Here is a 57,671-nt window from a genome sequence, read left to right as displayed (position 1 = left end):
GCTCCTGGGTTCCCTGCGCGTCGATCCCGGCGCGCGGGTGCGGGCCGTCGTCGGGTCCGGGTCCGGGCCGGACGCCGAGCCTCGCGTGCTCGTCGACGGTTCGCCGCTGTCCGGGACCGGGTCGGTCGCGGAGTCGGTCCCCACGCTGCTCGGCACCATCGACTACACGGTCGCCGCGGACGGGTTCTGGCAGGTGCACCACGCCGCACCGGCCGTGCTCGTCGAGGTGGTGCTCGCGCTGGCCGCCGGGCTCGAGCCACGCCTGCCCGACCCGGCGGCGTGGCAGGAGGCGGACCAGGCCGGCGCCCCGGCCGGCGTGGTCGATCCTGCGCCGCGCGCAGAGGACGGCTCCGGCGCTGCCGGCGAAACAGGTGCGGACCCGCCCACCGAGGCCGGTGCGGACGCCAGGGCCCGCGCCGACCGCGTGCGCGCGGCACTCGACGGCGCCCGCGTCCTCGAGCTCTACTCGGGTGCCGGGCTGCTGAGCGCCGCGCTCGCCCGGGCGGTAGGGACCGACGGCCGGCTCGTCACGCTCGAGGGCGCCGCCCGCGCCGTCGACGACGCGCGCGCCACCCTCGCGCCCACGCCGTGGGCACGGCCGCTGACGGGAGCGGTCGATGCGTCCGCGGTCGCGGCGCTCGGCCGGGAGCCGGAGTGGTCGACCGGGGGCACCGTCGTGCTCGACCCGCCCCGGACCGGGGCCCGGAGCGAGGTCATGGCCGCGGTCGCCGCCCTCCACCCGGCGCGGATCGTGCACGTCGCCTGCGACCCCGCGGCGCTCGCCCGGGACCTCGCCGCCGCCCGCGCGGCCGGCTACGTGGCGGAACGGGTCGTCGCCCTCGACCTGTTCCCGCACACCCACCACCTCGAGGCGGTCGTCTCGCTCGTCCGCGCCTGACGACGCCGCCGGCGCGGCGGTTGGACATGACGCGACGACAGCAAGTATCTTGATGTCGAGATAATTGCCCCTCGGGCCGCCGGGTGTGTGGCATGACACGATGGGGCCGGGCCGGCCGGCGCAGGGCGTCGGCGGCGAACGACGAAGGAGTGGACATGAGCCTGGACAGCTTTGGATCCCGCGGACAGCTTGACGTCGACGGCACGGAGTACGAGATCTTCCGTCTCTCCGCAGTCGAGGGACTGGAGAAGCTTCCCTACAGCCTCAAGGTTCTCGCCGAGAACCTGCTGCGCACCGAGGACGGCAAGAACATCACCGCGGACCAGGTCCGGGCGCTGGCCTCGTGGGACGCGGACGCGGAGCCTCACGTGGAGATCCAGTTCACGCCCGCCCGCGTGCTCATGCAGGACTTCACCGGGGTGCCCTGCGTCGTCGACCTCGCCACCATGCGCGAGGCCGTCGCGGAGCTCGGTTCCGACCCCGACAAGATCAACCCGCTCGCTCCCGCCGAGCTCGTCATCGACCACTCCGTCGTCATCGACGTGTTCGGCCGCGCCGACGCCTTCGAGCGCAACGTCGAGATCGAGTACGAGCGCAACGGTGAGCGCTACCAGTTCCTGCGCTGGGGCCAGACGGCCTTCGACGACTTCAAGGTGGTCCCGCCGGGCACCGGCATCGTGCACCAGGTCAACATCGAGTACCTCGCCCGCGTCGTCATGCCGCGCGAGGTCGACGGCGTCTTTCGCGCCTACCCCGACACCTGCGTCGGCACCGACTCCCACACCACGATGGTCAACGGGCTCGGCGTGCTGGGCTGGGGCGTCGGCGGCATCGAGGCCGAGGCCGCGATGCTCGGGCAGCCGGTCTCGATGCTCATCCCGCGCGTCGTCGGCTTCAAGCTCTCGGGCTCGATCCCCTCCGGCGCCACGGCCACCGACGTCGTGCTGACGATCACCGAGATGCTCCGCGAGCACGGGGTGGTCGGCAAGTTCGTCGAGTTCTACGGCGAGGGCGTCGCCCAGGTGCCGCTCGCCAACCGCGCCACCATCGGCAACATGTCTCCTGAGTTCGGCTCGACCGCCGCGATCTTCCCGATCGACGACGTCACGCTCGACTACATGCGCCTCACCGGCCGCGACGAGCACCAGGTGGCGCTGGCCGAGTCCTACGCCAAGGAGCAGGGGATGTGGCACGACCCCTCGCGCGAGGCACAGTACTCGGAGTACCTCGAGCTCGACCTGTCGAGCGTCGTCCCCTCGATCGCGGGGCCGAAGCGCCCGCAGGACCGGATCGCGCTGAGCGAGTCCAAGGACCAGTTCGTCAACGACCTGAAGAACTACGTCGTCAACGGGCACGGCATCGAGAAGAGCCCGCAGGACGAGGAGCTCATCGGGACGTTCCCGGCGTCCGACGCGCCGTCGCACGACGCGCACGACTCCTCCTCGGACCTCGGCCGACCGCACCACTCGGGCGCCGCGCCCGCCGGCTACCGCCGCCCGCACGCCAACGTCCCCGTCACACTGGCGGACGGCACGCAGACCGAGCTGGACCACGGTGCGGTCGTCATCTCCTCGATCACCTCGTGCACCAACACCTCCAACCCGTCGGTGATGATGGCCGCGGGCATGCTCGCGAAGAACGCGGTCGAGAAGGGACTGTCCGTCAAGCCCTGGGTGAAGACCTCCATGGCGCCCGGCTCGAAGGTCGTCACCGGCTACTACGACAAGGCCGGCATGTGGCCCTACCTCGAGGAGCTGGGCTACCACCTCGTCGGCTACGGCTGCACCACCTGCATCGGCAACTCCGGCCCGCTGCCGGAGGAGGTCTCGTCGGCCGTGGCCGAGCACGACCTGGCCGTGGCGTCGGTGCTCTCGGGCAACCGCAACTTCGAGGGCCGGATCAACCCCGACGTCAAGATGAACTACCTCGCCTCCCCGCCGCTGGTCATCGCCTACGGCCTCGCCGGCTCGATGGACTTCGACTTCGAGAACGACGCGCTCGGGCAGGACAGGGACGGCAACGACGTGTTCCTCGCCGACATCTGGCCCTCCCCGGAGGACGTCGAGCGCACGATCACCGAGTCGGTGAGCTCGGACATGTTCACCGAGGACTACGCGGACGTCTTCACCGGCGACGAGCGCTGGCGGAGCCTGGAGACGCCGGACGGCTCGACCTTCGAGTGGGACGCCGACTCCACCTACGTGCGCAAGCCCCCGTACTTCGACGGTATGCCCGCCGAGCCGGAGCCCGTCACGGACATCTCGGGCGCCCGCGTGCTGGCCAAGCTCGGCGACTCCGTCACCACCGACCACATCTCGCCGGCCGGCGCCATCAAGGCCGACTCCCCGGCGGGCAGGTACCTCGCCGAGCACGGCATCGAGCGCCGCGACTTCAACTCCTACGGCTCGCGCCGCGGGAACCACGAGGTGATGATCCGCGGGACCTTCGCCAACATCCGGCTGCGCAACCAGCTGCTCGACGACGTCGAGGGCGGGTTCACGAAGAACCTCCTCACCGGTGAGCAGGAGACGATCTTCGACGCCGCGCAGGCCTACCAGGCGAAGGACATCCCGCTCGTCGTGCTCGGGGGCAAGGAGTACGGCTCGGGCTCGTCGCGCGACTGGGCGGCCAAGGGCACGGCGCTGCTCGGTGTCCGCGCGGTCATCACCGAGTCGTTCGAGCGCATCCACCGCTCGAACCTCATCGGCATGGGCGTGCTCCCGCTGCAGTACCCGTCGGGCGAGAGCGCCGAGTCGCTGGGGCTGGACGGGACGGAGACGTTCGACATCTCAGGCGTCACCGCCCTCAACGACGGCTCGACGCCCGAGACGGTCCACGTGACCGCCACGAAGGAGGACGGCGAGAGCGTCGAGTTCGACGCGGTCGTGCGGATCGACACCCCCGGCGAGGCCGACTACTACCGCCACGGCGGCATCCTGCAGTACGTGCTCCGCTCGCTCGTCGCGGCCTGACCGCGACCACACGGCTCACCCGCGGCCCCGGTCCTGTCGACCGGGGCCGCGGCTGTGCGTGGGGCGGTCGGGAGCCGGCCCCCGGAGCCTGCAGCGGTCGGAAGGCAGGGCGCGGGCGGGCACCGGAGGCCGAGGACCGGTCCCGGGGCTAGGCTCACGGCCATGACCCGGCGGTCCGCCCCCTGTGCACTCGGCGCGGCCCTCGTGCTGCTCGGGCTCGCCGCGTGCGGCGGGGGGAGCGGCACCGCGTCCGATACGGGGAGCGAGACTCCGACCGGCGACGTGAGCGATCCTGATCCCGGCGACGCGTCCGACCCGGGTGGCAGGCCCGACCCGGGTGGCACGCCCGACCCGGGCGGCGGTGCGGTCGAGCTCACCGGTGACGGACCGGACGACCAGCCGGCCCCGGTCGCCCTCGAGGACGTCTCGGCGCTCGAGGACCACCTCGCCGCCACGGCCGCCCTCGGCGCGGACGCGGTGACCCAGGCGCTGAACGACCCGGAGACCGACACGATCGTCGTCTCGCCGTCGAGCCTGGCCACCGCCCTGGCCATGATGGCCGCCGGCGCCGAGGGAGTGACCCGCGCGGAGCTCGAGGAGGTCCTGGGCGGGGCCGACAGCGACGTGCTCGAGGCGATCCAGTCGCTGCGGTCCGAGCTGGCGGACCTCGACCAGGACCCCGCGACGATCGAGCTCGACCCCCTCCCGGACCGCGCGATCGTCCACATGGCCAACCAGGTGGTCCTCCGCTCCGACGTGACGCCCGAGCAGACCTGGCTCGACGCCGTCTCCCACCGGCTCGGTGCCGGCGTCGTCGCCACACCGTTCGAGGCGATGCAGCAGGTCCTCGACGACTGGGTGGACCTGCACACCGCCGGCCTCGTCGACGAGTCGGGCATCGAGGCGAGACCCGAGACCGTCCTCGTCGTCCAGGACGCAGTGCTCGTCGCCTCGGCATGGCTCGACGGCTTCTCCGAGTCAGCCACGACCGAGGAGGACTACACGCTGCCGGGCGGCGACATCGTCCAGGTGCCGACGATGCACGGGCAGCGCCCGATGCCGTACGCCGAGGTCGACGGCCACCGCGCGGTCGAGCTCGCCCTCCTCGACGGTCTCGTGCTCGAGGTCGTCCTGCCGGCCGACGGCACAGCGCCCGGCGAGCTCACCGCAGAGGACTGGGCCGCGCTGGCCGACGCCCTGGACCCGGGTGCCCCCGCGCTGGTCGACCTCGCGCTGCCCAGGGCCGATCTCGAGACGAGCGTCGCCCTCGCCCCCGTGCTCGACCCGGTCGGCGTGGTCGAGCTGTTCGGTCCGGCCCCCGAGCTCGGTCGCATGCTGCCCGGCGACGGCTACGTGGTCGACCAGGCCGTCCAGCAGGCCCGGCTCCAGATCGGTGAGGAGGGCGTCGTGGCCGCCGCCGTCACGGAGATCGCCGTCGCCGAGTCGGCCCAGCTGCCGCCCGAGGAGGAGGTCGAGCTCGTCGTCGACCGCCCCTACGCGGTGCGGATCGTCGACGGCGGGACCGGCTGGGTGCTCTTCCATGCCGCGATCGGCGACCCCCGCGGCGAGGAGTAGGCCAGGGCGGACGGGACCGCGCCGGGCGGGGCCGAGCGGGGCAGACCTCCCCGGTCAGGACGACCCGGGTCAGCGGTCCGGCCGACACGGCCGCGATCCCTAGGGTGCGGACATGTCCCGCCGCCCCGGCCCCGCCCGCCTGCCCCGCACGCTCGGCGTGCTCGGCCTCGCCCCGCTCCTCGTGCTCGTCGCCTGCACGTCCGGAGAGGAGGCCACCACGCCCGGTGGCGAGCAGGACCAGGGCACGGAGGTGCCGGAGCCGGTCGAGCTCGGCCTGGCGGGCGCCGTCGAGGACCACCTGCGGGCCGTCTCCGACCTCGGCGCCGATCTCGTGGCCGAGGCGGGTCAGGACACGCTCGTCGTCTCACCCGCGGGCCTGGCGACGACCCTCGCGATGCTCGGCGCCGGTGCCGGCGGAGCCACACGCGGCGAGATCGAGGACCTGCTCGGCGCCGACGTCGACGCCACGCTCGAGGCGATCCAGGCGCTGCGCGCCGCCCGCTCCGACCTCGACCAGGACCCGGCCATGATCGAGCTCGACCCGCTGCCCGACCACGCGATCCTCCACCTCGCGAACCAGGTCGTGCTCGCCGAGGGGACCGAGCCCCACCAGGCGTGGAGCGACACCGTGACCGGGCGCCTCGGGACGGAGGTCGTCACCGCGGGCGAGGACGAGCTCCAGCAGGTCCTCGACGACTGGGTGAACCTCCACACCGCGGGACTCGTCGAGGAGTCGGGCATCGATGCCGACCAGGACACGCTGCTCGTCGTCCAGGACGCGCTGCTCGTGGCCTCCGCGTGGCTGACGAACTTCTCGGAGTCCTCGACGTCGGAGGAGGACTTCACGCTGCCGGGCGGCGACGTCGTCCGGGTGCCGACGATGCACGCGGAACGACCTCAGGCGTATGCCGAGGTCGACGGCCACCAGGTTGTCGCCTTCGACCTGCTCGACGGTCTCGACCTCGCGGTCCTGCTGCCCGCCGAGGGGACCGCCCCGACGCAGGTCACCGCCGAGCAGTGGTCGAGCGTGTCCGACGCGCTCGCCGAGGGCGAGCAGCCGATCGTCGAGCTCGCCCTGCCGCGCGCCGACGTGGAGACCAGCCTCGACCTCATGCCCCTGCTCGGCACGCTCGGGGCCGCCGAGCTCGTCGGCGGCTCGCCGGACCTCGGCGGCATCCTCGAGGAGGATCTCGTGGTGGACCAGGCCGTGCAGCAGGCCCGCCTCCAGGTCGGCGAGGAGGGTGTGGTCGCGGCCGCAGTCACCGAGATCGGCGGCACCGGATCCGCCCAGCCGCCGCCGGAGCGGGTGGAGATGACCGTCGACCGGCCCTACGCGCTGCGCATCGTCGACCAGGACGGCTGGGTCCTCCTGCACGGCGTGATCGGCGACCCGCGCGGCGAGGCCTAGGCCCGCGCGGACAGCCCCCACACGCGGTCGAGGAACGCGGCCTCGGCCTCCGCGGCGCGCACGATCGCCTCGGTGGAGCGGAAGCCGTGCCCCTCGCCGTCGAGCACGACGAGCTCGACGTCCCCGCCCGCGGCCCGCATCGCGTCGGCGACCCCGGTCGCCTGGTCGAGCGGCACCACCCGGTCCTCGGAGCCCTGCAGGAGCAGCACGGCCGCCGTGATGCGGTCGACGTGCCGGACCGGGGAGCGCTCCTCGTACGTGGCGTCCGCCTCCGGCAGCGGTCCGACGAGGCGGTCGAGGTAGCGCGACTCGAAGTCGTGGGTGCCCTCGGCCAGCGTGCGCAGGTCACCGATCCCGTAGCGCGAGATGCCGGCGCTGAACACGTCCGTGAACGCCAGCGCGGCCAGGGTCGTGTAGCCGCCGGCAGACGCACCGCGCACCGCCATCCGCTCGCCGTCGACGAGGCCGCTCTGGGCGAGGTGCCGGGCCCCGGAGGCGACGTCGGCGACGTCGACGACGCCCCACTGGCCGTCCAGCCGGTCCGCGTAGGCCCGTCCGCGCCCGGTGGACCCGCGGTGGATGACGTCGAGGACCGCGAACCCCCGGGTCGTCAGGGACTGGATCGACCCCGACCAGGTCGCCGTCGTCGACGCCGTCGGGCCGCCGTGGTTGACGACGACGAGAGGCGGCAGCTCGCCGGCCGGACCGGCGTACCGCTCGGAGGTCGGCGGGTAGTAGAAGCCGTGGACCTCCTCGCCGTCGTCCCCGGTCCAGGCCACCGAGCGGGCGTGCGCGACGTCCCCCGGCGCGAGCGGGCCCGTCGCCTCCCCGGCGAGGAGCTCCCAGCGGCCCGTACCGGGCGTGAGCTCGTAGAGCGCGGGTGGTCGGTCGGCGCCCGCGAGGACGGCGAGGACCCGGCCGAACCCGGCCGCGACGGGCCCCACGGCCTCCAGCCCCGTCACCCACTCCTCGGCCTCCCCGTTGGCGAGCCGCACGGTGCCCAGGTGCCAGCGGTCGTCGGTGACCCACGTGCACAGCACGTGCTCGTCGTCGAGCTCGGTGATCGTGCGGGGGCCCAGGCCCCACTGGGGCGGTGCGAACTCGGAGTCCACGGGGTGCAGGTCCCGCAGGCGGCGTTCCTGCGACGTGGGCGCCTCGGTCCGGTAGAGGTTCTGCCAGCCCGAGGAGTCGTCGGCGTGGACCAGGTCGCCGGAAGACGTCCACACCGGCTGCGAGGCCGCGACACCGTCGCCGCCCGCGACCCGCGCGGCCGCGCCGGGCCGGCCGTCGTCGTCGAGCGTGGCGACCCACACCTCGCCGCCGGTCCACGGCATCTCCGGGTGGTCCCAGGCGACGTAGGCGAGGGCGTCGCCGGCGGGGGACAGGCGCGGCGAGGTGACGAAGTCGCGGCCGTCGAGCAGGACCTCGAGCAGGTCCGCGTCGTCGCTCGCCGAGCCGTCGATCGGGACGCCGACGATCTGCGCCCGGTGCCGTCCGCCGTCCTCGCCGGGTGCCGACCGGACGGCGATCACCCGCTCGCGCGCGAGGTCGAGCTCGAGGTCGCCCCACGCGGAACCGTCGTCGGGGGTCAGGGGCTCGAGCACGTGCCCGTCGACGACGCCGTGCAGCCGGGAGTCGCCCCGGTCCGACACGACGACGACGCCGCCGCCGACCGCGTAGGCGAGCCCGCCGTAGCCGTGGACGTCGGAGGCGACGTCGGGCGTGGTCCCGTCGGGCCGGATGACGGCGCGGGAGGAGACCTCACCGTCGAGGCCGCGGTGGACGAGGGTCGTCCGTCCGCCGTCGGCGGGTCGCTGCTCCGTCCACCAGGCGCCCCGGTCGTCGAGGCGGGGCTCGCCCACCCGCGTGCCGCCGGCGAGCCGGTGGACCGGGACCGGCCACGGCCAGGTCCCGTGGGGACGGACGTGCGGGACGACCTCGTCGGCGCTCATCGGCCCAGGCTACGCGCCTGGTGCGGTGCATCACCGCGACCTGTGTCGGCGACGCGCCTAGAGTTGGTCGGGCCCGAAGGTCCCGACCGATACGTCAAGGAGCGCGATGAGTCTGCTGGAGTCGATCCGCGAGCCCGCGGACCTCAGGCGCCTCGACCGCGCCGAGCTCGGCGTGCTCGCCAAGGAGATCCGCGAGTTCCTCGTGGACAACGTCTCCCGCACGGGCGGGCACCTCGGGCCCAACCTCGGCGTGGTCGAGCTGACGATCGCCCTGCACCGGGTCTTCGACTCGCCCCGCGAGACCATCGTGTTCGACACCGGGCACCAGTCGTACGTGCACAAGATGCTCACGGGCCGCCAGGACTTCCGTGCGCTGCGCACGAGCGACGGCCTGTCGGGCTACCCCTCCCGCGCGGAGTCCCCGCACGACGTCGTCGAGAACTCGCACGCCTCGACCTCCCTGTCCTGGGCGGAGGGGATCTCGCGGGGGCGCCTGCTGGCGGGCGACGACTCCCCGGTGGTCGCGGTCATCGGCGACGGCGCCCTGACGGGCGGCATGGCCTGGGAGGCGCTCAACAACATCGCCGACGGTCCCGACCGGCCCCTGGTCGTCGTCCTCAACGACAACGGCCGTTCCTACGCACCCACGATCGGCGGCATGGCCCGCCATCTGGACGGGCTGCGCACCGCGCCCGGTTACGAGAAGGTCCTGGGGTGGGGCCGCCGCAGCCTGCAGCGCGCGGGCGTCCCGGGGCGCATGACGTACGACGCGCTGCACGCGATGAAGGCTGGGGTCAAGGACGTCGTCGCACCGAGCGCCGGCGTGTTCGGGGCGCTCGGCCTGAAGTACCTCGGCCCGGTCGACGGCCACGACCTCGACGAGGTCGAGGCTGCGCTCGCGCGCGCCAAGGAGTTCGGCGGCCCCGTCGTCGTGCACGTGCAGACGGAGAAGGGTCGGGGCTACGAGCCCGCCGAGTCGGACATCGCCGACCGCTTCCACGCGGTGGGCAAGATCCACCCCGAGACGGGGCTGCCCGTCGCGCCGTCGCGCTTCGGCTACACGGCCGTGTTCGCGGACGAGATCGTCAAGGTGGCCCGAGAGCGTGCGGACGTCGTGGCCCTCACGGCGGCGATGCTCGCACCGGTGGGTCTCGCTCCGCTCGCGGAGCGGATGCCGGAGCGGGTGGTCGACGTCGGCATCGCCGAGCAGCACGCGCTGACGTCGGCGGCGGGCATGGCCTACGCCGGCCTGCATCCCGTCGTCGCGGTCTACGCGACGTTCCTGGGCCGCGCGTACGACCAGCTGCTCATGGACGCGGCGCTGCACCGGGCGGGCGTGACGATCATGCTCGACCGCGCCGGAATCACCGGCGACGACGGCGCCTCGCACAACGGGATGTGGGACCTCGCCCTGCTGAGCACGGTCCCGCGCCTGCGCCTGGCGGCCCCGCGCGACGAGGCGACGCTGCGTCGCGCCCTGCGTGAGGCGGTCGACGTCGACGACGCGCCGACGGTGGTGCGCTACCCCAAGGGGAGCGTCGCCGACCCCCTCAACGCGGTCCGGGTCGAGGACGGGCTCGACGTGCTGGCCGAGCTGGGGGAGAAGACCCAGGTGCTCGTCGTCGGCGTCGGCTCGATGGCGGGCGTCGCCGTCGAGGTCGCCCGCGCGCTGGACGCGCAGGGGATCGGTGCGCGGGTCGTCGACCCCCGGTGGGTGCTGCCCGTGCCGCCCGCCCTCGTGCGCGCGGCCGCGTCGGCAGAGCTCGTGGTGACGATCGAGGACGGGCTCGCCGACGGCGGTGTGGGCTCCGCCGTGCGGGACGCCCTGGCACGCGCGGAGGTCGAGGTGCCGGTGCGCAGCCACGGGCTGCCGACCGAGTTCCTCGAGCACGCCTCCCGCACGCAGATCGTCGAGTCCGCCGGCCTACGGGCCCAGGACGTCGCGCGATCGGTCGCCGAGCACGTGGCGGCCCGCCGCGGCTCGACCTACCGCGGCTCGGCCTACCGCAGCTCGCCGGCGCCGCGCAGGTAGGGCGTCAGACCCCCGCGGTGCCGCGGGAAGCCGGCGCCGAGGATCATCGCGAGGTTGACGTCGTCCTCGGAGGCGACGACGCCCTCGGCCAGCAGCAGCCGGGTCTCCTCGCCGAGCGCGGCGACCACGCGGTCGAGCACCCCGGACTCGGTGACCGCCGCGGGGTCGCCGTCCGCGTCGGCACCCGGGTCGGCGGCGCTGCCGTGCCCGAACCGGGCCGCGAGGTCCTCGGCCAGGCGCCCGTCGGGCGTCATGGCGCGGGCGCCGTCGACGACCAGGGAGCGCAGGCCGGCCGAGGCGGGGTACCGGTCGCCGAGGCCCGCGCGCAGCGCCTCGATGGCGTGCTCGGCGACGGCGGCACCGACGAGGTCGAGCAGCGCGAACGGCCGCATCGGCAGGCCCATCGGATCCAGCGCACGGTCGGCGACGGCCGGCGGCGTGCCGTCCTCGACGGCCCCGAGGAGCTCCGCGAGCAGGCGCAGCAGGAGCCGGTTGACGACGAACCCCGGGGCGTCCCGGACGTCGACGGCGATCTTCCCCGCGGCGGCCGCCACCGCTCGGGCCGTCGCGTGCGTCGTGTCGTCGGTGGCCGGCGTGCGCACGACCTCGACGAGCGGCATCCGGCCGACCGGGTTGAAGAAGTGCAGGCCGACGAGCCGGTCCGGGCGGGCGAGCGCCTCGCCCATCGCGGTGACGGACAGCGCGGAGGTGTTCGTGGCGAGGATCGTGTCGTCGGCGAGGACCCCCTCGAGCTCGGCGAGGACCGCCCGCTTGACGTCGAGCCGCTCCGTCACCGCCTCGATCACGAGGTCGCACCCGGCGAGGTCGTCGAGATCGGTCGTCGCCGAGACGAGCGAGCGCACGTCGGCGGCCGCCTCGGCGGTCGTGCGCCCGGCGTCGACCTCCTTGGCGAGCGCGGCGTCGACGGCGGCGAGTCCCGCGGCGCACCGGGCCTCGTCGAGGTCCCGCATGACGACCGGCACCTGCAGCCGGGAGGCGAGCAGCAGCGCGAGCTGGGCCGCCATGAGGCCCGCACCGGCCAGGCCGGCGCGGGTGACGGGCCGCGAGCCGCCCCGCCCGGAGCGGGCCGCCCGCGCCTCCGCGCGTGCCGTCGAGCGAGCCTTGCGCAGGAGCCGGGCCGCGTACATCGACGACCGGCCGGCCTCACCCGTGGCGAGCTCGACGAGGGCGTCGTCCTCGGCGGCGAAGGACGTCGCGACGTCGAGGGTGGCGGCCCCGCCGACGAGCTCCCAGGCGCGCTGCGGCGCGGGGTTCCCGGTGGAGGCCGCACGCGCGACCGCCGAGCGACGACGCCCCAGCGCCTCCGTGGTCCGGCTGAGGTCGGCGTCGGACCGCCCACCGCCGGGGGCCGCGCTCACGCGGCCCGCGGCGACCTCGGCGGCCAGGAGGTCGATCGCGGCGGCCAGGCCGAGGTCTCCCGCCGGCTCGACGACGGCGTCGACGAGCCCGTGCTCGAGGGCCGCGGCCGCGTCCAGCGTGGCGTCCTTCGCGGGCAGGTCGAGGATGACGCGCAGCGCCGTCTCCGGCCCCACGAGCCGGGGCAGGAGGGTGCACCCGCCCCACCCGGGGACGATGCCGAGCGAGGTCTCGGGCAGGCCGATCGCACGCACGGAGCACGCGGCGACGCGGTACCCGCACGCGAGCGCGACCTCGTACCCACCGCCGAGGGTGACTCCGGTGAGGTGCGCGAGCGAGGGCACCGACAGCTCCCGGATCGCGGTGGCCAGGGTGTGCCCGGCCGTGGCGATCGGTGCGAGCTGCTCGGGCGTGTCGGCGGACTCGAGCAGGTCGAGGTCCGCGCCCGCGATGAAGCTCCGGTCGGTCCCGGTGAGCACGACGGCGTCGACCGCGCCCGCCCGCCCGTCGGCGTCGACCTCCCGGACCGCCTCGGTGAGCCGCGCGAGACCCAGGTCGCCGATCGTCGTCGGGCGCGCCGGGTCGGGGGCGGCGATCGTGAGGACGGCAACGGTGCCGAGCTCGTGGGTTCGGTCGGAACGGGTGACGGCGAGCGCGCGCTCGGCCGACTCGGTGTGCTGCACGTGGAGCCTCCGCGGGGGTAGGTAGGTGAGACTCACGGTACCGGGTTCCTGCTCGGACGTGACACCCGTCGGACCGGCGCGCTGCGCTCGGCGGGCCGCCTGCGCTCGGCGGGCCGCCTGCGCTCAGCGCGCGGCGTCGGCGAGGGCGCTCGCCAGGACCGCGCCGGCCTGCTCGATCTGCCACGGCCGTGCGCCGTGCGCGCGCAGGGCGTCGTCCAGCTCGGCGGGCTCGACCCCGTCCCACGAGACGCGACGCTGGATCGCCGGCGCGAGCAGGTTCTCCTGGGGGATGCCGATCTCGTCGGCGCGGGCCCGCAGCGCGGTGCGCACGGCGTCGAGCCGGACGGCGGCGTCCGGCCGGGCGTCCCCCCAGGAGCGCGGCTGCGGCAGGGCGTCCGGGTCCCGCGGCGGGCGCCGGCCCGGCAGCGCGTCCTCGGGCGCGGCGAGACCCTCCTCGACGGCGGCCCACCAGTAGTCCGCGCGGCGCCTCGTCCCCTTGCCGGAGAACTCCGGCAGCGACGTGAGCGCGTGTCGGCTCTCCGGCAGCTCACGGGCGGCGGCGACGATCGCCGCGGCGGGCAGGACCCGCCCGGGAGCGCGGTCGATGTCCTTCGCGAGCCGCTCGCGGGCCTCCCACACCGCGCGCGCCACGGCCAGCCCGCGCGGGCGCCGGACCTCCTGCAGGCCCGAGGTCCGGCGCCACGGGTCCACCTTGGGCGCCGGGGGAGGGGCGAGCCGCTCGTGCTCGAACTCCTGCAGGGCCCAGGCGAGCCTGCCCGTGCGGGCCAGTGCGACCAGCTGGGCCTCCCGCACCGCAGCGAGGAGCTCGACGTCGAGGGCCGCGTAGCGCCGCCAGTCCTCGGGGACCGGACGGGTCGACCAGTCGGCCGCCGAGTGCTCCTTGGCGAGCGCGTAGCCGAGCTCGTCGGCGACGACGGCGGCCAGGCCGACCCGGGCGCGACCGAGGAGCCGGGCGGCGATCTCCGTGTCGAAGAGCGAGGCGGGCGTGAGCCCGAGCTCGCGCAGGCAGGGGAGGTCCTGGTCGGCGGCGTGCAGGACCCACTCCAGCGGGTTGACCACCTCGGCGAGCGTGGCGAGGTCGGGAAGCGCGACGGGGTCGACGAGGTGGATCTCGCCGTCGGAGCGCCGCAGCTGGACGAGGAACGCCCGCTGGCCGTACCGGAAGCCGGACGCCCGTTCGGCGTCGACGGCGAGGACGCCGCCCGTACGGGAGACCTCCTCGACGGCGGCCGCCAGGGCCTCGGGCGTGTCGACCACCGGGGGAGTGCCGCCGGAGGGCTCGGTGAGCGGCTCGGGCGCGGACGCGCCGTCCTGTTCGGCGTCGACCTGCTCCGGTGCGGCGGCCTGCTCGTCGGCGGTCATCGGCGCCTCGCCAGAGAGGTGACCGTCGACGGCACCGGCTCCAGACCGGCCACGGTGCACGCGAGGTCGGCCCAGGCCGCCAGGTGCGGACCGAGCTCGGGAGTGTTGGGCGTCCACGACGCCCGGACCTCGATCTCGACGTCGCCTCCCGCGAGCTCCAGGCCGCCGAAGGACTCCGAAAGGACGCGGGTGACGCTGCCGGACAGGTGGCGGAACCCGGCGCCCTGGGTGACGAGGGACTCGCACAGCCAGGACCAGGCGACCTCGCCGAGCAGCGCGTCGGCCCCCATCTCCTCCTCGAGCCGGGCGCGGGCGAGGACGACCACTCGGAACGTCCCGCCCCAGGCGTCCTGCCCGTCCGGGTCGTGCAGGACGACGAACCGTCCGTGCCCGAGGAAGGCGTCGGGGTCGAGGTCGCCGGGGGAGTGGGTGATCTCCGCGGTGAGCGCGGCGGTGAAGGGCGCCAGGCGGGCGGGCGGGGGCACCTCCTCGAGGTGCACCTCCCGCCGCAGCCGGGGCTCGCGCAGCGAGAGCAGCGCACGCTCGAAGTCCGCGGGGATGTCCCGGCCCGTGCTGCTCACCCCGACAGGCTAGGCGCGCGCCGCGGACGTGGTCGGCGGCGCGCCGGGCGTGGCACAGTTCCTTCGGTGAGCCACCCGGACCTGCGCCCCGTCGTCCTCGGATCCGACCTCGGCACCTACTCGGTCGCCCGCGCCTTCCACGAGGCCTTCTCGGTCCGCTCGACGATCGTGCTCAACCAGCCGCGCGGACCCGTGGACCACAGCGCGATCCTCGACCAGCTCTACCTGGGCAGGGGAGGGACGCTCGACACCGGGCTCGTCCTCGACCGCCTCGAGGAGCACGCCGCCGCCCACCCCGACCGACGCCACCTCCTCATGCCGACGATGGACCAGGACGTCGACATGATGCTCACCCACCGCGAGCGCCTCGAGAAGAACTACCTCGTGGGGCTCGCGCCCGCCGAGCTCGTGCGCGCTGCGTCGGACAAGGCGAACCTCGAGCAGGTCGCGCGGTCGGTCGGCGTCCCGACGCCCCGGGGTACGGAGGTGTCGCTCACCGACGACGAGGACGCCTGGGCGGCCGCGCTGAAGGAGGTCCCGCTGCCGGCGATCCTCAAGCCCGCCGACGGCGGGACCACGTACGCCAACCTGTTCTTCGAGGGCCGGAAGAAGGCCTACCCGGTGGCCGACCGGGCAGAGGCGATGGACGTCCTGCGCCTCGTGCGGGGCGCCGGGTTCACCGGCACGTTCCTCGCCCAGGAGCTGGTCCCCGGGGACGACACGACGACGTGGGTCGTCAACGGCTACGTCGACTCCTCGGGGCGGATGACGATGGCCGCCACCGGGCAGGTCCTGCTGGGGCTCCACCAGCCGGGCTTCATCGGCAACGCGGGGATCATCTACGTCCGGGAGCACCCCGACCTGCTCGAGGACGCCCGCCGGGTGATCGGTGCCCTCGGCCTGACGGGCCTGTTCAGCATCGACGTGAAGATCGACCCGCGGGACGGCCGGCGGGTGCTGCTCGACGTCAACCCGCGTGCCGGACGGGGCGGCTACTACGTCAACGTGGGCGGGCTCAACCTCATGGAGGCCCTCGTGGCCGACCGGGTCGAGGGCCGTGCGCTGCCGGAGCGCGTGGCGTCCCGCCGCGGCGTCATGGCGTTCGTGCCGACCGTCGTGCTGCCGCGCTACGTGCGCGACCGGCGGCTCCTGCGCGAGGTGCTGGGTGTGCTCGCGAGGCGCCGGGCGGTCAACCCGCTGCTCTACCGCAGGGACCGCAACCTGCGCCGGTCGCTCTACGCCCGCCAGGCGGGCCTCAACCAGCTCCGCGCGCTCGCGGCCCACTACCCGCGGCCCACGGCCACGGGGTTCTAGGCCGGCTGCGCACGTGCGGCGGGCAGAAGTCCGCTCATTCGCGGGGACGGGGGTCAGCGGCGGCGCAGCCCGGCCAGCCGCCGTCGGGCCGCCTGCTTGAGGTGCCGGCCGGCGACGAGCGTGCGGTACACGCCGGGACGCACCGGGAGGTCGCGTGCGGCGGCGGCCGGGACGACGTCGGGGTGGAACTTCGTCTTGAACATGGTGAGCCCGGCGAGCGAGTCGAACTCCGCCGAGCCGACGCCGCCGAGGTCGTAGGTGCGCACCCCCTCGGCCTGGAGCCGCTGCATGATCTCCCACTGGAGCAGGTCGGGCGCGCCGGAGTGCCGGGCCGACTCGCCCGACGCGCCGATCGAGTACGTCGCGTGCGCTCCGATGACGTTGACCTGTGCCCACGCGACGGGTCGGCCGGCGTCGCGCACGACGAACAGCCGCATGATCTCCGGCCCGACGAGGCGCATCATCTCGTGGTACCGGTCGGCGGGGTGCACGCCGAACGCCGCGCGCTCGCCGGTCTCCTCGAACAGCGCGTACAGCTCGTCGAACGCCGCCCGGTCCAGCCCGGTGTCCTCCGTGACGGTAAGGCCCTCCTCGCGCTCCGCCCTGCGCACGTCGCGCCGGCCGCGCTTCTTCATCCGCGCCAGAACGTCCTCGGCCGTCCCGGTGAGGTCGACGACGACCGTCGAGTCGAACGTGATGCCCTGCATGACGGGGACCAGGTCGACGTCGTCGTAGCGGGCGTGCAGCCGGACGAACGCCACCCCCGGGTCCACGCGCCTGAGCGACGCCGCCAGCTGGTCGCGCAGCGCTCGCTCCCGCTCGGGGGTCGGCTCGTCGAGCCAGACGGGCCCGAACTTCGCCCACAGCCACGAGACGCCGGCGCCGACCGAGACCTTCGACAACGAGACGACGGCGACGGCCTCGCGCCCCTCCCAGGCCGCGAGCCGGCCCCACGGGGTGCGGCCGGCCACGGTGGCGTCGTAGTCGTCCCACTCGATGGTCTGCTCCACGGGCATCGCGGCGTCGGCGGTGAGCCGCCGGTACTCGACGTCGTCGCAGGGGCGGAGCTGAAGCGTCACGTGACCTCCGGTGGATGGGCGCCCGCGGGTCGTCGGGCAGGGCCAGGCTATCGCCGACGCGTATGGTGTGCGGTGTCCGGCGCCCGTGAGCCGCCCACCGCTCCCCGACGCACCCGGAGGTGCCGTGCCCCGCTCGCAGATCGTCCCGCTGACCCCCGGCGCGCTGGAGGAGGCGGTCGCCGCGGCCGGCCGCGAGCTCCCCGTCGAGCAGTCCGAGGCGTGGGACGCGTACGACGCGGCGATGCCGGGGCGTGAGCCCGCCGGCCGGCTGGCCTGGCTGCTCGACGGCGAACCGCAGGCCGTCCTCGCGCTGTCCCGTCTGCGTGGGCGCGGCTTCACCTACCTGTGGGCCCGGCACGGACCCGTCTGGCTCACCGCCGACACCCCCGAGGCGGAGCACGCGCTGCGCCGGGCGCTCACCCGGTCGCTCCGCGCCGCCGAGCCGCGGGCGGCGTTCGTCCGGCTGCACGCCCGCCACCCGGCGGACGACCTGTTCGAGCTGCTGCAGTCCGTGACCTACGACCGGACCGTCGTCCTCGACCTCGCGGGCACCGGCGACGCCGAGACGCTCCTGGCCGGCATGAAGAAGCGGGGCCGGCGCGACGTGCGCAAGGCCGGCCGCAACGAGGACCTGGTCCCCGGCGAGGAGACCGGGATCGACGCCGCCGGGTTCGCCGAGCTCTACGCGCTCCTGGAGGAGACCGCCGAGCGCGACGGCTTCGGCATCGCGGTCTCGAGCCAGTACACGACCATGCTCGACTCGCTCGGCCCGGAGCACGCCCGGCTGTTCGTCGTGCGCGACCGCGAGGGGCAGCCCCTGTGCTGGGGGATCGTCACGGTCGGCGAGGGGCTGGCCACGTACTACTACGCGGCATCGAGCCACGCGGGCCGCCGGGCGGGCGCGCCCGACCTGCTCGTCTGGCACATGGCGGCCACCCTGCAGGCCGAGGGGGTGCGCACCTTCGACCTCATGGGCATCGACTCCCCGCGCGCACCGCGCCTCACCGGCGTGCGGGACTTCAAGACCAAGTTCTCCGACGACGTCACCGAGGTGCCGGGAGCGTGGGACGTCCCGCTGCGGCCCGCCCTCTACCGGGCGCTCGTGGCCGCACTGGCCGGAAAGCGGCGCGCCGTCGCCGCGCTGGCGTCGGTGCGCTCGGCGCTCCACCGATCGACGTCCGACGCAGACGCCGCCGCTGACGCCTGATCCTCTGGGTCGGTCCCGTCGACCCTGTGGACGACACTCGTCGGGTGAGAGTCAACTCACCAATCTCTCCACCTGTTTCTGATTTTCGGCACCTCCGCGTTGGCTATATATCGGTTAGGGTCGCCTTACCTCACTGCGCGAGGCCCGTACCACTTAGACCGATGGAGAGCTCATGAACACCCTGCGCTGCACCCTGATCGGCGGGTCCGCCGCGTTCGCACTGCTCGCGACCGCCGCCTGCTCGTCCGCCGACGACGAGTCGAGCGAGGTGCCCGAGGACGACGGCACGAGCGAGGAGGCCCCCGAGGAGGAGGGCGGCGTCGACACGGAGCCCGAGGCCGGCTCCGACGGGTCGGAGACCGGCTCCGACGAGGCGGGCTCGGACGAGGCAGGCTCCGACGACCCGGCCGCCGGTGGCGCCGTCGAGTTCGAGGACAACAACGGTACGCACACGCTCGACTCCGCGCCGGAGTCGATCGTCGTCACCGACAACCGCAGCTTCGAGACCCTGGCCGACTGGGGCATCGAGCCCACCGCCGCCGCCGTCTCGCTCATGCCCGAGACGGTGACCTTCCCCAACCAGGACGAGATCGTCGACCTCGGCAACCACCGCGAGCCGGACCTGGAGGCCGTGGTCGTCGCCGACCCGGACATCATCGTCAACGGCCAGCGCTTCACCCAGTACGCCGAGGACTTCGCCGAGCTCGCGCCGAACGCCGTCGTCACCGACCTCGACCCCCGCGAGGGCGAGCCGTTCGACGCCGAGCTCGCCCGGCAGGTCACCCAGCTCGGCGAGATCTTCGGCCACCAGGACGAGGCCGCGACGCTGGTCGAGGAGCTCGAGGCCGCCGTCGAGCGGGTCACCGCCGCGTACGACCCCGAGCAGACGGTCATGGCCGTCAACACCTCTGGCGGCAACATCGGCTACCTCGCGCCGACCGTCGGCCGCACGCTCGGCCCGGTCTTCGACATCGCCGGCCTGACCCCGGCGCTCGAGATCGACGACGCGTCCGACGACCACCAGGGCGACGACATCTCGGTCGAGGCCATCGCCGACTCCAACCCCGACTGGATCCTCGTCATGGACCGCGACGCTGCCGTCGGGGCGGACGAGGAGGGCTACACGCCGGCCCAGGAGCTCCTCACCGGCTCCGAGGCGCTGTCCGGCGTCACGGCCGTCCAGGAGGACCAGATCGTCTACATGCCCGAGGACACCTACACGAACGAGGGCATCCAGACCTACACGGAGTTCCTCAACGACTTCGCGGACGCCCTCGAGGGCGCTGCCTGATCCCGCGATGAACCAGCGGCGGTGGGCCGGCCCGTCCACCCGGCCCACCGCCGCTCCTCGCCCCGCGGGCCGCGCGGGGCACGAGCCACGACGTCCTCGACGAAAGACACCATGACGACGACCGACACTGCGCCGCGAGCGCGCACGAGGGGGAAGCTCGCCGACCGCAGGCTCGCGGTCGGCATCGCCGTCGTGGCGCTCCTGCTGGTCGCGTCCCTGCTGACCGGCGAGTACGACATCTTCGGCGACAACCCCACGGACGTCGACATGTTCGCCATCACCCGGGTGCCGCGCACGGTCGCGCTCGTGCTGGCCGGCGCCGCGATGGCCATGTGCGGGCTCATCATGCAGCTCCTCACGCAGAACCGGTTCGTCGAGCCGACGACCACGGGCACCACCGAGTGGGCTGGTCTGGGCCTCCTCACGGTGATGATCCTGTTCCCGGGCGCGAGCATCCTCGGCCGGATGACCGGGGCCGTGATCTTCGCGTTCGTCGGCACGATGATCTTCTTCCTGTTCCTGCGCCGGGTGTCGCTCAAGACCTCCCTCATCGTCCCGATCGTCGGCATCATGCTCGGCGCGGTCATCGGCGCCGTCTCCACGTTCGTCGCGCTGACGACCGACATGCTGCAGAACCTCGGTGTCTGGTTCGCCGGCAGCTTCACCTCCGTGCTGCGTGGGCAGTACGAGCTGCTGTGGCTCGTCGCGCTCGTCGGCGTCGCCGTGTTCCTCGTGGCCGACCGGTTCACGGTCGCCGGGCTCGGCGAGGAGATCTCGACGAGCGTCGGGCTCAACTACAACCGGATCATCCTGCTGGGCACCACGCTCGTCGCGATCGCCACCGGGGTGGTGACGGTCGTCGTCGGGAACCTGCCCTTCCTCGGGCTCATCGTCCCCAACATCGTCTCGATGGTCCGGGGCGACGACCTGCGCAGCAACCTGCCGTGGGTGTGCCTGCTCGGCATCGCCGTCGTCACCGTCTGCGACCTCATCGGTCGCACGATCATCTCCCCGTTCGAGGTGCCGGTCTCGCTGGTGCTCGGGGTCGTCGGCTCGATCGTCTTCATCGCCCTCCTCCTGCGGCAGCGTCGTCGTGGCTAGCCCGACGACGGCCCACGACCCCGGGCCGACCACCGGTGAGGACGACGTGACGGGCCCGCCCGAGATCACGGCGCCGATGCGCCCCCGCAGCGCCCGGCGCACCTCCGGCTCCTTCCAGACGCGACGCCAGCAGGTGCGCTACTGGCTCGTGCTGTCGCTCATGATCCTGCTGTCGGTCGGCTTCGGCTTCGGTTTGCTCGCCTACGACAACCCCGTCCCGATCTCCGACGACCGGTTCTGGATCATCGCGCGGATGCGTGCCACCGACGTCGTCGTCATGGCGCTGGTGGCCACGTGCCAGGCGATCGCGACCGTCGCCTTCCAGACGGTGACGAACAACCGGATCATCACGCCGTCGATCATGGGCTTCGAGTCCCTCTACGTCGCGGTCCAGACCTCCGCGGTCTACTTCCTCGGCGTCGCCGGGGTCGTCGCGGTCCAGGGCGTGCCCCAGTTCGCGCTGCAGGTCGCCCTCATGGTGGTCTTCGCGCTGTTCCTCTACGGATGGCTGCTGTCCGGGAGGTACGCGAACCTTCAGGTCATGCTGCTCGTCGGCATCATCATCGGCGCCGGGCTCGGCTCGGTGTCGACCTTCATGCAGCGCCTGCTCACGCCGAGCGAGTTCGACGTCCTCACCGCACGCCTGTTCGGCTCCGTGTCCAACGCCGACGCCGACTACCTCCCGCTCGCGATCCCGCTGTGCGTCCTCGCCACGGGCGCCATCCTGCTGCGCGCCCGTCGGCTCAACGTGGTCGCCCTCGGCCGGGACATCAGCATGGGACTCGGGGTCAACCACCGGGCCGAGATCATCAAGGTGCTGTTCCTCGTCTCGATCCTCATGGCCGTCTCCACCGCGATGATCGGCCGGATGACGTTCCTCGGCTTCCTCGTGGCGACGCTCGCCTACCAGTTCTCCGGCACGCACGACCACCGGTACACCCTGCCGATGGCCGGCCTCACCGGCTTCGTCGTCCTGTCCGGCGCCTACTTCGTCATGCGGAACATCTTCTCGGCGGCCGGCGTGGTCTCGATCCTCATCGAGTTCGTCGGCGGCATCGTCTTTCTCGTCGTCATCCTCAGGAAGGGGCGCCTGTGATCACGCTCGACGCCGTCCGCAAGGACTACAGCTCAGAGGTGACGATCGGTCCCGTCACCATCGAGATCCCTGCCTGCGGTGTGACGGCCCTCGTCGGCCCCAACGGTGCCGGCAAGTCGACCACGCTGACGATGGTGGGCCGGCTCCTCGGCATGGACTCGGGCGCGATCGAGATCGCCGGCTACGACGTCTCCAGCACGAAGTCCCGCGACCTCGCGAAGATCGTGTCCGTCCTGCGCCAGGAGAACCACTTCATCACCCGGCTCACGGTGCGCCAGCTCGTGGGCTTCGGACGGTTCCCCTACTCGCAGGGGCGACTGACCAGGCGGGACGAGGAGCTGATCAGCCAGGCGATCGACTTCCTCCACCTCTCCGAGCTCGAGGGCCGCTACCTCGACCAGCTCTCCGGCGGCCAGCGACAGCGCGCCTACGTGGCCATGGTGCTCGCGCAGGACACCGAGTACGTGCTGCTGGACGAGCCGCTCAACAACCTCGACATGAAGCACTCGGTCCAGATGATGAAGCACCTGCGCCGGGCCGCGACCGAGCTGGGCCGGACCGTCGTCATCGTGCTGCACGACATCAACTTCGCCGGCAAGTACGCCGACCACATCTGCGCGATGAAGGACGGCATGGTCTGCGACTTCGGCACGTCGGAGGAGATCATGACCGACGAGGTGCTCACGCGGGTGTTCGACACCCCGGTGCGCGTCATCGACGGCCCCGACGGACGCCTCGCGGTCTACTACTAGGCGCCCGTTCGTCGCACGACGACGACGCCCGGCCCGTCGAGCGTGACCGCCCCGGCGGTGGTGCTGGTCGTGGCCGGGTCCCAGGCGAGCAGCACCTCGGGGCCGTCCACGGTCGCGCCGGGCTCGGACGGGGCCGCGCCGGGCCGGTCGCCGATCGCGTCGGCGCCGGCGAGGGGAACGGTCGTCGGCGCGTCCGGCGTCGCACGTGTCACGGCGACGACGTCGATGCCGCCGCGCGACATGCGCAGCCAGCCGGCCTCGTCGTCGACCGCGACCGCCGTCGCCGAGCGGTCCCCGCTCGCGAGGTCCGGCTCCGCGCGCCGCAGCGCGAGCGCGGCGGCGTAGAACGCCCGGATGCGGTGGCCGCGCTCCGTCGTCGCCTCGTCCCGGTCGAGGACCGAGGCTTCGCGCGTGGCGGGGTCCTGGGGGTCCGGGACCTCGGGCTGCTCGCCGTCCGCGCCCCAGCCGTGGCGGGCGAACTCCGCGCGACGGCCCTCGGTGACGGCGCGGCCGAGGTCGGGGTCGATGTGGTCGGTGAAGAACTGGAAGGGCGTGCGTGCGCCCCACTCCTCGCCCATGAACAGCATCGGCGTGTAGGGGGACAGCAGGACGATCGCGGCGGAGACCGCGAGCTGCGCGTCGTCGAGCACGACGCTCGGGCGGTCCCCGACGGCGCGGTTGCCGACCTGGTCGTGGTTCTGGCCGAAGACGACGAACCGGTGGCCGTCCACGTCGTCGTCGACCGGCCGTCCCCAGTCCTGCCCGCGGAAGGTGGACCATCCGCCGTCGTGCACGAACACGCGCGTGAGCGCGTGCGCGAGCGTGCTCCCGGCGCCGAAGTCGACGTAGTAGCCCTCCCCCTCACCGGTGAGCCACGCGTGCAGGGCGTGGTGGACGTCGTCGACCCACTGGGCGTCCATACCGAGGCCGCCCTCGGCCGTCGGGGTGACCATCGCGTGGTCGTTGAGGTCCGACTCCGCGACCAGCGTGCGCGGCAGCCCCAGGCTCTCGCCGAGCGCGTGCACCCGGTCGGCGAGCTCGGCCAACAGGTGCGGCTCGGAGGTGTCCTCGATCGCGTGCACCGCGTCGAGCCGCAGGGCGTCGACGTGGAAGTCCGACAGCCAGCGCAGGGCGTTCTCCAGGAAGAACGCGCGCACCTCGGCGGACCTTTCGCCGTCGAGGTCCGGACCCGACCCCCACGGGGTCTGGTGGCGTTCGGTGACGTAGTCGGCGAAGACGCCGAGGTAGTTGCCGTCGGGACCGAGGTGGTTGTAGACGACGTCGAGGCACACCCCCAGGCCGTGGGAGTGCGCCGCGTCGACGAAGCGCTGCAGCGCCGCCGGCCCGCCGTAGGAGTCCTGGACCGCGTAGAGGCCCACGCCGTCGTACCCCCAGCCCCGGACGCCGGGGAAGGCGGCGAGCGGCATGAGCTCGATCATCGTCACCCCCAGCTCTGCCAGCCCTCCGAGGTGGGTGATCGCGGCGTCGAGCGTGCCCTCGGCGGTGAACGTGCCGACGTGCAGCTCGTAGATCACCGATCCCGGGAGCGCGACCCCGGCGAAGCCCATGTCCGTCCAGTCGAAGGTGGAGGGGTCGTGGAGCCGCGAGGGCCCGTGGACGCCGTCGGGCTGGTGGGCGGAGCGGGGGTCCGGCACCGGGTCGCCGCCGTCGCGGGAGAAGAGGTACTCCGTGCCGGAGGGCCAGGGGGCGTCGGCCGTCCACCAGCCGCCCGACCGCCGGACCAGTCGGTGGCGGCCGACCGCGGGGGCCGCGGCCTGCTGCTCCCCGTCGGCCGGTCCGACCGCGGTGACGACGGCGTCGATGCTGCTCGCGTCGGGCGACCACACGGCCGGGACGAGCGGGTGGCGCACGAGGGCGTCGGTCTCCGCGTCGCGGTCGCCGAGCGGCGGGCGAGGGTGCCGCGGCCGGGCGTCCTGCGGGTCGGGGATCATGCGGAGGCCTCCAGGACGGCGACGGGACGGTGGGCGAGGAGCTCGGCGAGCAGGGTCGCGCCTCCCTCGTGGCGGGTGCCGGTGAGGACGTCGGTCCAGGTGCCGGGCGGGAGGACGACGGTGTGCTCGTGGAACCCCCCGAGCGCACGCAGCCCCTCGGCCAGGCGCGTGGCGACGGTGACGGCCCGGGGCTCGCCGTCCATCGTGCGGGTGAGGGCCACGGCGTGCTGGGTCGTCGTGGGCAGCGGCGCGTACCCGGACCGTTCGCCGACGAACGCGTTCGGCACGCGCCTGCGCAGGCGCAGCACGGCGGCCGTCAGGGCGAGCTTCTCCTCGCCCAGGTCGCCCGGGGTGCGGCCGGCGTCGAGCTCGGCGAGGGTGGCCGCGATCGCGCCGTGGTCGACGGGGCGACGGTTGTCGGGATCGACCAGCGAGTCGGTGAGGAGCTCGGTGCCCTGGTAGACGTCGGCCACCCCGACGAGCGTGAGCTGGAGCGCCTTGGTCCCGAGCACCGAGGTGCGCAGCGAGTGCGCGGTGTCCGCGACCCAGCCGGCGAACCGTTCGCGCACGGCCGGCTCGGCCGTCATGGCGGCGACCCAGGCCGTGAGCTCCTCCTCGCCCGCGGCGTCCTGGTCGGTCCAGGTGGTCCAGGTCTTCTGCTCGCGGACCGCCTTGAGCAGGTAGTCGGTCAGGCGGACGGCCTCGATCGGGCCGTCGGGGCCCCAGGTCCCGGCCAGCGTCTGCCAGACGAGGTTCTCGGTGCGCCCATCGAGGTCGGCGGGGCGGCGTTCGGCCGTGAGCTCGCGCAGGTCGGCGACCAGGGAGCGCCACGCCGCGGCGTGCTCGGAGATCACTCCGATGCGTGCCCGGACGTCCTCGCTGCGCTTGGTGTCGTGCGTCGATCCGTTGGTCATCGTCGCCGGCCAGAACGTCTGTGTGCGCCCGGCCCAGGCGTGCAGCTCGTCGACCGAGAGCGAGCCGCGCTGGGGTGCGCCGCCCACCTCGTTGAGCGAGAGCAGGTGGGTCCACCGGTAGAAGGTCGTGTCCTCGACGCCCTTGGCGGTCACGGCACCGCAGACCTGCTGGAACCGCACGATGATCTCGTCCCGGCGGGCCTCGCGGGTCCGCCCCGCGGAGCCCACCTCGCGGCCCAGCACCAGGTCGACGACGACGTCGAGGGTCTCGTGCCGGTCGGCGTCCAGCCGGGTCCGGGCGGTGGCGGCGGCATCCTCGACGAACGCCTCCGACTCCGGCGGCGCGGGCTCGCCCGGCACGACGTAGGCACGGTAGCGGTGCACCGCGATCACGAGCTCGCGCACGCACTCCAGCAGCGGCCGGAACGAGTGGTCGCGGAGCCGGACGTCGTCGTCGCACACGTCGGACAGCAGGGTGGCGAGGCGGTGCACCTCGGCGTAGAGGGAGCCCTCGACGATCTGCCGCTTGGCCGCGTCCCGGACCGACTCGTAGTCGCCGGGCGCGTCGCCGGCGATCTGCTGCATGAGCGCACCGGTGGTCGGCAGACCGGCCGGGTCCACCTGGATGCCGTGCAGCCGCCAGGCGGCGTCGTAGCCCGTGGTGCCGGCGACCTGCCAGTCACCGGGCAGGTCCTCGTCGTCCTCGAGGATCTTCTCGGCGACCACCCAGGCGCCCCCGGTGGCCTCGTGGAGGCGCCGGAAGTATCCGCGCGGGTCGGCCAGGCCGTCGGGGTGGTCGACCCGGAGCGCGTCGATGACGCCGTCGTGGAGGAGCGTGAGCAGCAGGCCGTGCGTGGCGTCGAAGACGGCCTCGTCCTCCACCCGGATCGCCGCGAGGGAGCCGACGTCGAAGAACCGCCGGTAGTTGAGCTCCTCGTCGGCGACCTTCCAGTAGGCCAGGCGGTAGAACTGGCGGTCGAGCAGGTCCGCGAGCGGGAGCTGCTCGGTCCCGGCCCGCACCGGCAGGACGTGGTCGTAGTAGGTGAGGACGTGCTGCTCGCCGGCGTCCTCCTCGCCGGGCACCACGGCAGTGGTCAGCTCGATCTCGCCGTCCGCGAGCGCGGCGCCGATGCGGCGGCCGAGGACCGGCATGAGCACGCCGCCACCTCCCTCGGACAGGTCGACGTCGAACCACGAGGCGTAGGGCGAGTCGGGGCCGAGCGCGAGGACCGACCACAGGGCGCGGTTGTGCCAGGCGGGTGTCGGCACGGCCATGTGGTTGGGCACGAGGTCGACGACGACGCCCATGTCCAGCTCGTGCGCGGCGCGGGCCAGCCGCTCGAGGCCGTCACGGCCCCCGAGCGTGGCGGAGATCGTCGTGTGGTCGACGACGTCGTACCCGTGCGTCGAGCCCGGCGCCGCGGTGAGCACGGGGGAGAGGTAGACGTCCGTGACGCCGAGGTTCGACAGGTGGTCGAGCTGTCTGCCGACGTCGTCGAACGTGAGGTCCGGACCGAGCTGCAGACGGTACGTACTCACCGGGGTACGCCTGCCGGGACCGGGCAGGTGCGCGGCGGCCGCGGCCCTCGTGGTGGCCTCGACGGCCGAGCGATCGGTGGCCGGGTGGTCGGTGGCCGACGTGTCGTTGGCCTCGTGGTGCGTGGTCACGTGCATCCTCCGGGGTCGTCGACTCGTCCGGGTCCAGTCTGCCCGGTCGCGGAGGTCCGTGCCCGCCGGCTCCGGGAGCGGGCAGGGGGCGGCCGACCGGTCCTACTCGGGTGTGTCGGCGGCGGCGTCGGACTCGGGGTTCCCGTCGTCGTCGGGGGAGGGGCTGTCGTCGGGCTCGTCGGCGGTGACCGCCGTCTGGCGGCGGCCTCCGCCCCACGCCGGTGAGGTGGGGATGCGTCCCGTGACGGTCCGACCGACGGCGTCGGCGGGGGCCGCCTCACGGGAGCCCTGCGGGCTCAGGAGGACGACCGTCGACCGGGCCACCACCGTGACCTGCGAACCCGCCGCGAGATCGCCGGACTGCGTCCGCTCCCCGGCGGAGTCCAGGACGACGGACCAGGTCGGCCCCCACTCGGCGAGCGGCAGCGTGACGAGGACGTCCTCGTGGGAGGCGTTGAGGATGATGAGCAGCGAGTCGTCGAGGATCCGCTCGCCGCGCGCGTCGGGCTCGGCGATGGCCTCGCCGTTGAAGAAACAGACGATGGTCTTGGCGTCGCCGCCCCAGTCGTGGTCGGCCATCGGGGCGCCGTCGGGGGCGAACCAGGCGAGGTCGGGCAGTCCGTCCGGCGACTCGGCGAGCGGCTCGCCGGTGAGGAACCGGCGGCGCCGCAGGACGGGGTGCTCGAGGCGGAACTCGACGAGCTCACGCGTGAACCCGAGCAGGTGCTGCGCGTCCTCGTCGAGGTCCCAGTCCACCCAGGAGATCTCGTTGTCCTGGCAGTAGACGTTGTTGTTGCCGCCCTGGGTGCGGGCGATCTCGTCGCCGTGCGAGATCATCGGCACGCCCTGGGACAGCAGCAGGGTGGTGAGCATGTTCCGCTGCTGGCGGGCGCGGAGCGCGTTGATGGCCGGGTCGTCCGAGGGGCCCTCGACGCCGCAGTTCCAGGACCGGTTGTGCGACTCGCCGTCGCGATTGTCCTCGCCGTTCGCCTCGTTGCGCTTCTCGTGGTAGCTGACGAGGTCGCGCATCGTGAAGCCGTCGTGGGCGGTGACGAAGTTGATCGACGCCACCGGGCGGCGACCCGAGTGCTCGTAGAGGTCCGAGGAGCCGGAGAGCCGGTAGGCCAGGTCGCCCAGCATGCCGGGCTCACCACGCCAGTAGTCCCGGACCGTGTCGCGATACTTGCCGTTCCACTCGGTCCACAGCGGCGGGAACCCACCGACCTGGTAGCCGCCCTCACCCACGTCCCACGGCTCGGCGATGAGCTTGGCCTGGGAGATGATCGGGTCCTGCTGGATGATGTCGAAGAACGACGAGAGCTTGTCCACCTCGTGGAGCTCGCGCGCGAGCGTGGAGGCGAGGTCGAACCGGAAGCCGTCCACGTGCATCTCCTGCACCCAGTAGCGCAGCGAGTCCATGATCAGCTGCAGCGTGTGGGGGCTACGCATGTAGAGCGAGTTGCCCGTGCCCGTCGTGTCGAAGTAGTGCGCCTCGTCGCCGTGGACGAGCCGGTAGTACTGGGGGTTGTCGATGCCCCTGAAGCTGAGGGTGGGACCCATGTGGTTGCCCTCGGCGGTGTGGTTGTAGACGACGTCGAGGATGACCTCGATGCCGGCCTCGTGCATCGCCTTGACCAGGGTCCGGAACTCGTCGACCTGCTCGCCCCGGCTGCCCTGGGAGGAGTAGGCGTTGTGCGGGGCGAAGAAGCCGATCGTGTTGTAGCCCCAGTAGTTGGACAGCCCCTTCTCCACGAGGTGGGGGTCCTGCGCGAACTGGTGGACCGGCATGAGCTCGACGGCGGTCACGCCCAGCGACGTGAGGTGCTCGATGATCGACGGGTGGGCCAGGCCCGCGTAGGTGCCGCGCTGCTCCTCGGGGACATCCGGGTGGAGGCGCGTGAGGCCGGCGACGTGGGCCTCGTAGATGACGGAGTCGTGGTACTCGTGGCCCGGCGGACGGTCGTTGCCCCAGTCGAAGAACGGGTTGACGACGACGGAGACCATCGTGTGGCCGAGCGAGTCCTGCGGCGCGAAGCGGCTCGGGTCGTCGAAGTCGTAGGAGAACAGGGACTGGTGCCCGTCGATCTGACCGTCGACGGCCTTGGCGTAGGGGTCGAGCAGGAGCTTCGTCGGGTCGCAGCGCAGCCCCCGAGAGGGATCCCACGGGCCGTGGACGCGGAAGCCGTAGCGCTGGCCCGGCCTGACCCCGGGGAAGTAGCCGTGCCAGACGTGGGCGTCGACCTCCGTGAGGTCGACGCGGACCTCGCCGTTGTCGTCGTCGACCAGGCACAGCTCCACCCGGTCCGCGACCGTGGAGAAGAGCGCGAAGTTCGTGCCGGCGCCGTCGAACGTCGCGCCGAGGGGGTAAGGGTGGCCTGGCCAGTGCTGCATGGGCACAAGAGTGGCACGTCCACGATCGGGGGGCCTCGCGGACCCTCCGGCGTGCGCGGATGGTCACAGGGCGACGGGCGGTGACGGGCCTGCCGTCGGTGGGGCCCCGGTGTGCGGTTGGGCCCCGGCGTGCGGTCACTCGCTCGCCGCTCGCCGCTCGCCGCTCGCCGCTCGCCCGCTGGTGGGTGGTGGTTGTCGTGGGCACGGTTTTTCCCCAGGTCAGGGTGGGTGGTGGATGTGGCGTAGTTGTCCACAGATTCGGGCATTTCGGTTGTTCTCGAATATGCGTTCGAGTAGCATCGGGGTAGTCGGATCGAGTGGCACGAGGAGGTGCGGGGGCGGTGGCTGAGGACGTGGGTGTGGACCAGGGGTGGTCGGCGTTGGAGGAGTTGCTCTCCGCGCAGATCGAGGCCTGGCTCGCTAAGAAGGCAGCCCAGAACGATGCCGCTTCGGAGTCCGATGCCGATGCCGAGACCGAGGACGTCAGCGACGCCGTCGGGTGCGATGCCGAGACCGATCCCGACGCCGATGCGGACGTCGAGGACGTCGGTGACCGTGAGCTCGACAGCCCCTACGGCACCGGCGCCGGCGCGGCCACTGACAGTGACGACGACCGGGCGGACCTTGACGAGGAGACCCACGACCTGCCCGCTGCGGTCACGCTCACCGGCGACGACGAGGATGAGCAGGACCCGGCCGCGGCGCCTGCGCTCACCGACGCCGCCGCCGCTCGTGAGCAGGGCGTCGCCTTGCATGTTGGCGAGCCCTTGTCGTCGGTGGGTGTGGTCGGTGGCATGCGAGGGGTGGTGGCTCAGCTCGACGCACTGAGCCAGGCTCGCGTGGGCGACCTGTCCGGGCAGGAAGCGATCGACCTGCTGGAAAGCATCGAGGCCGCCGAACGACGACTGACCGCACTACGCGCCACCACCACCGCCAAGGTCGAGACGGATGGTCTGTGGGCGTTGGATGGGCAGCGGTCGTTCCGGACGTGGTTGCGGGACCGGACCGGGACCAGTGCGGCGGTCGCGGGTCGGCAGGCCCGGCAGGCCCGCGCACTGCGCGACGACCTGCCGCTGGCCCATGGGGCGCTGTGTGTGGGGCGGATCAGTGTCGAGCATGTGCAGGTCCTGGTCCGCGAGACCCTGTCCACGGACCGGCTGCGCACCCAGCTCGCCGACACGGAGATGGGTGAGGGGTTCCTGGTCGCTCAGGCCCAGGTCATGCACGCCCAGGACTTCGCTCGCCTGGTCGCGGCGTGGAAGGTCCGGGCCGATCCCGCGGGAGCCGACAAGGCCTGGCGTGAGGACGACGCCCGCGAGGAGCTGACCATCGCTCCGACCACGGGCGGGTACCACCTCACCGGTTGGCTCGACGAGCTGTCCGGACAGGTCGTGACCACCGCCCTGACCGCTCACGCTGGCCGCAAAGGTGCCGATGACGACCGGAGCCCGGCACAGCGCCGGGCCGGCGCACTGGTCGCCCTGGCCCATGAGTCTCTCGACCGAGGCGGGCAGCTGGCCGGCGCCAGGGTCCGGCCGCATGTGACGATCACCGCGACACTGGAGACCCTGACCGCTCTCACCCGGGCGACCGGGTCCGTGATCCCACCCGCGTCGGCGACCGCCGGCTGGAACGCCACCCACGACCTCACCCCCGATGCGGTCCGGGCCTACGCGGGCCTGCCCGAGGGGCAGGTCGTCGGCCCGATCACCGCGGCGGAGTCCCTGACCGCGCCCGGCGGACCCCGCGACCCCCACACCCGCACCCACACCGGGAGCAGCGCTGGCGCTGCGTCCGTCACCGCCCCCGGGGCGGCGAACCACGATGGCAGCGCCCCCAGGCCGGCGAGCGAGGGTGGGGCGGGAGTCTTTGAGCTGTCCGACGAGGCCCGGCAGTGGCTGACCGCGTGGCAGCCGGGTGAGGATCACGTGATCTCAGCCGCGATCGACCCCCGCGTGATGACCGGCACCCAGCCCGCGGCCTCGGCGATCGTGAGCTCACCAGCGAGCACGCTCAACACGATCCGAGTCTTCTTCTCGACCGGAATCGAAGGGGGTCTTCCCATGGTTCTGATTCTCCTTCAGGACTGACTCAACAGCCCTGCCAAGAATCTTGACGCGCGACAGGAGAAACGAATCTTCCCCGCGAACATGACCCGGGCCATCCACGCCCGCGACCAGCACTGCCAATACCCCGGCTGCGACGAACCACCAGGCTTCGGCGAGATCCACCACTGCCTGCACTGGTACAAGGACCACGGCCCCACCAGCATCGAACACGGCATCCTGCTGTGCTGGCACCACCACGACCTCATCCACGCCCGCAACATCACCATCACCCGCACGCGCGGCCGATGGCACTTCCACGACCAACACGGCCGCCCCATCGAACCCACCCGACGCAACGAGCTACCTCAGCGCGAGTGACAGCGCACCACCGCCCGGGGAGTCACCCGACGAGGACGCCCGCGCGAGTAGAGGTGCACCGCCGCCCTCAGGCGCGGGGCACGAGCCGGGTCGATGGTCGGGGAGGCCGCAAGGCGAGGACCGAGCGACGACGTCACCGGCCGATATCCGTGCCGCCCCACCTGCGCCGTTCAGATGGATTGGTCCGCGGCACAGCCCGGCGAAGAGCGCGCCGGGTGCGCCACCCGCTCTCGCTCTATTGGCGCACGCGGCGGACGATCGACCAGGCTCCGGGGAGCAGGAGTGCGGCTGCTGCCGCCTTGATGACGTCGCCGACGAGGAACGGGACCACGCCCAGGGTGAGCCCCGTCGCCAGGTCGACGCCGAGGAACACGACGAGCCACGGGACACCGATCGCGTAGATCGTCGCCGTTGACGCCACCGCGAGAGCGGCCGTGCCCAGGACCGACCGGTCGGCCCGGCGACGGGCCAGCTCACCCACGAGTACGGCGGCCACGAGGTACCCGAGCGCGTAGCCGTACGAGGCGAACGCCCATCCCGAGCTGAACTCGGCGAACATCGGTGCGCCCGCGGTGCCGGCCGCCAGGTAGACGAGGATGCTCGCGGCAGCCCGTGCAGGTCCCAGCGCCGCACCGGTCAGAAGGACGGCGAACGTCGCCAGGGACACCGGGACCGGCGTGAAGGGAAGCGGGACCGCGACCCACCCGGCCAGAGTGACGAACACCGTCCCCGCCAGCACGAGGGCGACGTCCCTGAGACGGGTACCTGGCACGAGGTCGGCAAGAACGGGTGCGCGCCGGAAGCTGGCGACTGAGGTCATGTCATCTCCTTGGCTATGGACACAGGTGTCTGCGCATCATTCCAGGTCGGCCGGCGTGCGCCGTAGGCCGGACCGCAGACCGGCGCTAGGACCGGCTCGACCGATCCGACACACCTACCACCTCGACCGACCGGCCCGTCCGCCCGAACGCGGCGGGGCCCAGAGACACAGATCCCTGGGCCCCGCCGTCGTACGTCCTCACCGGCCGTCGGAGCCGCGAGGTGCGGCTACCGGCCGCGTGGCAGCTCGGACCGCCCCTTACTGAGCGTGCTCGAGGAGCGCGTCGAGATCGACCTCCTGGTCGAGCAGGCCACGCTCGTCGGCCATGTCGTGGTAGATCTGCACCGTCTCGCGCGAGACCTCAGGCTGCCAACCCGGCAGGATCACCCGGTCCTCGAGACCGTCGGGCAGATCGAGGTACGACTGCAGGATCTCCCGGACCGCGTCAGGGTTCTCCTGCGCGTAGGCGTTGGCCTCGGAGATCGCGGCCTGGAACGCCTCGACGGTCTCCTGGTTGTCGTTCGCGTAGGTGTCGGTCGTGAAGTAGGTGGCGATCTCCCACTCGTCGGCGATGTCGAGGAGCACCGCGGTCACCACGTGAGCCCCGCTGTCCTCCATCGCCACCGTGACGAAGGGCTCGACGATCCACGCCGCGTCGACGTCGCCGTTCTCCATCGCGGCAGGCATCGAGTTGAACGGCATCTCGACGAACTCGATCGTCGTGGGGTCCACGCCGGCGAGCTCGGCCGACTCCATGACCACCGAGTCACCGATGGCGTTGAGCGTGTTGGTCGCGACGACGGCACCCTCGAGGTCCTCGGGACCCTGGATGCTCTCGTCGGCGGACATGATGGTGAACCCGTCCTCCTCGGGGTCGCCCGTCGACCAGACGCCGGACGCGATGATCTGCAGGGGCATCCCGGTCGAGGCGGCGATGACGGTCGACATCGAGTTGCCGAAACCGAAGTCGAAGTCGCCGGAGACCACGCTCGGGACGATGGCCGCACCGCCCTGACCGGACTCGGCGGTGACATCGAGGCCGTGCTCCTCGAAGATGCCTTCCTCGATGCCGATGTAGAGGGGGGCGACGTCGATGATCGGGATGACGCCGACCGTGATCGGCGTCAGCTCGTCCCCGTCGCCACCACCCTCACCCTCGGAGTCGCCACCGCCGCAGGCGGCGAGGACAAGAGCCGAGGCGGCGAGGGTGGCGCCGGCTGCGTAGCTGCGACGACGTGATCGGAGGGGGGACATGGTGCTCCTTGCTGTTGGGGGTGTGGTGCTGCTGACGCGATCGATGAGCGGGTGTGTGGTGGGGGCGTCGCGCAGGCCGGCCTCGTCACGAGGTCCGTCGCACGGCGGGCGGTTCGTCACGGGTGCGCCTCTCGTCTCAGAGCGGGGTACCCGCGGTGGGCGACCCGTCCAGCCAGGCCGCACCCTCGGCATAGAGGGTCTCGACGGCGGGGCCGGTGAGGCCCGGCAGGCCCTGCTTGATGGTGAAGCCGGCCTCCTGCTGGAGGTAGGCGAGATGCCGGTAGCCGAGCGGGAACGCGGCCAGCACGTCGGCGTCGAGCGTCAGGCCGGCACCCGGGTCGAGGACGTCGAGCCGGTCCTTCTCGTAGACGGGCTGACGTCGCACGATCCTCCAGTCGTCGTCCTCGACGGCGAAGAAGTCGTAGAACCGACCCGTGCACACGACGTCCACCTCGACGCCGTGCACGCGGGCGCGTTGCGAGATCGTCATCTTGGTCTGTGCCGTCGCTCGATCTCCGGCGACGTCGACGGAGGTCCCGCCGAGGAAGTGGAGGATCGACACCCCCTCCTCGAACGCGGTGCGGCTCGCCCCGATGAAGTCGGTGGCCGATCCCTGGAACCACGTGGCGGTCATGTATCCCTGCGAGTGCCAGACGGTGGCGAACCGCTCCCACAGGCCGGCGTCACGCCACAACGCCCAGCTCTCCACGACCTCGCGGATGCGCAGGCGGTCTGTCATGCCCCGGTCCACCGACACGCGAAACCTCCTTGTTCCGGACACCGCCCGTCCCGGGCGGTGCGCCGGGCGGCACCTGAGAGTAACCCGCGCGATGATGAATCCGGATGGGACGACCATCACGACTGGATCGCGAATCCGTCGCGGCCGGGCCGACGCGCTCTGCGACCATTCCGACATGTCGCAGCCCATCGGACCGGCAGAGCGCGGACCGACCCCGCTCGCCGAACGCGCACTCGCACCCGACCTTGCGCGTGGCGCGATGCTGCTGCTCATCGCCCTGGCCAACGTGCGGGCGTTCGTCGACGTACCGCGAGAGGGTCTGCGTGGCTACCCGGATCCGGCCACGACCACAGTGCTCGACGACGTGGTCGCCGCATTCCAGCTCGTTCTCGTCGACGGACGGGCCTACCCGCTGTTCGGGCTCCTCTTCGGCTACGGAGTCTGGCAGCTGGCGTCGCGTCGCCTGGACGACGGTGCTTCCGCAGCGACCGTGGTCGGGATCCTCCGACGTCGGTCGGTGGTGCTCGTCGGCATCGGTGCGGCCCACGGCATCCTGTTCTTCCCCGGTGAGATCCTCGCCGCCTACGGTCTGCTCCTGCTGCTCCTGCCCGGCGCCATGGTCCGCGCACACGACGCCGCCCTGCTCGCCTGGGCCGGAATCGCCGGCGTCCTCGTGGTCCTGCTCCTGGCGGGCTCGGGATCGTTCGGGGCCGTCGCCGACCCGATCCCTGCCGAGCTCGGCCCGGCAGTGCGTGAGCACCTCGTCGATTGGCCGACCGGCGGCGTCCTGTCCAACGCCATCGGCGTGAGCGTCACCGTGCCGCTGGGCGTGCTCGCTGCCCGCCACCGCGTGCTCGAGCAGCCCGCCGGGCACCGGGCTCTGCTGGTGCGCTGCGCGGCCTTCGGTCTCGGCGCGGCGGTCGTCCTCGGCGCCTGGTACGCGCTCGTCGCCGCGGGCGCGGTCGGGCCGCCGTCGGAGGGGGCCGCCCCACTCATGGGCCTGCTCCACGGCGCCGGGGGCTACGCAGGTGGGATCGGTTACGCCGCTCTCCTGGGGCTCGTCGCGACGCGGGTCGCGCACAATCCGGAGGGCGGTCCCGCTGCGCCTGGTCCCGCCACACAGGGCCTCGTCACGCCTGGTCGGACCGCGGCTCGCCGTCCCCGGGGCGGCGCCCTCACCACCGCGATCAGCTCGTTGGGCCGGATGTCGATGAGCGGCTACCTCCTGCAGACGCTGGTGTTCGTCGTCGTGCTCGTCCCGTGGGGTCCGCTCGCGCTGGGACGGGACATCACCAACCTGCAGGCGGCAGGTGTCGCGATGGGTGCCTGGGTCCTCGGCCTCGCCGTCGCCGCTGTCCTCGCCCGCGGCGATCGGCGTGGACCGTTCGAGGCGCTCGTGCGGTGGTGGACATACCGCGGGACCGCCGCCGGGACGCGTGGGCCAACCTGACCACCCGCGGACGGTGACGATCCGCGGACAGCGAGGCCCCTGCGGACCGTGACGATCCGCGAACAGCGAGGCCTCCGCGCACGGCGATGCCCCGGCGGACGGCGGTGAACCGCGCACCGAACCGGCACCTCCGGCGCGGTGCGGCGGAGGGGGCGGCACCCGGACCTACAGTGGCCCGATGGCGCACAAGGGGAGCGGGGTGCGGCGGCAGGAGCCGCGTCCACGGTCGTGGGAGTCCCCGCTGCGGGCCCTCATCGACCACCCGCTGGACGCCGGCTATGCCGAGGCCGCCGCGCGCCGCGAGAAGGAGGGGACGAGCACGGGCCCCGTCCTACGGGTCGCGACCTGGACGACCGTCCTCGCGGTCGGCGTCGGGCTGGTCGTGGCCGGCCGTGAGCTCGCCGCGCCGGAGGAGGGGCGCGACCCGGTCCGGGCCGAGCTCGCGGCACAGATCGAGGGAGCCGAGGAGGCGGCCGCGGCGCTGTCCACCGGCAACCAGGAGCTCGCCACCGAGGTCGACCTGCTGCGCGACGAGATCGTCGAGGGCGCGCCGTCGGACCTCGGCGAGGAGGCGCGGGTCGCGCTCGGGGGCTCGGCCCAGTACGCGATCTCGGGTCCCGGCATCGAGATCGTGCTGTCCGACTCCGAGGACGCCGCGGCGGGTGTCGCGGACGCCGACGACGGCCGGGTGCGGGACACCGACCTTCAGACCGTCGTCAACGGCCTCTGGGCGGCGGGGGCGGAGGGCGTGAGCATCGACGGCAGGCGCCTCGCGTCCACCTCCGCGATCCGGGCCGCCGGGCGCGCGATCCTCGTCAACCTCGAGGCGACGAGCTCCCCCTACACGGTCGTCGCGCTCGGTGACCCCGAGGAGCTGCGGGACTCGCTCCGCACGGGCACCGCAGGCCAGCACCTCCAGCAGCTGTCCGACCGGTACGAGATCGACGTGTCCTACGCGGACCTCGACGAGGCGACGCTCCCGGCGCTCCCACCGCGGACCACCACCTATGCGACGCCCCTGGATCCCACGGGCGGCCCGACGGGGCAGGGGGAGCGGTAGTGCTCGCGATCGTCGGACTTGCGATCGGCGTGGTCGTCGGGGTGGTCCTCGACCCGACCGTGCCCGCGTGGCTCGTTCCGTACCTCCCGATCGCCGTGGTCGCCGCGATGGATGCCCTGCTCGGCGGCCTGCGTGCCCGTCTCCAGGGCGTGTTCGACGACCAGGTCTTCATCACCTCGTTCCTCTTCAACACGGTGGTCGCCGCCTTCCTCGTGTACGTGGGCGACCAGCTCGGCGTGGGCGGTCAGATGACGACGGCGATCGTCGTCGTGCTGGGGATCCGGATCTTTTCCAACGTGGCCGCCATCCGTCGCCACATCTTCAAGGCGTGAGCACGGTGCCTGACGAGTCGCACGAGCGCCGGGAGAAGGACCGCAGGCCCGACGCCGAGCAACGCACCCCGGACGAGGAGGACCGGTCCGACGAGATGACGGACCAGGCGCACGACGGCGAGGACCGGGCCCACGTCGATGACGCCGCGCCCGACCCGGCCCGGCGGCCCTGGTGGCAGGGCAGGGCCTCGGACCTCCTCGTGGTGATCCTGTGCGCGATGCTGGGGATCGCGCTCGTGGCACAGGTGCGGCACACCCAGGAGGATCCGCTCGCGGCGCTCCGCCAGGACGACCTGGTGCGGCTGCTCGACGAGCTCGACCGGCGCAACATCGACCTCGTCGACGAGCAGGACCGGCTGCAGGAGGAGCTCGACGAGCTGCGCACCGCGGCCGACTCCTCGCAGGCGGCCGCCGATGCCGCCGCCGAGCTCGCGGGCACACAGGGTGTGCTCGCGGGTACCGTGCCGACGGCCGGACCGGGCGTCGAGATCGTCGTCACCGACCCCGACGACTCCATGCGGGCGCAGACGATGGTCACGCTGGTCCAGGAGCTGCGCAACGGTGGTGCCGAGGCCATCGAGGTCGACGGCGTCCGGCTGACGGCGACCTCGTACGTGGTTCGGCAGACCGGTGGCCTCGTCGTCGACGGCACGACGATCGCCTCGCCGTACGTCGTGCGGGCCATCGGCGATCCGCAGACGATGCGGGTCGCGCTGGAGATCCCCGGCGGGGCGATGTCCACCACGCGCGGCCGCGGCGCGGAGGTCGAGCTCGTCGAGCGGGAGCGGCTGGAGATCCTCTCCGTCGCCGAGCCGCAGGAGCTGGAGCACTCGCGGGTCGTCGAGGACTGAGACCCGACGTCCGGCTCTGGGCGCGCACAGCGGTGGCTGTGCCGTACGACCTGATCAGAGCTTGTCACCACGGTGACACGAAAGGTCACGATCAGACTACGATGGCACGACGGCCCCGCGACCCGCGGGCCGGATGCACCCCGCCGAAGGAGGCACCGCGATGTCCACCCCTCCGCCTCCCGCACCCGAGCCGTGGGACGACCCGCGGCTGCACCTCGAGGAGGACGGCACCAGCGCCGACTCCACCGCGCGTTTCGGGATGCTCGGTGAGCCGTCGGCCGACCCGTCCCTCCCCGGCCTGTCCGCCGAGGAGTCCAAGGCGGTCGCCGCCCTGCCGGCGGGCAGCGCGCTGATGATCGTGCAGCACGGTCCGAACTCCGGCGCACGGTTCCTGCTCGATGCCGCCAGCACCTCGGTCGGCCGGCACCCACGCTCGGACATCTTTCTCGACGACGTGACCGTCTCGCGCCACCACTGCGAGTTCCTCGTCCGGGACGGCGGTGTCGACGTGCGCGACGTCGGCTCGCTCAACGGCACCTACGTCAACCGCACGCGCATCGACGCCGTCCGCCTCCGCGCGGGGGACGAGGTGCAGGTGGGCAAGTACCGCCTGACCTACCACCCGAGCCAGGTCCGCGGCGAGGAGGCTCGCGAGGCGTGAGCGCCGCGCGGTCCAGGGCCTCCCGGCCGGAGCCGGGCGGTGACGAGCGTCCCGACGTCGCTGCCTCGACGAGCTGGCCCCCCGGGGTGAGCACGACCCCGGTCATGGCGATCGGCCAGGTCCTCGCGGTCCTCAAGGACGAGTTCCCTGCCATGACCCTGTCCAAGCTGCGCTACCTCGAGGACCAGGATCTCGTCCGGCCCCACCGGGCCCCGTCCGGCTACCGGAAGTACTCCCGGGCCGACGTCGAACGGCTGCGCTTCGCCCTGGCCGCCCAGCGGGACGCGTTCCTCCCGCTGCGGGTGATCCGCGACCAGCTCGACGACCTCGACGCCGGACGCGGCGTGCAGGACCCCACGCTCGCTCGGCTCGTGGCCCGCGACGGCCAGGTCGTCACGCCCTCGGCCGGGTCGCGCATGACCACCGTCGAGCTCGCGGACGCCACCGGCGCGAGCGTCTCCGACGTCGAGGCGCTGGTCGAGGCCGGTCTCGTCGGAGCGGATGCGCGCGGGCGGCACCCCGGATCCGCCGTTCCGGTGGTCGTGGCAGCGACGGCGCTCGGCCGGCTCGGAGTCGATCCGCGTCACCTGCGCACCGTCCGGCAGGCGGCCGAGCGTGAGGCGGGGACGATCGCCGCCGCGCTGGCACCCCTGCGCGCCGGCCGTTCGGGCGCCGACCTCGAACGCGCCCACGCGAGCGCGCGCGAGATGGGTGAGCTCTATGCACAGCTGCACGCCGAGCTGCTCAGACGAGCGATCTCGGAGTCCTGAGCCCGGCTCGGCCGACCGCCGTCCTCGGAACCTGATACTCGCAGTCCCGGTCGAATATGCTCGGGGCGTGCATGAGATGGAGGTCCAGGGGGTCGAGGTGACGCTCGACGGTGGCCGGGTCGTGCTCCTGCTCAGGGACCCACCCAGCGGACGGGTGCTGCCCATCGTCGTCGGTGCCCGGGAGGGCGCCGCCATCGCGTCCGTCCAGGCCGGGCTGGTCCCGCCGAGGCCGCTGACCCACGACCTCCTGCTGTCGACGATCCGGGCGCTGGGCTCGGAGGTGGTCGCGGTCGTCATCACCGCACAGCTCGACGGCGTCTTCTACGCCGAGCTCGTGCTCTCGTCCGGCGAGCGGATCGACTGCCGCCCGTCCGACGGCGTCGCGCTCGCCCTTCGGGCCGGTGCCGCGATCCGGTGCGCGCCAGAGCTGCTGCCGGAGCTCGGCGCGACGACCCCGGCGCGCGGCGCGGCACCCGGATCGGGGGCCGCCCCGGCGACGGGAGGGGGACCGGCGACGGGGGGCGGACGGTCCCGCGGTACCGACGGCGCGGCGATCGAGGACGCGGTGGCCGAGCTGCGTCGCGAGCTCGAGGGGCTCGGTCCGAACGACTTCGGGGACCCACGCAGCGAGAGCTGATCGTCGCGCGGCCGTCCGTCGGTGCGTGCCTCACCCGCACCACGAGCCACGTCGGAGGTCAGCGGTAAACTGGTGAGCGACCCGCCGACCGGCGTCGTTGACCCCGGTCACGGGGCGCCCTAGCGTGACGGTGTCACCGGGACCACGCACCCGGTCCCGCCACGAGAAACGGAGCCCACCGTGAGTCCCACGGAAGCCACCGGCGCGCACGCGCGCGGCCCGCAGCTGTCCCAGGGCATGCTGTTCGGCGAGACGCTCCCGGACATCGACGAGGACACGGGCTACCGCGGACCCACGGCCTCGCGCGCGGCGGGCATCACGTACCGACAGCTCGACTACTGGGCCCGTACCGGTCTCGTCGAGTCCTCCGTCCGCGGTGCCAACGGTTCCGGCAGCCAGCGGCTGTACAGCTTCCGCGACATCCTCGTGCTCAAGGTCGTCAAGCGCCTGCTCGACTCGGGCGTCTCGTTGCCGCAGATCCGCGTGGCGATCGGGCACCTCAAGGAGCGGGGCGTCGAGGACCTCGCGGGCATCACCCTCATGTCCGACGGCGCCTCGGTGTACGAGTGCACGTCCGACGACGAGGTGATCGACCTCGTCCAGGGTGGCCAGGGTGTGTTCGGCATCGCGGTGAGCCGCGTGTGGCGGGAGGTCGAGGGGAGTCTCGCCGAGCTGCCGACCGAGCGGGCCGAGACCGAGGACGTTCCCGACGAGCTCGCCCGCCGGCGCGCCGCGCGCAACCGCCAGGTGAGCTGAGCGCTCCTCGACCGGGACGTCGAGGTCCGGCGTCGCCCGACTCCTCGCGGAGCGCGCGGTCCCGGGGCAGAACTGCCCTGCGGATCACGCTCGACAGTGACCAGAACGTGACCTGCGCGGCACTACAGTGCCCCTCATGAGTGTCGCGCCCGGGTGGTACACCGATCCCTACGACCACGCCAGACTCCGGTACTGGGACGGAACCACGTGGACGGAGCAGTCCGCGGAGCAGGGCACCCAGCCCGGCCACGGTCATCCCGGTCCGGGCAGCCCGACAGCCGGCTCGCCGGGATCCGCGGCCGGCTTCGGCGCAGCTGCGGCCGGAGCCGGCTACGGCAGCGCGGGTTCACCGGGATCTGCGGCCGGACCCGGTTACGGCGGTGCAGGTTCATCCGGCTACGGCCCGGCCGGCGCCTACGGGGGAGCGGGCGCGTACGGCACCGGCGGTCCCGGCGGGGGATACGGACCGGGCGGTCCCGGTGGTCCTGGGGGTCCCGGGGGTCCCGGCCCTGGCGGTCCCGGTGCTGGCGGGGAGCCGGACAAGCATCGCAGTCCTGCGCTCATCGCGTTGCTGTCGATCCTTGGTGTGGCCGTCGTCGGCGTCGGGGGATACCTGATCTGGGACGCGGTCTCGGGCGAGGACGAGACCGCCGGCGGGACCACGCCGCCGCCGGCCACCACCGGTGAGCCCGCCACCGAGCCGGCGACCATCGAGCAGCCGACCACGGAGGAGCCCACCTCGGAGGAGCCGACCACGGAGGAGCCCACGACGGAAGACCCCACCACCGAGGAGCCGACCACCGAGGAGCCGACCACCGAGGAGCCGTCCCTCGCGCCCGGCGAGCTCGTCGGCAACGGCGAGACCGGCACGGCGTTCTTCGTCGACCCGGACGGCGAGGCGCTCGGCACCCGTTTCGAGTCCGCGATCGCCGACGACCAGGTGCTCACCCTCACGCTCCGCATCGAGGAGCGTTCGGCGGTGATCTTCGGCGGGCACTCTCCGGAGGGCGAGGACCTGCGGTTCAGTGCGTCCGGCGAGGGCGGCGAGTTCACCGGTGACGACTCCCGGGCCCTCATGCCCGTCTTCGGCTTCCCGCAGTCGTACCTCGACCCGGCGGGAGCCTGGGTGATGGAGCCCGGGGACTACGAGTTCACGGTCGACGAGTACGGCGGGGACGCCTCGCAGGTCGTCATGGAGGTCCACTCCGGCTCGCTGGTCGTCGGCGTTCCGTCCGACACGCCGGTGACCATCGAGGACGGTCGTCCGTCGGTGTTCATCCTCCACGTCGGCGAGGAGACCCCGATCCGTGCGGGTGTCCACGGGGACGAGGACACGATGATCTACGTCGTCGACCCGGAGCTGTTCGTCTACCACAACGACGACGCGCCGCCCGAGCACGAGCCGCGCAACCCGCTGGACGCCTCGGTCGACACCGACCCGATCCCGGTGGGGGACAGCGTGATCGTCGCCAGCACCTTCTGGGGAGACCCGACCGACGCCGTCGTCCACATCGCTCCGCGCTGATCGCGGACGGAGAGGCGGTATGGCGACGAGGCAGGGCGGAAGCCCCGAGCACGGCGAACCCTGGCGGCACGACGCCCAGCAGGACGGGCGTGACGGCGCGGACTGGGACGAGGAGCACGGCGACACCGTGCGCAGGCCCGCGGAGGGGCGGACCGGACAGTCACGGGCCACCGCGTACGGCGACCTCGGCTACGGGGACGCGGGCGCCATGAGCTACCCGGGCTCGTCCAGCCCGGTCCCGACGGGGGAGCACCGCGTCGCGGGTGGCTGGGGCGACGACGAGGTGGACGTCGAGACGACGACGGGCACCTACGCGGTACAGGAGCCGGACGGCGGCTACGACGGGTACGCGGCCGTCGGGGCGGGCGCCTACCGTTCCGGCGGCATCGACCCCTACCGGGGCCGGCCCGTGGACCCGGGGACCGCCACGTGGCAGCAGCCGCTGGAGGCAGGTGCTGCGCCCCAGGGGTCGGCCCAGCCCCACGCGGGCGGACCGCGAGGAAGTTTCGGGCACTCCCAGCCGCACTGGTCGGGAGGGCCGTCCGGTGCCCCGGGCCCCGGCGGGACCGCCGGTGCGTCCGGGTACGGGCCGGGTGGGTACGGCCGGGGGCCCGGGGGGCCCGGGCCGTACGGATCTCCCGGAGGGCCCGGCGGGCGGGGGCGAGGACCCGTCGTGGCCGTGCTCGCGCTCGTCGCGGTGATCGTGGTCGCCCTGGCTGCCTTCGGGATCTCCAGGCTCGTCGGAGGTGACGACACGGCCGACGACGGCGGGCCGGGGACCTCCGACCGGCCGCCGACGACTCCGTCGCCGAGCACGGAGCCGCCGACCGACGATCCCAGCGATCCGCCGTCGACCACCCCGCCCCCCGCGGGCACCGAGGGCTCCGCCGGGGGCGACGGCGACGTCTCCGGCCTGGCCTATCTCGTGGACACGTCCGGGAACGACCTCGGGGCGGGCGTCGACGGCGCGTTCCCGCAGGACGGCCAGTACACCTCGACCCTGCGGGTGATCGAGCGGGTGCCGGTGGTGGTCGCCGGCTACTCGCCCGACTACACGACCCTCTCGATCACGATCGAGGGCAACGGCGTGAACCACGAGCTCACCGACTCGGCGGACGTCTTCGACTTCCTCGACTTCAGCGGATTCCCGTCGAGCCTCGACCCCGCCGGCGCGTTCGTCCTCGAGCCCGGCGACTACGAGCTCGTGGTGACGTCCGACTACGGCGACCCGAGCGCGTTCGAGCTCGAGGTGGTCGCAGGCGACGGCACGACGCTCGCCGACGGTGACCAGCTCGACGTCGACGTCCAGCCCGACGACGCGATCCTGTACGCGGTGGACCTCGAGGCGGACCAGGAGCTCACGGTGACACTGACCGGCGAGGACACGGACCCGCTGCTGATGATCGCCTCGCCGGACGGGACGATCACGGAGAACGACGACTGGGAGAGCTCGACGAGCTACGACGGCGAGGACCTGCCCGACTGGCTCGACTCCGGACTCACCGTCTCCGGCGACGAGGGGGAGCACGTCGTCATCGTCACCACGTTCGGTGGGCAGGGCGGCAGGATGGTCGCCGACGCCACCATCGGGTAGCGCGCGCCACCTCGCGGGTGTGAGTCTTGCCGCCGTGGGTCGCTCTCCCCGCGCGGAATGCCGGGCATGGGCCCTCGCCGTGGCTACCCTCGACAGGTCCGGACCGTGGGGAGCCCCACGCCGTCGCACGCTCGTCCACGGAGGAATCGTTGAGCACCGTCGAAGCAGGTTGGTACTCCGACCCCTGGGAGGACGGCAAGATCCGCTTCTGGGACGGCGTCACGTGGACCGACGAACAGTACGACGCCGAGGACTCGGAGTACGACGTGCACGGTGCGGAGGACCCCACTCCGCCTGTCGACCACACGGTTGCCCCGTCGTCCGTGCTGCAGGCCGGGCAGTCGTCCGGTGCGGTGGCTGGCGCACAGGACGTCGCACCGGCCGACCAGGGCCTGCCCCCGTCGGCCCCGTCCGCTCCGGGCTACGGCCAGATGCCGCCGTCGGCCCCGTCCGCTCCGGGCTACGGCCAGATGCCGCCGTCGGCCCCGTCCGCACCGGGCTACGGCCAGATGCCGCCCTCGGCTCCGTCCGCTGCGGGCTACGGTGTCGGTGCGCTCGGGCAGGGCGCGGCCGGTCCGCACGGCAGCACGCCGTCCGGCGGAAGCGGATTCACCGCGGGCAGCGGCTGGTCCGCCGGATCCTCGGCCGAGGCCGGCTGGGCCGGTCAGACGGGCCCGGGCTTCTACGGCATCCCCGGCGCGGGCTCCCCGGGGTCGACCGGTCCCGTCGTCGAGTCCGGGTCGACGGCTCAGCTCGGTGACGGATACGGCGGGTACGCCGCTGCCGGCGCCGGCAGCTACCCGTCGGGCGGCACCGCCGCCTACCCCCAGGGCGCCGGAGCGCCGTGGGCAGCGTCCCCGGAGGGCCCCGGTGGTTTCGGAGCACCGCCGCAGGTGGCCGGTTACGGCGCGCCTCAGGGGCCGGCCGGCTACGCCGGTCCGCAGGGCCCCGGCGGCTACCAGTCGCAGCAGAGGCGGTCCGGACTCTCTCCGCTCCTCGCCGGTGCACTCGTGCTGGCGATCGTCGCGGTGCTCGGCGTCGGCGCGTACTTCATGTTCTTCTCGGGCGACGACGACCCCACGGCGGGCGGCCCCGGGGGCGACCCGTCCGCCCCGGTCCCCGGCCCTGCCCCGGCCGACGCCCTGACGTTCACCGACTCGTCGGGCGCGGAGGTGCCGGAGTCCGGCCAGGTGCAGGTCCCGGCCGGCGGTGCGTGGACCGGGACCCTCACGGTCACCGAGCGCACGGGGTTCCTCGCACTGGCCGCCTCCGGTGACACGGATCCTCAGATCGCCGTGTCCGGCGAGGGGGTGTCGGTCGACGTCGACGACGTCGGGAGCGCGTCGAGCGACCTCGCCCCCCTCGGCGGCTCGTCGGGACTGGACGCCGCCGTCGGCCTGGTGCTCGAGCCCGGGACCTACACGGTCGAGGTCACCGACTGGCGCCAGAGCGGTGGGACGGTGCCTTTCGAGTTCCGCTCCGGTCTGGCGGGCACGCTCTCTCCGGGGGCTCCCGTCGACGTGTCCGTCGCCGTCGACGACGTCGCCCTGCTCGCGACCGAACCCGCCGGACCGTCGGGCTCGGTCCATACCCTGCGCGAGGGTGACTCCGACCCGCAGCTCGTCGCGTTCCCGACCGACGGCAGCGGTGTCGTCAACAACGACGACGGCGCCTACGACGCGCCCTCGGAGATCGGCGCGCAGATGTCCAACCGGGACGCGTACGTCGAGGTTCCGACCGGTTCGCCGACGCTCGTCGTCGTCAGCATGTGGCGGGAGGAGGCCGGCGACACGTCGGTGATCTACACCGATCACTGATCGCCGTCCGCCGGCGGGCACGAGCTCGCCGCTACGAAGGGTGCGGCTCCGGCCGGCGTCCACGGCACCGAGGAGGACCCCGCGGGCATGTGGGTCCGGCGGGTCTATCCTCGCCGCGTGCCTCACCCAGCTCGCCGCCCGCGGCCGGAGCACCTGCGGCCCGGGATCCTCGCGCTCGTGGTGCTCGGCGGGACGCTCGGCTCCGGCGCGCGTGCCGCTATCGACCAGCTGGCCGGGTCCGGCCCGGCCGACGTGCAGTGGGCGACCGCCGGCATCAACGTCACCGGCGCGGCACTCCTGGGCGTGCTGTTCGCCGTGCTCACCACGATGCACGACGAGCGGGCACGCCGGGCACGGGTGGTGCTGGGGTCGGGCGTGCTCGGTGGCTACACGACGTACTCGGCCCTCGCCCTGCAGACGGTGCAGCTCGCCGAGGCGGGACGACCGGCCGTGGCCGCAGGCTATGCCGTGGGGTCCGTCGTCGCGGGCGTCCTCGCGGCCTACCTCGCCCACGTCGGCGTGCTGCGGGTCGTGCGCGCGCAGCGCCGTCGCGACGGCGGGGGAACGGCATGACGTGGCTGCTCGTCGCGCTGGCGGGCGGCCTCGGCGCCGGTACGAGGTTCCTGCTCGACGGCGCCCTCACCGTGGCCCTGCGACCGGCACTGCCCGTGGGGACCGTGGTGGTCAACGTGCTGGGGTCCTTCCTGCTCGGGCTGGTCGCCGGGACCGGAGGCGTGTCCCCGGAGCTCGGGCTGGTCGCCGGGACCGGTTTCCTCGGCGGGTTCACCACCTTCAGCACCGCCAGCGTCGACGTCGTGCGTGTCCTTGGCGCCCGGCGACCCGTCGCTGCGTCGTGCCTGTGCGCCGGGATGCTCGCGTCGTGCGTGGGGGCCGCGTGGTGCGGGCTCCTGCTCGCCCCGGGCCTGTGATCGCCGTCGATCAGCGCCCGGTCGCGAACCGCGGTCGGCCCTGCCGGCCGTTCCCCAGCGGCCCCCGGCGACGGCCGGTCAGTAGTCGCCGATGAGCCGCGAGAGGGATTCCGCACGACGAGGCTGAACCCAGGCGGCATGGTTGGGCAGGTGCACCGTGGCACGGCCGTTCGGCGTGAGGGCCTCGCACAGCCGTGCGACCGCGACGAGATCGATGAGTGCGCCCCAGACGTCCGCCTCGACCCGGAGCCGGGTGCCCCCGAGCACGAGGTCGATGCCGGCGGGGATCTCGCCGGACGCCTCGTAGACCACGCGGGATTCGGTGAGCCGGTCCCACGTGCCCGCGGTGCGCGCGATGTCCCCGACGACCCGCATCCAGTCGTCCGAGGAGTCGGTCATCGTGTCCTCCGGCGGGAACCGGTACACGTTCGCCCACGCGCGGATGTCGCCGCGCACCGGGTGGTGCACGACGGCGTCGAGAAACGGGTCCCAGTCGGCCGGGTCGGCGGATGGTACGACGGCTCCGGCGACGTCGTCGACGGACAGCCTCGGATCGAGGCGGAGGCCCGACTCCACGAGCGCGGAGAGCCTGCGGCGGTTGGACTCGACGGTCTCCGGGTCGGGAGGTGCTGCGTCGGCGCCACGAGCAGCTCCACCCGGGCGGGGCCCGGCGGGGCCGGATGCGGTACCCGGGGCGCCGGCCACGTCGGGGGAGACGGGTACGGGCGCGCTCGTGCCGTCCGCGGTGGATCCGGCAGCGGTCGCTCCGAGGTCGGCCGGAGAGGCGTCGACGACGGCGGGCGGCGTCGTGGACGTGGCGCGGGTGGAGGTCCCGGGCGGACGGTCGGCCTCACCGATCGTCGGGTCCTCGGTCGTTTCGCTGATCGACGGGGGGACGTCGGCGAGCGCGAATCGGACCTCGGGCGCGCGGGAGAGGCGCACGGCGATCGACCGGGCCTGCTGACCGTGCTCCTTCGGCACGACGAGTCGGCGGTACGTGGCGCCCCTCCTCGGTCCCGCGTCGGAGGCGTCCGGGACGGTGGCCGGGTCGGAGTCGGAGCGCAGCAGGGGGATGGTCACCAGCCTCGGCGGGACCATCCGGTCGAGGAGAGTGTCGAGCACGGGGGCGATCTCCCGGCCCTCGAGCGGGACGGCGACGGGGGTGCCGCCGAGGGTGACTGTGACCGAGCCGGAGGCGCCGTCGTCGAGCATGACCTCGACCGTGCCCACGTGCCCCGACGCGCCCAGCGCGTCCTCCGCCATGTGCAGGGTGCGGTGCACGGACGCGGCGACCTCGTCCTCCGTGGCGGTGGCCGGCAGCACTGCATCGCCGACGACGAGCTCACGCACCGGGCGGTCGAACGATGCGCCGGCACCGTGCAGGAGGAGCTGGAACGGCAGGGGGGCGCGGTCGGCCGCGGCGAGTCGGAGGCGGAGGTCGTCGTGGCTGACACCCTCCCGAAGGTGGAGACCCATCGCGGCGAGGGCGGCCAGCTGCCGGGTGAGCGGCGCGTCGTCGGCAAGGTCGGCGGGGGAGGGACCGGCCGGGACGGCGTCCAGACCCGACGACCGTCCGGACCGTGCGTCCGCCGCACCCCTCCCGCGCTCGCGCGGCGTCCGGTCACGACCGTCACTGCCGGTACGACGACTGAACGGCCACATGGCGTGTCCTCCTCGATCGGATCGGCGCGGCGCGTGAGGCGCGCGTGGCACGCCTCCACGGTAGGTCACGGCACGGGCGTCGTCGCGCACATACGCACGTCCGTGCCGGCGAGTGAGCGGACTTCTGCCCGGCGCGTGTGGCGAGTGAGCGGGGTTCGGTCCGTTCCGTGTGGCGAGTGAGCGGGGTTCTGCCGGTTGGGGAGCGGTTGCGCCGTGTCGTGCCGAGGCGCCGTCACCCAGTCAATCAGGTAACCATTGAGTCAGTCCTCCGGGGGCACTGCCTCGATGGTTACCCCGCTGACTCACCGACCACACCGCCCCGGCGACGGGCATCGCGACGACGGCGAAGGGCGGGCACCGCACCCCATCAGGGTGCGGGGCCCGCCCGACCGGTGAGCGCCGCCCGGACCGAGATCCGGGCGGCGCCTATCCGTGGAGCAGGACTCCGCTCACTGGTGGAGCAGAAGTCCGCTCACTCGCCAGCTATCGGCACCGGGTCCTGGGTCAGCGGCGGACTCCGAGGGTGTCGGAGCCGTCGCCGTTCCAGTCACCGACGAACACCTCGTCGCCGGCCCGGCCGTACCGGACCTCGGTGTCGGCCACCGTCGAGGTCAAGGAGTTCGACACCAGGTAGAGGTTGCCCCGGCGCACCGCGAAGGTGTCCACGGCGTCGCCGTCCCAGTCACCGACCAGCACCTGATCACCGGCCCGCCCGTAGTCGAGCTCGCTATCCGCCCAACCGGTGCTCAGCGAGTTCGACACGTAGTACGTGTTCCCGCGACGGACCGTGAACGTGTCGACGGCGTCGCCGTCGTAGTCCCCGACGAGCACGGTGTCGTCGGCGCGGCCGTAGTCCAGCTCCGCGTCGGCGTTGCCGCCGGTCAGGCTGTTGGTGAGGAAGTAGCTGTTCCCCCGGCGCACCGCGAACGAGTCACTGCCGTCGCCGTCCCAGTCACCCACCAGCACCGAATCACTGGCCCGTCCGTAGGTCAGCTCGACCTCGGCCGCCCCGCCGTACAGCGAGTTGGACAGGTAGTAGGCGTTCCCACGGCGCACGGCCAGCGTGTCGGAACCGTCGCCGTCCCAGTCACCCACGAGCACCTCGTCACCCGGACGACCGAAGCTGAACTCGTGATCCGCCCAGATCCCCCACCCGTCGTTCAGGTAGAACCCACGCCCCGCCGACGGCGGAACCGGCTCCGGCTCCACCGGCGGCTCCTCGTCGTCGGACTGCGTGGAGACCACGAGGTCACGCATGCTCCCGGTGTTGTCGAACGAGCCGAACCCCACGCGACCGGAGCCGAACGTCGTGTCGGTCGCCGTCATGAGGGGGTCGTCGAGTCCGTCGACCCAGACCGCGATCTCGCCGGTCTCGGCGCAGTGCACGAGGCGGACGTCGTGCCAGGCGTCGTCGGTGATCGCCGGAGGAGCGCCGACCGAGGCCTCCTCGTCCCACTGGTCGTCGATCCGCAGACGATCGGCGCCGTCGACGAGGAAGATCCCGTTGTGCGCGTAGATCGTGTTGTCCTGCGACAGGTGCGCGTAGTAGTACTCCGTGTCGGACCGCTGCCCGAACACGAGGATGATGTCGCGGTTGTTGACCGACGGTGGTGCATCCAGCCGGACCTCGGCCTCGACCTGCACCGTTCCGACCGGGTCGCCCGCGGCGAGCAGGGCGTACTCGAACGGACGGCGGATGCCGTCGCCCGGGTCGGTGCCGGGACCGGTCATCGTGATCATGTCGCCGGGGAAGTCCCAGATCTCCGGCGTGCGCGGCGTCCAGTTCTCCTCGGCCATGAGGCCGGTGACCTCGGTGTCGAAGGTGCACTCGGGCGTGGACGGTGGATCGACGGGCTCAGCGCCGTAGGCCGCGTACTGCGCCGCTATCTGCTCCGGCGTGGGCACGGCGTCGAGGATGACGATGTCGTCCATGCGGCCGTCGAACGCGTTGCGCTCCCGGTCGTTCTGGGGGAAGCTGCCGCCGATCTTGATGCCGGCAGGGTTGGTGCCCGAGGTCGTTCCCTCGCCCCACGGGTTGTCCGCGGTGTACTCGCCCTCGAGCTCCTCGCCGTTCATGAAGAGGCGCATCTCGCCGGCCTCGTAGTCGAAGGTCGCGGCGAGGTGCACCCACTCGTTGCGGGCGAGGATCTCGTCCCACGGCATCGTGGCGGCGTAGGTCCACGATCCGGCGCCGTCGACGCGGCGGCCGAGCGCGACGAGCCTCAGCTCGCCGTCGACCTCGATGACCTCGAGCAGGGCGCGGACGCCGTGCCCGTCCGAGTCGCCCGACAGCACTCCCGCGAGACCGATCGCGTTGAACACGTCGTCCGGGTCCGTGGACTCGGAGTTGGGCACGGGGTGGTCGCCGGTGGGCTTGAACCAGCCCATAATCGATATCTGCCCCGCGTCCGCCAGCGCGTCGAGCGAGTCGACCCCCTCGGGGTCGTAGACGCCGGCCTTCCAGTCGTCGTTCGACGCGGTGTCCGGGCTCAGCTGCTGGGTCTGCAGCGCGAGTCCGGCGCCGGGGTAGGCCGCGTCGGCGACGCGCATGAGCTCCCCGCCGTTGACGAGCTCGATGTCCGTGCCCGAGCGGCCCAGGTCGTCCTCCCACGCAGGCGCGTCGGCCACGGGGTGGTCGAACGTGTAGTGGCTGACCACGTTGCGCGCGAGCTCGGGCAGCACGTTGGTCTCCGGCACCTCGTGGGCCCCGGTCACGCTCCAGATGCGGCCGTCGGCCTTGGAGACGAGGTACAGCTCGCCGGAGGCGTCGGCGCCGAAGCGCAGGTCGACACGCGTGTCACCGACGAGCTCGGCGAACGTCGTCTCGACTCCCTCGTGGATGACGCGGAGCTCCTCGATCGGTGCGAGGTCGTGTGGGTCCCCGTCGTTGCGGTGCATCTCGTCGGCGTTCGTCGAGAGGATCCACCCCCGGACGAGGTCGGTGAACAGGTACCTGCCCTGGAGCTCGGGGATCGACCCGCGGTAGACGAACCCGCCGTTGACCGCCACGCCGGCATCGCCGGTCTGGCCCGGGTCGCGGTTGTGGTCGTACGCGGCGACCGGGTAGGTGTAGCCGGCGTCGTCGTCGGGAAGGGGGTAGATCTGGCGGTCGTGGGCGAGGAAGGAGCCCTCGCGCTCGGACCAGCCGAAGTTGTCCCCGGACTCGACCTCGTAGATCGACTCCACCTGCCACTCACCGATGTGCCCGAGGTACATCGCGTGCTCGCCGGCGGTGTCCCAGCTGATGCGGTGTGGGTCGCGCATGCCGACGGCGTAGATCTCCTCGAGCGCGCCCTCGGTGCCGACGAAGGGATTGTCCGCCGGGATCCCGTACTCCCCGTTGGCGCTGTCCTCGCCCAGCGGGTCGATGCGGAAGATCGTGCCCTGCGGGGTCGCGAGGTCCTGCGGATTGCCGTTGTCGACGCCGTTGCCGCCGTCGCCCACGAGGATGTAGAGCATCCCGTGGTCAGGGTCTCCCGGCTCGACCGTGGGGTTGAAGGCGATCTGCTGGACCGTGTGGACGCGGCCGGCGAACGGGATCCGCATGAGCTCGCGGCTCGTCCCGGAGAACGTCTCGGCCGACGGATCGTCGGCCGTCCACTCGGTGATGACGCTGTGGAACGCGGTACCGCCGTACTCGGGGAAGTCCGGCTCGTCCTCCGTGAGCGCGGTGCCGCCCTCGGTGTGCACTGTGTAGAAGATGCCGTTATCGGCGAAGTCGGGGTGGAACTCCGCGAAGCCGAAGCCCGTGCCGAGGCCGGCGTGGTTGTGGAAGTTGTCCGCGAAGTGGTCCCGGACGTTGAGGTAGTCCACGTACTCGCCGGTGTCTCGGTCGACCAGGTACAGGATCTCGTTCATGTCGACGACCATGAGCCGGCCGGAGTCGTCGGGCACCTCGTCGAGGTGGGTGATCCGGTTGTGCCGGATCAGCCGCTCGTCGGTGGGCTCCGGGGTGGGGGAGGACTCGGGGAGCTGGACGAGCTCCTCCACCTCGATGGCGAGGGTCGTCAGGGTGGGGTCGGGAAGGGGATTGAGCAGAGGATCGCCGACGGGCTCGTCCGCCTGGGCGGCGGGCGCCAATACGAGCGTGGCGCACATGGCAGCGCCGGCAGCGATCGTCACCGCCGTTCGCCGTCGTCGGGGCCGTCTGTGGTGCCGGGTGGAGTTCTGCCGTGTGGACGTCATCGTCGCGCTCCTAGCGTGGAAAGCGTTTTCCTGGCAGTCAATCAATCTAGGCCCGGACGATGAGCCGAAACATCGTCCGCTGGTATGAGATCCGGACGGCCGGTCGTGGTCCGCCCGCGGGTGCCCTGGTGGCGGCGACGCTCAGGCGCACGACTGTCGGTGCTCGGGCGTATCGTCGCGCCCGGACGCGACCCGCCCGGTGGCCGCGCCGAGGCGAGGGGGTCGTCATGGTCGACGTCGTGCTGTTCCACCACGTCCTGGGGCTGACCGAGGGGGTGCGGGAGCTTGCCGAACGCCTGCGGGCCGGCGGCAGGCACTCGGTGACAACGCCGGACCTGTTCGACGGCCGGACGTTCTCGAGCATCGAGGACGGCTTCGCCGCGTTCTCCGCGATCGCCGAGGACGAGGTGCTGGCCCGTGCGGCGCGCGCGGTCGCTCAGGTACCGCGGCCGGTGTACGCGGGGATCTCGCTGGGGGTGATGGCCGCGCAGCGGGTGCTTCAGGAGCGTGGGGACGCTCGCGGTGCGCTCTTCCTCGAGGGCGCTCTGCCTGTGTCGGGGGAGTGGGCGACCGGGCCCTGGCCGACCGGCGTTCCTGTCCAGATCCACGGGATGGACGACGACGAATTCTTCACGCACGAGGGTGACATCGACGCGGCCCGGGCGATCGTGAGCTCCGTCGGTCCCGACAGCGGCGAGCTGTTCACGTACCCGGGGAACGCCCACCTGTTCACGGACTCGTCGTCAGCAGGGTTCGACGCCGACGCGACCAGGCTCGTCGTCGAGCGTGCGGTCGCCTTCCTCGACGGGCTGGGACCAGCGGCGTGACCGGAGTGGTGCCGGGACCGGTTGACGCCAGTTCGGCCGGGCGGTCGGAGGAGGGCGGGCCTCACTCTTATTGGCACCCCTGCGTATCGAGACGTGCCGGGTTCTCTGTTCTGACACTGCGAACAGGACAGGCATCGGGGCCTGGCGCGGCGACGTCGAGTCACCTTTCGAGGTGCTGGCGGAGGCGGGCAGCGACAGCGACAGCGACAGCGAGTCGAACCAGGGGACATGGGGTGACGGTGGTCGGCGGCCCGTAGGTCCTCGGTCGCGAAACGCGCACGGGGGAGTCGCTATCGCCGGCTCGTGTTTCGTCCGAGCGACGCCCGGCCTGGCCCGCCGGGCGTCGCTCCTGGACACGTCACGCCGACGTGGGCACCATCTCGACGGTTCGATCGCGCTGGCTGAGTTCGCGAAGTCCGGCGATACCGATGGGCTCGGCTGGGAGGAGCGGCAGGACGGCGCACCGCTCGGCGGTGGCAAGGACCTGCTCCAGCTCTGCGCGTTCGTTGCCTGCGCGCTTGAGGAGCAGGGCGTTGGTGGTCTGTGCGGCGGTGAGGGAGTTGTTGACGACCCATCCCCATGGCTCGATGCCCGCGCGCCGCAGATCGTCCTGCAGGTGCGTCGCTTCGAGAACCGGTGTGGTCTCAGGCAGCGTGATCACAACGACCTTGGTGTGCTCGGGGTCCTGGAGGCGCATCATCGGGGTGATGACGTTGTTGCTGTCGCCCATCTGGCGTACGACGTCGCGGTGGTAGGAGCCGGTCGCGTCGAGCAGGAGGAGGGTGTGCCCGGTGGGGGCGGTGTCCATGACGACGAAGCGCCGGCGCGCTTCGTTGACGGCCCGGGAGAAGGCCTGGAAGACGGCGATCTCTTCGGTGCACGGCGAACGCAGGTCCTCCTCGAGCGCGGCCCGGCCGGCCTCGTCGAGCGCCGCACCACGGTTCCGGAGCACCGTCTCACGGTACGTGCGCGTGGCCTCGTCCGGGTCGATGCGCGAGACCTGAAGCCCGTCCACCGCCTCGTCGAGGGTGTCAGCCAGGTGGGCGGCCGGATCGGTCGTGGTGAGGTGGACGTCGCGCCCCCGTTCGGCGAGGGCGACGGCGACGGCCGAGGCGATGGTGGTTTTGCCGACCCCGCCCTTGCCCATGAACATGAGCAGGCCATGGTCCTGCTGCGCGAGCTCGTCGACGAGGGTTTCGAGGTCGTCGGTGCCGGCAGGAAGTCCGGCCGGGGCCTCCTCGATGGGTGCCTCGCGGCTGGTACTGGCCTCGTCGAAAAGTCTGGTGAGCGCGTCGAGGCCGACCATGTTGTCGGCCCTGAGCGGAAGGAGATCGGTCGGGAGGCCGCGCAGCGCCTTGGGCAGGTCGTTCAGCACGGCCTGTTCGCGGTCGTGGACGGCGCGTGCCAGCACGTCGCCGTCGCCCGGGGGCGGCAGCACAGCGTTGACGACGACGTGCTGCTGACGCAGACCGAGCTCGGCAAGCTCCCCGTGGGTTCTCGCGATCTCGGTGACAGCGCCGGTCTGCGGCCTGGCGACGAGCACGAGACGGGTGCGTGCCGGGTCTCCGAGAGCGTCGACGGCTTCGGCGTAGGTCGAGCGTTGGCGCTCAAGGCCGGAGAGCGGCCCCAGGCACGACGCATCCCCCTTGCCCTCGTCGAGGTAGTCCGTCCATGACCCGGGAAGCTGAAGCAGGCGGATCGTGTGGCCGGTCGGGGCGGTATCGAACACGACGTGGTCGAACGCGGCGGTGGTCTGCGTGTCGGTGAGCAGGCCGGTGAACTCGTTGAACGAAGCGATCTCGGTGGTGCACGCCCCCGAGAGCTGTTCCTCGATGAGATCGACCTCGGGCTCGGGCAAGATGCCCCTCACGGGCCCGACGATGCTCTCCCGGTAGGTGGTCGCGGCCTCCGCGGGGTCGATCTCGAGCGCGGACAGGCCGGGCACGGCGGCGATCTCGGTGATCGTGTTGCCGATCGCCGTGTCGAACACCTGACCCACGTTGGAGGCCGGGTCGGTGCTCACCAGGAGCACCGACCGTCCGGCCCGGGCGAGGTGCATCGCACTGGCACAAGCGATCGACGTCTTGCCGACGCCGCCCTTGCCGGTGAGGAACAGGTAGCGGGGGGCGTCGGTGAGGAAGGTCGGGATCACTAGAAGCCTTTCAGGAGCTCTGGTCGAGTGTCGGGGCAGCGAGGGACGGCGGTTCAGCAGCCGGTGGATCCGCCGCCGCAGCAGCCGCCGCTGGCCGGGACCATCGACAGCTCGGGCCGCCCGCTGGGCGCCGGAGCGGCGGTCTCGTCGTCCTCGATGCCGGCCCAGCGGGCGAGCTCTGCACGGGCGGGGTAGGCGCCCGTCCGTGCGACGGTGCCGTCCACGAGCACGAGCGGGAGCTGCTCGGAGCCGGAGACCTTGAGGAACTGCAGGACCTGGGGATTCTCGGCGAAGGCCTGTGCCTCGCTGCCGAGGTTGAAGCGGTTCACGGTGGCTCCCTGGTTCTTGAGCCAGTCCACATCGGCCGAGAAGTTCACCAGCTCCTGCGGGACGTCAGGACCGCACACGCCCGTGCTGCAGCACATGGCCGACTCGTAGACCTCGATGGTGCTCATGATGACTCCCTAGATGGATCGAGATTGATCGATGCAAGGACGAGCGTAAACCCTTAGATCGACCGCTGTCGATTCACGGGCCATACTGGGAGCATGACGAACCCGACGACGTTGGCTGCTCCGCTCGCCGCGGCCGACGACTGCTGCCCGGTAGTGGTGCGTGAGCACGTAGTAGTCGAGGAAGTGGCCGCCCTGAGCAGGGCGTTCAAGGCCCTTGGTGACCCGACCAGGTTGCGTCTCCTTGCCAGTATCGGCGGACACCCTGGGGACAGCGCCTGCGTCTGTGACCTGACCGAGCCGCTCGGGCTGAGCCAGTCGACCGTCTCCCACCACTTGAAGGTCCTTCGTGAGGCCGGGCTGATCGAGGGGGAACGCCGAGGTACCTGGGTGCACTACCGCCTTCTGCCCGGAGCGCTGCGCGAGCTCGGTGCCGCCCTGAGTGACGCTGCGAACCACGCGTTGCCTGGTGAGCCCAGCTCCTGACGCGCAGCGCCTAGGGCGTGTCTCCTAACTGGTTGGGGTTGCGGGCGGCAGGGTGGGGGTCATGTCGCGGACTCGTGTGTTGTCGGATGCTGCGTGGGCTCGGATCGAACCGCTGATGCCGGCCCCGTCTCGCAAGGGAGGTCGTCCGTTCCAGGACCACCGCCAGGTCGTGGAAGGGATCGCTTGGCGGTTCCGCACGGGCTCTCCGTGGCGGGACCTGCCCGAGTGCTTCGGACCGTGGCAGACGGTGTGGAAGCGGCACCGCCGGTTCAGTAGCGACGGCACGTGGGACCAGATCCATGCGGTGCTGCTGGCCGAGGCCGACGCGGTCGGGGAGATCGACTGGGCGGTGAGCGTGGACGCCACGGTCAATCGCGCCCATCAGCACGCCACGAACCTCCCGCGGGACACAGGGGGCACCGTCGAACTACACGAATCTGCTCATCGAGCCCGCTAACCACGCAGTCGGACGCTCCCGTGGAGGGTTGAGCACCAAGATCCACCACCTCGTCGATGGCCGCGGGCTTCCGCTGGTCGTGCTGGTGGGCCCGGGCCAGGGCGGTGATGCGCCGATGTTCCCGGTGCTCATGGGCCACCTGCGCGTCGCTCGCTGCGAGTCGGGCCGGCCCAGGACCCGACCAGAGCGGGTCCGCGGGGACA

At 72.7% G+C, this 57,671-nt stretch carries 43 protein-coding genes and 1 pseudogene (1 of these 44 running past the window's edge); 29 read left to right on the top strand and 15 right to left on the bottom strand.

The features are described from left to right. From ACPYO4_RS08740 to ACPYO4_RS08725, 4 genes are all read left to right on the top strand, one after another. Nucleotides 1–898, top strand: partial view of a class I SAM-dependent RNA methyltransferase gene (locus tag ACPYO4_RS08740; RefSeq protein WP_425708838.1) — the 3' portion only. The gene continues 518 nt to the left of window position 1, outside the view; 898 of the gene's 1,416 nt are visible here — the last part of the coding sequence; its start codon lies beyond the left edge, outside the window; its stop codon occupies nt 896–898. Between the two features lie 155 nt (nt 899–1,053). Further along, a complete protein-coding gene (locus ACPYO4_RS08735; protein WP_425708837.1) occupies nt 1,054–3,870 on the top strand; it encodes an aconitate hydratase in 2,817 nt (938 codons plus the stop codon). A gap of 162 nt (nt 3,871–4,032) precedes the next feature. Further along, complete coding sequence (locus tag ACPYO4_RS08730; RefSeq protein ID WP_425708836.1) at nt 4,033–5,445, top strand: serpin family protein; 1,413 nt, start codon at nt 4,033–4,035, stop codon at nt 5,443–5,445. Between the two features lie 112 nt (nt 5,446–5,557). Next, the gene (locus ACPYO4_RS08725; protein WP_425708835.1) at nt 5,558–6,853 is read left to right on the top strand and encodes a serpin family protein; all 1,296 of its coding nucleotides are present in this window, start codon (nt 5,558–5,560) and stop codon (nt 6,851–6,853) included. On the opposite strand, the gene ACPYO4_RS08720 is transcribed toward ACPYO4_RS08725, so the two are convergent. Then, nucleotides 6,850–8,805: a prolyl oligopeptidase family serine peptidase gene (locus ACPYO4_RS08720; protein ID WP_425708834.1), complete on the bottom strand. Its 1,956-nt coding sequence runs from the start codon at nt 8,803–8,805 to the stop codon at nt 6,850–6,852. The two genes, ACPYO4_RS08725 and ACPYO4_RS08720, sit on opposite strands and share 4 nt — an antisense overlap. Nucleotides 8,806–8,911: 106 nt before the next feature. Between ACPYO4_RS08720 and dxs the strand changes: the two genes are divergently transcribed. Further along, nucleotides 8,912–10,837: a 1-deoxy-D-xylulose-5-phosphate synthase gene (gene dxs, locus ACPYO4_RS08715; RefSeq protein WP_425708833.1), complete on the top strand. Its 1,926-nt coding sequence runs from the start codon at nt 8,912–8,914 to the stop codon at nt 10,835–10,837. Here the strand turns inward: dxs and ACPYO4_RS08710 are convergent. The 3 genes from ACPYO4_RS08710 to ACPYO4_RS08700 form a co-directional block, all read right to left on the bottom strand. Beyond that, on the bottom strand, nt 10,807–12,897 hold the full coding sequence (locus ACPYO4_RS08710) for a 3-hydroxyacyl-CoA dehydrogenase NAD-binding domain-containing protein (RefSeq protein WP_425708832.1): 2,091 nt from the start codon (nt 12,895–12,897) through the stop codon (nt 10,807–10,809). The two genes, dxs and ACPYO4_RS08710, sit on opposite strands and share 31 nt — an antisense overlap. A 123-nt stretch (nt 12,898–13,020) precedes the next feature. Then, nucleotides 13,021–14,280, bottom strand: a complete 1,260-nt coding sequence (locus tag ACPYO4_RS08705) for an HRDC domain-containing protein (protein WP_425708831.1) — start codon at nt 14,278–14,280, stop codon at nt 13,021–13,023. Next, nucleotides 14,277–14,861, bottom strand: coding sequence for a DUF3000 domain-containing protein (locus ACPYO4_RS08700; RefSeq protein ID WP_425708830.1), 585 nt, complete (start codon nt 14,859–14,861; stop codon nt 14,277–14,279). The genes ACPYO4_RS08705 and ACPYO4_RS08700 overlap by 4 nt, the downstream gene beginning before the upstream one ends. 66 nt (nt 14,862–14,927) lie before the next feature. On the opposite strand from ACPYO4_RS08700, the gene ACPYO4_RS08695 reads away from it, so the two are divergent. After that, the gene (locus ACPYO4_RS08695; protein WP_425708829.1) at nt 14,928–16,175 is read left to right on the top strand and encodes an ATP-grasp domain-containing protein; all 1,248 of its coding nucleotides are present in this window, start codon (nt 14,928–14,930) and stop codon (nt 16,173–16,175) included. 53 nt (nt 16,176–16,228) lie between these two features. Here ACPYO4_RS08695 and ACPYO4_RS08690 read toward each other — a convergent pair whose 3' ends face one another. Then, the gene (locus ACPYO4_RS08690) at nt 16,229–17,254 is read right to left on the bottom strand and encodes a lipid II:glycine glycyltransferase FemX (protein WP_425708828.1); all 1,026 of its coding nucleotides are present in this window, start codon (nt 17,252–17,254) and stop codon (nt 16,229–16,231) included. Between the two features lie 124 nt (nt 17,255–17,378). Between ACPYO4_RS08690 and ACPYO4_RS08685 the strand changes: the two genes are divergently transcribed. From ACPYO4_RS08685 to ACPYO4_RS08665, 5 genes are all read left to right on the top strand, one after another. Beyond that, on the top strand, nt 17,379–18,461 hold the full coding sequence (locus tag ACPYO4_RS08685) for a lipid II:glycine glycyltransferase FemX (RefSeq protein WP_425708827.1): 1,083 nt from the start codon (nt 17,379–17,381) through the stop codon (nt 18,459–18,461). A gap of 172 nt (nt 18,462–18,633) precedes the next feature. After that, a complete protein-coding gene (locus ACPYO4_RS08680) occupies nt 18,634–19,752 on the top strand; it encodes an ABC transporter substrate-binding protein (RefSeq protein WP_425708826.1) in 1,119 nt (372 codons plus the stop codon). A 111-nt stretch (nt 19,753–19,863) separates the two neighbouring features. Next, on the top strand, nt 19,864–20,853 hold the full coding sequence (locus ACPYO4_RS08675) for an ABC transporter permease (RefSeq protein WP_425708825.1): 990 nt from the start codon (nt 19,864–19,866) through the stop codon (nt 20,851–20,853). After that, the gene (locus tag ACPYO4_RS08670) at nt 20,846–21,949 is read left to right on the top strand and encodes an iron chelate uptake ABC transporter family permease subunit (protein ID WP_425708824.1); all 1,104 of its coding nucleotides are present in this window, start codon (nt 20,846–20,848) and stop codon (nt 21,947–21,949) included. Before ACPYO4_RS08675 ends, ACPYO4_RS08670 begins: the two co-directional genes overlap by 8 nt. Beyond that, nucleotides 21,946–22,701, top strand: a complete 756-nt coding sequence (locus tag ACPYO4_RS08665; RefSeq protein WP_425708823.1) for an ABC transporter ATP-binding protein — start codon at nt 21,946–21,948, stop codon at nt 22,699–22,701. Before ACPYO4_RS08670 ends, ACPYO4_RS08665 begins: the two co-directional genes overlap by 4 nt. On the opposite strand, the gene treZ is transcribed toward ACPYO4_RS08665, so the two are convergent. From treZ to glgX, 3 genes are all read right to left on the bottom strand, one after another. Further along, nucleotides 22,698–24,653 carry a malto-oligosyltrehalose trehalohydrolase gene (treZ, locus tag ACPYO4_RS08660; RefSeq protein ID WP_425708822.1) on the bottom strand — a complete coding sequence of 652 codons (1,956 nt, stop codon included), beginning with the start codon at nt 24,651–24,653 and terminating at the stop codon, nt 22,698–22,700. The genes ACPYO4_RS08665 and treZ overlap by 4 nt on opposite strands. After that, nucleotides 24,650–27,235, bottom strand: a complete 2,586-nt coding sequence (gene treY / locus ACPYO4_RS08655; RefSeq protein ID WP_425708821.1) for a malto-oligosyltrehalose synthase — start codon at nt 27,233–27,235, stop codon at nt 24,650–24,652. The genes treZ and treY overlap by 4 nt, the downstream gene beginning before the upstream one ends. 102 nt (nt 27,236–27,337) lie before the next feature. Continuing rightward, nucleotides 27,338–29,626 carry a glycogen debranching protein GlgX gene (gene glgX, locus ACPYO4_RS08650; protein WP_425708820.1) on the bottom strand — a complete coding sequence of 763 codons (2,289 nt, stop codon included), beginning with the start codon at nt 29,624–29,626 and terminating at the stop codon, nt 27,338–27,340. A gap of 341 nt (nt 29,627–29,967) precedes the next feature. Between glgX and ACPYO4_RS08645 the strand changes: the two genes are divergently transcribed. Together ACPYO4_RS08645 and ACPYO4_RS08640 are read left to right on the top strand one after the other, a co-directional pair. Further along, nucleotides 29,968–31,716: a DUF222 domain-containing protein gene (locus ACPYO4_RS08645; protein WP_425708819.1), complete on the top strand. Its 1,749-nt coding sequence runs from the start codon at nt 29,968–29,970 to the stop codon at nt 31,714–31,716. Between the two features lie 60 nt (nt 31,717–31,776). Then, nucleotides 31,777–32,052: an HNH endonuclease signature motif containing protein gene (locus ACPYO4_RS08640; protein ID WP_425708818.1), complete on the top strand. Its 276-nt coding sequence runs from the start codon at nt 31,777–31,779 to the stop codon at nt 32,050–32,052. Between the two features lie 235 nt (nt 32,053–32,287). Here ACPYO4_RS08640 and ACPYO4_RS08635 read toward each other — a convergent pair whose 3' ends face one another. From ACPYO4_RS08635 to ACPYO4_RS08625, 3 genes are all read right to left on the bottom strand, one after another. Continuing rightward, entirely contained in the window at nt 32,288–32,872 is a 585-nt protein-coding gene (locus ACPYO4_RS08635; protein WP_425708817.1) for a biotin transporter BioY, read from the bottom strand. A gap of 258 nt (nt 32,873–33,130) precedes the next feature. Next, a complete protein-coding gene (locus ACPYO4_RS08630; protein ID WP_425708816.1) occupies nt 33,131–34,126 on the bottom strand; it encodes an ABC transporter substrate-binding protein in 996 nt (331 codons plus the stop codon). A gap of 136 nt (nt 34,127–34,262) precedes the next feature. After that, nucleotides 34,263–34,865 carry a nuclear transport factor 2 family protein gene (locus ACPYO4_RS08625; RefSeq protein WP_425708815.1) on the bottom strand — a complete coding sequence of 201 codons (603 nt, stop codon included), beginning with the start codon at nt 34,863–34,865 and terminating at the stop codon, nt 34,263–34,265. Nucleotides 34,866–35,040: 175 nt separating this feature from the next. Here ACPYO4_RS08625 and ACPYO4_RS08620 point away from each other — a divergent pair, with 175 nt between their 5' ends. From ACPYO4_RS08620 to ACPYO4_RS08560, 13 genes are all read left to right on the top strand, one after another. Next, on the top strand, nt 35,041–36,315 hold the full coding sequence (locus ACPYO4_RS08620; RefSeq protein WP_425708814.1) for a DUF418 domain-containing protein: 1,275 nt from the start codon (nt 35,041–35,043) through the stop codon (nt 36,313–36,315). Between the two features lie 178 nt (nt 36,316–36,493). Continuing rightward, nucleotides 36,494–37,375: a DUF881 domain-containing protein gene (locus tag ACPYO4_RS08615; RefSeq protein WP_425708813.1), complete on the top strand. Its 882-nt coding sequence runs from the start codon at nt 36,494–36,496 to the stop codon at nt 37,373–37,375. After that, nucleotides 37,375–37,707, top strand: a complete 333-nt coding sequence (locus ACPYO4_RS08610) for a small basic family protein (RefSeq protein WP_425708812.1) — start codon at nt 37,375–37,377, stop codon at nt 37,705–37,707. Before ACPYO4_RS08615 ends, ACPYO4_RS08610 begins: the two co-directional genes overlap by 1 nt. Then, nucleotides 37,704–38,558: a DUF881 domain-containing protein gene (locus ACPYO4_RS08605; RefSeq protein ID WP_425708811.1), complete on the top strand. Its 855-nt coding sequence runs from the start codon at nt 37,704–37,706 to the stop codon at nt 38,556–38,558. The genes ACPYO4_RS08610 and ACPYO4_RS08605 overlap by 4 nt, the downstream gene beginning before the upstream one ends. A gap of 160 nt (nt 38,559–38,718) precedes the next feature. After that, nucleotides 38,719–39,219, top strand: coding sequence for an FHA domain-containing protein (locus ACPYO4_RS08600; protein WP_425708810.1), 501 nt, complete (start codon nt 38,719–38,721; stop codon nt 39,217–39,219). Continuing rightward, on the top strand, nt 39,216–39,989 hold the full coding sequence (locus ACPYO4_RS08595; RefSeq protein ID WP_425708809.1) for a MerR family transcriptional regulator: 774 nt from the start codon (nt 39,216–39,218) through the stop codon (nt 39,987–39,989). The genes ACPYO4_RS08600 and ACPYO4_RS08595 overlap by 4 nt, the downstream gene beginning before the upstream one ends. 76 nt (nt 39,990–40,065) lie before the next feature. Next, on the top strand, nt 40,066–40,626 hold the full coding sequence (locus tag ACPYO4_RS08590) for a bifunctional nuclease family protein (RefSeq protein ID WP_425708969.1): 561 nt from the start codon (nt 40,066–40,068) through the stop codon (nt 40,624–40,626). A 237-nt stretch (nt 40,627–40,863) separates the two neighbouring features. Next, nucleotides 40,864–41,382, top strand: a complete 519-nt coding sequence (locus ACPYO4_RS08585) for a MerR family transcriptional regulator (RefSeq protein ID WP_425708968.1) — start codon at nt 40,864–40,866, stop codon at nt 41,380–41,382. Nucleotides 41,383–41,518: 136 nt separating this feature from the next. Beyond that, the gene (locus ACPYO4_RS08580) at nt 41,519–42,907 is read left to right on the top strand and encodes a DUF2510 domain-containing protein (protein ID WP_425708808.1); all 1,389 of its coding nucleotides are present in this window, start codon (nt 41,519–41,521) and stop codon (nt 42,905–42,907) included. 19 nt (nt 42,908–42,926) lie between these two features. Continuing rightward, entirely contained in the window at nt 42,927–44,501 is a 1,575-nt protein-coding gene (locus tag ACPYO4_RS08575; protein WP_425708807.1) for a hypothetical protein, read from the top strand. A gap of 149 nt (nt 44,502–44,650) precedes the next feature. Next, the gene (locus tag ACPYO4_RS08570; RefSeq protein ID WP_425708806.1) at nt 44,651–46,318 is read left to right on the top strand and encodes a DUF2510 domain-containing protein; all 1,668 of its coding nucleotides are present in this window, start codon (nt 44,651–44,653) and stop codon (nt 46,316–46,318) included. 117 nt (nt 46,319–46,435) lie between these two features. Beyond that, nucleotides 46,436–46,891: a fluoride efflux transporter FluC gene (locus ACPYO4_RS08565; RefSeq protein WP_425708805.1), complete on the top strand. Its 456-nt coding sequence runs from the start codon at nt 46,436–46,438 to the stop codon at nt 46,889–46,891. Next, complete coding sequence (locus ACPYO4_RS08560; RefSeq protein WP_425708804.1) at nt 46,888–47,247, top strand: fluoride efflux transporter FluC; 360 nt, start codon at nt 46,888–46,890, stop codon at nt 47,245–47,247. The genes ACPYO4_RS08565 and ACPYO4_RS08560 overlap by 4 nt, the downstream gene beginning before the upstream one ends. 78 nt (nt 47,248–47,325) lie before the next feature. On the opposite strand, the gene ACPYO4_RS08555 is transcribed toward ACPYO4_RS08560, so the two are convergent. Together ACPYO4_RS08555 and ACPYO4_RS08550 are read right to left on the bottom strand one after the other, a co-directional pair. Then, on the bottom strand, nt 47,326–48,723 hold the full coding sequence (locus ACPYO4_RS08555) for a hypothetical protein (RefSeq protein WP_425708803.1): 1,398 nt from the start codon (nt 48,721–48,723) through the stop codon (nt 47,326–47,328). A gap of 690 nt (nt 48,724–49,413) precedes the next feature. After that, nucleotides 49,414–53,031: a PQQ-dependent sugar dehydrogenase gene (locus ACPYO4_RS08550; RefSeq protein WP_425708802.1), complete on the bottom strand. Its 3,618-nt coding sequence runs from the start codon at nt 53,029–53,031 to the stop codon at nt 49,414–49,416. Between the two features lie 290 nt (nt 53,032–53,321). On the opposite strand from ACPYO4_RS08550, the gene ACPYO4_RS08545 reads away from it, so the two are divergent. Beyond that, on the top strand, nt 53,322–53,921 hold the full coding sequence (locus ACPYO4_RS08545) for a dienelactone hydrolase family protein (RefSeq protein ID WP_425708801.1): 600 nt from the start codon (nt 53,322–53,324) through the stop codon (nt 53,919–53,921). A gap of 358 nt (nt 53,922–54,279) precedes the next feature. On the opposite strand, the gene arsA is transcribed toward ACPYO4_RS08545, so the two are convergent. Both arsA and arsD read right to left on the bottom strand, forming a co-directional pair. Continuing rightward, nucleotides 54,280–56,073 (bottom strand): arsenical pump-driving ATPase, encoded by a 1,794-nt coding sequence (arsA, locus tag ACPYO4_RS08540; RefSeq protein ID WP_425708800.1) that lies wholly within the window; start codon nt 56,071–56,073, stop codon nt 54,280–54,282. A gap of 53 nt (nt 56,074–56,126) precedes the next feature. Next, the gene (gene arsD, locus ACPYO4_RS08535; RefSeq protein WP_425708799.1) at nt 56,127–56,528 is read right to left on the bottom strand and encodes an arsenite efflux transporter metallochaperone ArsD; all 402 of its coding nucleotides are present in this window, start codon (nt 56,526–56,528) and stop codon (nt 56,127–56,129) included. Nucleotides 56,529–56,621: 93 nt separating this feature from the next. Here arsD and ACPYO4_RS08530 point away from each other — a divergent pair, with 93 nt between their 5' ends. Beyond that, on the top strand, nt 56,622–57,011 hold the full coding sequence (locus tag ACPYO4_RS08530) for an ArsR/SmtB family transcription factor (protein WP_425708798.1): 390 nt from the start codon (nt 56,622–56,624) through the stop codon (nt 57,009–57,011). Nucleotides 57,012–57,072: 61 nt separating this feature from the next. Next, nucleotides 57,073–57,671, top strand: a pseudogene (locus ACPYO4_RS08525) (IS5 family transposase); the annotation flags it as partial.

The organism is Georgenia sp. Z1491, from assembly GCF_049856175.1.
In the GTDB taxonomy this organism is placed as follows: Bacteria; Actinomycetota; Actinomycetes; order Actinomycetales; family Actinomycetaceae; genus JB111.
Note: the sequence above shows the minus strand (reverse complement) of the source record. Positions and strands in the feature narration are given on the sequence as shown.

What these genes read in the sequence shown, in the direction of transcription:
- ACPYO4_RS08735 (WP_425708837.1), top strand. Translation starts at nt 1,054, where the DNA reads ATGAGCCTGGACAGCTTTGGATCCCGCGGACAGCTTGACGTCGACGGC.
- ACPYO4_RS08730 (WP_425708836.1), top strand. Translation starts at nt 4,033, where the DNA reads ATGACCCGGCGGTCCGCCCCCTGTGCACTCGGCGCGGCCCTCGTGCTG.
- ACPYO4_RS08725 (WP_425708835.1), top strand. Translation starts at nt 5,558, where the DNA reads ATGTCCCGCCGCCCCGGCCCCGCCCGCCTGCCCCGCACGCTCGGCGTG.
- ACPYO4_RS08720 (WP_425708834.1), bottom strand. Translation starts at nt 8,805, where the DNA reads ATGAGCGCCGACGAGGTCGTCCCGCACGTCCGTCCCCACGGGACCTGG.
- dxs (WP_425708833.1), top strand. Translation starts at nt 8,912, where the DNA reads ATGAGTCTGCTGGAGTCGATCCGCGAGCCCGCGGACCTCAGGCGCCTC.
- ACPYO4_RS08705 (WP_425708831.1), bottom strand. Translation starts at nt 14,280, where the DNA reads ATGACCGCCGACGAGCAGGCCGCCGCACCGGAGCAGGTCGACGCCGAA.
- ACPYO4_RS08680 (WP_425708826.1), top strand. Translation starts at nt 18,634, where the DNA reads ATGAACACCCTGCGCTGCACCCTGATCGGCGGGTCCGCCGCGTTCGCA.
- ACPYO4_RS08675 (WP_425708825.1), top strand. Translation starts at nt 19,864, where the DNA reads ATGACGACGACCGACACTGCGCCGCGAGCGCGCACGAGGGGGAAGCTC.
- treZ (WP_425708822.1), bottom strand. Translation starts at nt 24,653, where the DNA reads ATGATCCCCGACCCGCAGGACGCCCGGCCGCGGCACCCTCGCCCGCCG.
- glgX (WP_425708820.1), bottom strand. Translation starts at nt 29,626, where the DNA reads ATGCAGCACTGGCCAGGCCACCCTTACCCCCTCGGCGCGACGTTCGAC.
- ACPYO4_RS08640 (WP_425708818.1), top strand. Translation starts at nt 31,777, where the DNA reads ATGACCCGGGCCATCCACGCCCGCGACCAGCACTGCCAATACCCCGGC.
- ACPYO4_RS08635 (WP_425708817.1), bottom strand. Translation starts at nt 32,872, where the DNA reads ATGACCTCAGTCGCCAGCTTCCGGCGCGCACCCGTTCTTGCCGACCTC.
- ACPYO4_RS08630 (WP_425708816.1), bottom strand. Translation starts at nt 34,126, where the DNA reads ATGTCCCCCCTCCGATCACGTCGTCGCAGCTACGCAGCCGGCGCCACC.
- ACPYO4_RS08625 (WP_425708815.1), bottom strand. Translation starts at nt 34,865, where the DNA reads ATGACAGACCGCCTGCGCATCCGCGAGGTCGTGGAGAGCTGGGCGTTG.
- ACPYO4_RS08620 (WP_425708814.1), top strand. Translation starts at nt 35,041, where the DNA reads ATGTCGCAGCCCATCGGACCGGCAGAGCGCGGACCGACCCCGCTCGCC.
- ACPYO4_RS08615 (WP_425708813.1), top strand. Translation starts at nt 36,494, where the DNA reads ATGGCGCACAAGGGGAGCGGGGTGCGGCGGCAGGAGCCGCGTCCACGG.
- ACPYO4_RS08600 (WP_425708810.1), top strand. Translation starts at nt 38,719, where the DNA reads ATGTCCACCCCTCCGCCTCCCGCACCCGAGCCGTGGGACGACCCGCGG.
- ACPYO4_RS08590 (WP_425708969.1), top strand. Translation starts at nt 40,066, where the DNA reads ATGGAGGTCCAGGGGGTCGAGGTGACGCTCGACGGTGGCCGGGTCGTG.
- ACPYO4_RS08585 (WP_425708968.1), top strand. Translation starts at nt 40,864, where the DNA reads ATGCTGTTCGGCGAGACGCTCCCGGACATCGACGAGGACACGGGCTAC.
- ACPYO4_RS08580 (WP_425708808.1), top strand. Translation starts at nt 41,519, where the DNA reads ATGAGTGTCGCGCCCGGGTGGTACACCGATCCCTACGACCACGCCAGA.
- ACPYO4_RS08575 (WP_425708807.1), top strand. Translation starts at nt 42,927, where the DNA reads ATGGCGACGAGGCAGGGCGGAAGCCCCGAGCACGGCGAACCCTGGCGG.
- ACPYO4_RS08560 (WP_425708804.1), top strand. Translation starts at nt 46,888, where the DNA reads ATGACGTGGCTGCTCGTCGCGCTGGCGGGCGGCCTCGGCGCCGGTACG.
- ACPYO4_RS08555 (WP_425708803.1), bottom strand. Translation starts at nt 48,723, where the DNA reads ATGGGTCTCCACCTTCGGGAGGGTGTCAGCCACGACGACCTCCGCCTC.
- ACPYO4_RS08545 (WP_425708801.1), top strand. Translation starts at nt 53,322, where the DNA reads ATGGTCGACGTCGTGCTGTTCCACCACGTCCTGGGGCTGACCGAGGGG.
- arsD (WP_425708799.1), bottom strand. Translation starts at nt 56,528, where the DNA reads ATGAGCACCATCGAGGTCTACGAGTCGGCCATGTGCTGCAGCACGGGC.
- ACPYO4_RS08530 (WP_425708798.1), top strand. Translation starts at nt 56,622, where the DNA reads ATGACGAACCCGACGACGTTGGCTGCTCCGCTCGCCGCGGCCGACGAC.